Genomic DNA, 55,218 nt, shown 5'->3' on the forward strand with positions numbered 1-55,218 from the left:
GCCTATCGCACCGCACTTGCGGCGCTGGACGCGGGGCTGGAGGTGCCGGCGATCCTGGACGCCCGGCCCGCGGCCGACGGCACCCTGCCACAGGCGGCGCGGGCGCGCGGCATCCGGGTCGAAACAGGCACCGGCATTGCCCGGGTGCTGGGCCGCATGCGGGTGAACGGGCTGCAGTTCTGTGCCCAGCAGGGCGAAGGACAGCCGCTGGGCGTGATCGACTGCGACGTGATTGCCATGTCCGGCGGCTGGTCGCCGGTCGTGCATCTGTGGAGCCATTGCGGCGGCAAGCTGCGCTGGGACCCGGCAACCGCCTTGTTCGCGCCCGATCCCGACCGCCCCCCGACCGGCGCGGACGGAGAGGGGAACGTGACCGCGGTCGGGGCGGCGGCGGGCGACCTGCGGGTGGCCGACCTGACCGGCGCCGTGGCCGAGGATTCGATCCTGCCGGTCTGGATCGTGCCGGCCAACGCGACCCGCAAGGCCCGGTTCAAGATGTGGCTGGATTACCAGAACGACGTGAAGGTGTCCGACGTCGAGCTGGCCGGCCGCGAAGGCTATCGCTCGGTCGAGCATGCCAAGCGCTATACCACGCTGGGGATGGCCACTGACCAAGGCAAGGTCAGCAACATCAACGGGCTGGCGGTGCTTTCCGACACGCTGGATCAACCCATCGCGGCAACCGGAACCACGACGTTCCGGCCCCCCTATGCGCCGCTGACGCTGGGCACCATCGCGGCCGAGGCGCGGGGCCCGCTGTTCCAGCCGCTGCGCAGGACGCCGATGCACCGGTGGCACGAGGCGCAGGGCGCGCAGTGGGAGCCGGTCGGCCTGTGGCGGCGGCCCTATTGCTATCCGCGCGGGGCCGAAAACCGCGGCGACGCGGTGAACCGGGAAATCCTGGCGGTCCGGGGCGGGGTCGGAACCCTGGACGCATCGACCCTGGGCAAGATCCTGGTCAAGGGGCCTGACGCCGGCCGCTTTCTGGACATGATCTACACCAACATGATGTCGACCCTGCCGGTCGGCAAATGCCGCTACGGGCTGATCTGTTCGGAAAACGGTTTCCTGGTCGATGACGGCGTGGTCGCCCGGCTGTCCGACGACAGCTGGCTGTGCCACACGACGACCGGCGGGGCCGAGCGCATCCACGCCCACATGGAGGACTGGCTGCAGTGCGAATGGTGGGACTGGCAGGTCCATACCGCCAACATCACCGAACAATACGCGCAGATCGCCATCGCCGGACCCCGGGCCCGGGCGGTTCTCGACCGGCTCGGGGGCATGGACCTGACGGCCGGGACCCTGCCGTTCATGGGCTGGGCGGACGGGTTGCTGGCCGGCATTCCGGTCCGCGTCTATCGGATCAGCTTTTCGGGCGAGCTGTCCTTCGAGCTTGCCTGCCCGGCGGGGCAGGGGCTGGCCTTATGGGAAGCGATCCACCAGGCCGGCGCCGATTTCGGGATCACCCCTTACGGGACCGAGGCGATGCACGTGATGCGGGCCGAGAAGGGCTTCATCATGATCGGGGACGAGACCGACGGCACGGTAATCCCGCAGGATCTGGGCCTGAACTGGGCGATCAGCCGGAAAAAGCCTGACTACATCGGCAAGCGGGCGCAGGAACGCAGCTTCATGACCAGTCCTGACCGGTGGAAGCTGGTGGGGCTGGACAGCATCGACGGCCGGGTTCTGCCGGACGGGGCCTATGCGGTGGCGGACGGCACCAACGCGACCGGGCAGCGCAATACCCAGGGACGCATCACCTCGACCTACCACTCGCCCACGCTGGGCCGGCCGATCGCGATGGGGCTGGTGCATCGCGGACCCGACCGCATGGGCGAGGTGCTGGAATTCGCGGTCCCGGGCGACAGCTTCACCGCGCGGATCGTCGACCCGGTGTTCTATGACCGCGAAGGGACCCGCGCCAATGGCTGACATGCGACCGCTGGCCGTGATCACCGAGGCGACCGGGCTGGGAATGGTCCTGATCCGCGCCGATCTGGCGCGGGCCGGCGATGCGATCGCCGAGGCGGCCGGCCTGCCGGTCCCGGACGTCACCCGCTTTACCGCGGATGCCGGGCGCTGGCTGGGCTGGATGGCGCCCGACGAATTGCTGCTGGTGCTGCCGGGCGCCGATCTCACCGCCACCCTCGCGGCGCTGACCGATGCGCTGGCGACGGAACATGCGCTGGTTCAGGATGTCAGCGACATGCGCTGTGTCTTCGACCTGGCCGGGCGCAAGCCCGCGCAGGTGCTGGCCAAGCTGTGTCCCGTCGATCCGAATGCGCTGCCCGCCGACGGTTTGCGTCGCACGCGGGCCGCGCAGGTCGCCTGCGCCCTGTGGCGTCGGGAGGGTTCCGGGGGGCACGGCAACGCGGCCGGCGAGGTGTGGCGGATCGTGGCGTTCCGATCGGTGCGCGACTATCTGGCCGGGATCTTGGCAACCGCTGCCGCGCCGGGCACCGACCTGGATCCGCGCTGAGCGGGACCGCCGGCCCTGGGTTTCCGCCGGGGTTGTAGCCTCAGCCCTCGGCCTCGGCCCGGATATGGGCGACCGCGCCGGTCAGCCCGGTCGCGGGCACGCCGCGCAGCATCTCGGTCCCGACCACGAAGGTCGGCGTGCCCATGACCCGCATCCGCTCGGCAAGCTGCGCGTTCTCGCGGATCTCGGCGCTGACCTCCTCGGTGTTCATGCGGTTGATCAGCGGCTCCGCCTCCAGCCCCAGATCCGTGGCCAGTGCCGACAGCGACTCCATCGTCACCGGGCCGCGCAGGGTCATCAGGCGGTCATGCACCGTCTTGTACATGTCCATGCCGGCGGTCTGCTTGACGGCGATCGCAAAGCGGGACGCCAGGTCGCTTTCCTGCCCGAGGATCGGAAATTCCTTGAGGACGAAGCGGATGTTGCCGTCCTCCTTCACCAGCGTCTCGACCTCCTCGTAGACGCGCCGGCAGACGCTGCAGCGGTAGTCGACGAACTCGACCATGGTCAGGTCGCCATCGGGGTTGCCGCCCACCCAGGAATGTCCGTCATCGAAGATCGCCTCCTGGTTGGCGGCGATCATGGCGCGGTCGTTCTCGACCTCTTCGCTGAGCCGCCGCTCCTCCAGGCTGTTCACCGCCTCGATCAGAACCTCGGGGTTGGCCATGATATAGTCGCGGACCGCCTGCCCGAAGGCCTGGCTTTCCGACTCGCTCATGTTGGCGGGATCGAAGGCCGCGGCCGGCAGGCTCGACAGCGGCAGGGCGGTCGCAGCCAGCAGGGCGGCGGTCAGCAGGCGGGTCATGGCGGGTCCTTTCACGGCAACGCGCGGACCTTGGCCCGGCCCGTGCACAGGCGCAACCCAACAGCTGCGTGAGCTTGACCCGCGCGGGGCGCGCGGGCGACAAGCGGCCCGCACACTCGGGAAGGGCAGGCAGATGCGACGATCCACGCGCGGTCAGGTCGATCCGTTCATCGTCATGGACGTGATGGAGGCCGCGCGCGCGGCCGAGGCCGCCGGTCGCCACATCATCCACATGGAGGTCGGCCAGCCCTCGGTCGGCGCCCCGCAGGCTGCCCGGGACGCGCTGGCGGCGGCGCTGGACCAGCCGCTGGGCTATACGGTGGCGCTGGGCCTGCCGGCCCTGCGGCAGGGGATCGCCGATCTGTATCGTCGCTGGTACGGGGTCGATCTGGACCCGGGGCGGGTGGTCGTCACGGCGGGATCGTCCGGCGCGTTCATCCTGGCCTTTGCGGCGCTGTTCGACGCCGGCGACCGGGTCGCGCTGGGCGAGCCGGGTTATCCCAGCTATCGGCAGATCCTGCGGGCGATGTCCGTGGATCCCGTACCGATGCCGACCGCGCCCGAGAACCGCTATCAGCCGGTGTCTGCCGACATTCCGGACGACGTCCAGGGGATCATCCTGGCCTCGCCCGGCAACCCGTCCGGGACGATGCTGGGGCGCGACCAGCTGCAGGCGCTTGCGCAGGCCGCTACCGTGCGCGATGCGGCGCTGATCTCGGACGAGATCTATCACGGGCTGAGCTACGGGGCGCGGGCGGTCAGCGCGCTGGAGGTCACCGATGACGTCGTGGTGGTCAACAGCTTCTCGAAATATTTCGGCATGACCGGGTGGCGGATCGGCTGGATGGTGGTGCCGCCCGACCTGGTCCGGACGATCGAGCGGATTGCCCAGAACATGTTCATCTGCCCGCCCCACGCCAGCCAGATCGCCGCGCTCGCCGCGCTGGATGTGACGGCCGAGGCCGAGGCGAACCTGGCCGTCTATGCCGCGAACCGGCAACTGATGCTGGATCGCCTGCCGCGGATCGGGCTCGACCGCATCGCGCCGCCGGACGGGGCGTTCTACATCTATGCCGACGTGTCGGAACTGACCGACGACAGCCGCGCGCTGGCGGCGGAGATCCTGGACCGGGCCGGGGTGGCGGTCACCCCGGGGCTGGATTTCGACCCGGTGCGGGGCGGACGGACGCTGCGCCTGTCCTATGCCCGGGCCACTGTGGAAATCGAAGAGGGTCTGGACCGGCTGTCCCGGTTCATGGCCGGCAGATGATGCCGCAGGAGACGTGGCGCCGGGACGCAGCCCGCTGGCACAGGGGCGATCTCCTTCCCACCATCGCTGCCTTTGCACTCGTCCTGCTCCTAGCCTTGCTCGGCGGGGCGGGCCCGCTGCGCGCGCAGACGGCCAGCACGAACGGGCCCGCAGCGGGCGGGGTGGCGCAGTTCAACCCGTCGCAGTCATGGGTCGCGGCCGAGGGCTATGACACGGGCAAACCCCGCCCCCTGACGATGCGGCTGGCGGTCGGGGCTCGGTCGCCCTGGCGTGCCTATCTTCTCGACGGCCCGCCGCGTCTCGTCGTCGAGGTGCAGGGGCTGGGGCTGCCGCCGAGCGACGCCGCGGCGCTGCCCGGCGCGGAGCTGATCCCCGCCCTGCGCTGGGGACCCGGCCTGCCCGGATGGGGGCGGATCGTGGCCGAACTGCCCGGACCCTATGCGCTGGAGCGCCCCACCATCACCGGCGCCGGCGCACGACAGGGCTCGCAGCGCGGGTCGGCCGCGATCGAGCTGGCGCTGCGCCCGGTGGCGGCCGACGACTTCGCGCCGCGCCGCGACCGTCTGGGTGCGTTGCACGGGCTGCCCGAGCCTGCGGCTGTCGCACCGTCGAACGGCCCCCACGCCCGGCTGCGGGTTGTGATCGACCCCGGACATGGGGGCATCGATCCGGGCGCGCAGGTCGGGACGGTGACCGAGGCGGCGCTGATGCTGGGCTTTGCGACCGAGCTCGCCGGGGCCATGCGCGCCGCAGGAATGGATGCCCGCCTGACCCGCGGCGACAACCGGTTCATCCCCCTGGACCGGCGCGCCTCGGCGGCGCGGCGGGTGCAGGCGGATCTGTTCATCTCGCTGCACGCCGACATGCTGCCCCGCGGGCAGGCGGCGGGCGCCACCATCTATGTCTGGAACCCGGAGTCGAACGACCGGGCCGCACGGGAACTGGCCTCGCGGCATGACCGCGACGACGTGCTGGCGGGCGTCGACCTGGAGGGCAGCGACGACCAGATCACCCGGGCCCTGATCGACCTGGCGCGCGGCGGCACCCAGCCCCGCAGCGAGGCGCTGGCCGCGCATCTGTCGCGCGAACTGGCGCTGTCGGACATCGGGATGCACCGCCGCCCGGTCCAGGGCGCGGCATTTTCGGTGCTGAAGTCACCCGACATTCCGTCGGTGCTGATCGAGCTGGGATTCCTGTCCGACCCGCTCGATCGGGCCAATCTGATCAACCCCGCCTGGCGGGCCAGGATGGCCGCGGCGATGGTTCGGGCGGTCGCCAATTGGCAGGCGGAGGACGCCGGCCGGCCCCCCTTGCGGGGCGCCATGCCGCAGGGCGAAGCGCTGCCCTGACACAAGGTTGTTTTGACGGCTCGCCCCGTCGCGTCTATAGAGACGCCCTGTTTCTCGCTCCACGGGCTTTCGGTGCTGCGTTTCATCCTGTCCTTCTTCGGTGCAATCTTTTCATGGTTCGTCACCGGGCTGGTGTTCGTTGCGCTGATCCTGGGCGGCGTGCTGTGGATGTACGGCCGCGACCTGCCCAGCCATGAACAGCTGGCGAGCTACGCCCCCAAGACGATCAGCCGGATCTATTCGCGCGAGGGGCGGCTGATCGACGAATTTGCGCAGGAACGCCGCCTGTTCCAGCCGATCGAGGAAATCCCGGATCTGGTCAAGCAGGCCTTCATCTCGGCTGAGGACAAGAATTTTTACGCCCATGGCGGGTTCGACCCGCGCGGCATGGCCGGTGCCGTCGTGCAGGCGGTGCGGTCCGGTGGCGAAAACGTGCGCGGCGCGTCCACGATCACCCAGCAGGTGATGAAGAACTTTCTGCTGTCGTCCGACCGCAGCGTCGAACGCAAGGGCAAGGAACTGATCCTGGCGACCCGGCTGGAACAGACCCTGTCCAAGGACAAGATCCTCGAACTGTACCTGAACGAGATCTTCCTGGGTCAGAACAGCTACGGGGTCGCGGCGGCGGCGCAGACCTATTTCAACAAGCAGCTGGACCGGCTCGCCCCGCACGAGGCGGCGATGCTGGCCGCGATGCCGCAGGCGCCGTCCCGATCGGTCGTCAACGACAAGCAGCGGATCCTGGAACGGCGCAGCTACGTGCTGCGCGAGATGTGGCAGAACGGCTTCATCGACGAGGCGACGTTCCGCAGCGAGGACGCGATGCCGCTGCGTACCGTGCAGAATGGCGATTTTCCGGCTTTCCGCGAGCAGCTGCCGCCGCGCGACTACTTCACGGACGAGATCCGGCGGCAGCTGAGCCGCGAGTTCGGAGAAGAGGAATTCTTTACCGGCGGGCTGGCGATCCGCGCCACGGTCGATCCGCAACTGCAGCAGATCGCCGCCAAGTCCCTGCAGGACGCCCTCGAGAAGTATGACCGCAATCTGGGGCTGTGGCGCGGCACCGGCGCCACGGTCCCGGTCGAGTTGCTGGACGAGCCCGCCACGTGGCGCCCCGCCCTGGCAGCGGCCGAGGTGCCCCGCGACATCGACGGATGGTATCCCGCGGTGGTGCTGGAGATCGGCGAATCCGACGCCCGGATCGGCATCGAGGGGATCGAGGATGACGCGGACGGGCACTGGATCCCGGCGCGTGACGTGCAATGGGCCCGCAAGCTGATGCCCGGCACCGAAAGGGCCCCGCAGGCCCGGGTTGCAGGCGACCTGCTGGAGCGCGGCGACGTCGTGCTGGTGCGCGAGATGACCAGCGACGAAACCGGCGAATTCATCCGCTGGACGCTGCGCCAGGTGCCGCTGGTCCAAGGCGGGTTCATGGCGATGGACGTGAACAGCGGCCGGGTGGTCGCGATGCAGGGCGGGTTTTCCTATGAATCCTCCGGGTTCAACCGGGCCACGCAGGCCCAGCGGCAGCCGGGATCGTCCTTCAAGCCGTTCGTCTATGCGGCGGCGCTCGACAACAACTACACCCCGGCCACGATCGTCGCGGACGAACCGATCACCGTGAACACCCCGCAGGGTCTGTGGACGCCCAAGAACGCCAGCGGGACGTTCTATGGCCCGGCGCCGCTGCGCACCGGCATCGAACAGTCCCGCAACCTGATGACCATCCGCATCGCCCAGGACATCGGGATGGAGACGGTCGCCAAATATGCCGAGCGCTTCGGCGTCTACGACCGTCTGTCGCCGTTCCTGGCGAACAGCCTGGGTTCGCAGGAAAGCACCCTGTTCAAGATGGTGGCAGCCTACGCAATGTTCGCCAATGGCGGCGAGCGGGTGGAGCCGACGCTGGTCGACAGGGTGCAGGACCGGTTCGGCCGGACCATCTATCGCCACGACAACCGGGTCTGCGAGACCTGCGGCCAGCCGGCGCTGGCCCCCGGCGTCGGACCGCGGATCACCTCGGACCGGGAACGGGTGATGGACGCGGTGACCGCCTACCAGCTGACCTCGATGCTGGAAGGCGTGGTCAAGCGCGGATCGGGCAAGGGCGTCAGCCTGCCGGTGCCCGTGGCGGGCAAGACGGGGACCACCAACGATGCCAAGGACGTGTGGTTCATCGGCTATACCTCGAACCTGGTGGCAGGGTGCTACCTGGGCTATGACACGCCGCGCTCCCTGGGGCGGGATGCCTATGGCGGAACGCTGTGCGTGCCGGTGTTCAACGCCTTCATGCGGCAGGCGGTCAAGGAATATGGCGGGACCGATTTCAAGGTTCCGCCCGGCGGGCATTTCGTCAACATCGACCGCCATTCCGGCGCGATCCTGGGGCCGGGGGCAAGCGGCCCGAACGTGATCGCCGAATATTTCCGGGACGGCACCGACCCGAGCTGGTCGTCCATATCTCGGGTCGTGGATGGCGGCTTCCAGCGCGTCGATCCCGACAAGCTGCCCAAGGTCGCGCGCGACAACGAGCCGGCGCGGTCGGTCACCACCTCGACCGGCCGCAAGAAGGTGATCCCCAAGAAGGCCAGCACCGCGACGATATCGTCGGGCGGGCTGTACTGACGCCGGCTGCCAGCCAGCGGGGCGGGGCCGCTTGCCCATGCCGCGCCTGCCCTGTATCACGCGGACCTTGACCGATCCGCCCCGCAGATCAGCCGCCGAGGGACCGCCATGCGTGCCGAAACCCAGAACTCCATCGATGCCATCCGCAAGTCGCTGAGGCTGCTCGCCCAGCGGATGGACTGGGACACCGCGCCGCACCGGCTGGAAGAAATGAACGCGATGATCGAGGATGGCGATCTGTGGTCCGATCCCACGCGCGCGCAGAAGCTGATGCGCGACCGGCAGATGCTGTCGGACGCCGTCGCGACCTATCAGCGCCTGTCGTCGGATCTGGAGGCGAATGCCGAGATGGTCGAACTGGCCGAGGCAGAGGGCGACCCCGATCTGGTCGCCGAGGCCGAGGCGAACCTGAAGGCGATCGCCGAGGAGGCCGCGCAGAAGGAACTGGAGGCGCTGCTGAACGGCGAGGCCGACGGCAACGACACGTTCCTGGAGATCAACGCGGGCGCCGGCGGGACCGAAAGCTGCGACTGGGCCGCGATGCTGGCGCGGATGTATGTCCGCTGGGCCGAGAAGAAGGGCTATACCGTCGAGCTGCAGTCCGAGACCGCGGGTGAAGAGGCCGGGATCCGCAGCGCCGCCTACAAGATTTCCGGGCCGAACGCCTATGGCTGGCTGAAGTCGGAATCGGGTGTGCACCGGCTGGTGCGGATCAGCCCCTACGATTCGGCCGCGCGGCGGCACACCTCGTTCAGCTCGGTCTGGGTCTATCCGGTGGTCGACGAGAACATCGAGATCGACATCCCCGCCAGCGACATCCGCATCGACACCTATCGGTCGTCCGGCGCCGGCGGGCAGCATGTGAACACCACCGACTCGGCGGTGCGGATCACCCACCTGCCGACCAACATCGTGGTGACCAGTTCCATGAAATCGCAGCACCAGAACCGCGAGGCGGCGATGAATGCGCTGCGGGCGCGGCTGTACCAGATGGAGCTGGACAAGCGGAACGCCGCGATCAACGCCGCCCATGACGCAAAGGGCGACGCCGGTTGGGGCAACCAGATCCGCAGCTACGTCCTGCAGCCATACCAGATGGTCAAGGACCTGCGCACCGGGGTCGAGACCAGCGACACCCAAGGCGTGCTGGACGGCGACCTGGACCCGTTCATGGCGGCGACGCTGGCCTTGGACGTCGCCGGCAAGAGCCGGGCCGAGGCCAATATCAGCGACTGACCAGCGGGAGCGCCGTTGCACGTTGCCGTTCGGGGCGCTCCCAGGACGTGCGCGAAATCGTGCGATGTTCATGCAGTTTTCATGCAGTTTTCACGATCCGTTCCGCTGCACGCCGCGCGGCCGGTCCGTGTCGGGCGGCTGGCGCAACGTTCGCTGCCCGGTTCCCCGAACAACCTGCGGGTGATATGGGCGAGGCCGCGGGGACAAGCGGAGAAGGTCGATGGCGAAACCGGTCAACCTGGCCCTGCAGGGCGGCGGCGCGCACGGGGCATTTTCCTGGGGGGTGCTGGACCGGCTGCTGGAGGGCGACGAGATCGACATCGCCGGGATCAGCGGCACCTCGGCCGGGGCGCTGAACGGGGCCGCGATCAAGGCCGGGATGGCCGCCGCCGACGGGTGGCAGGGGCGATTGCTGGCGCGCGAGAACCTGGCGCATGTCTGGACCAATGTCGCGCAGCTCAGCGACAACCGCGTGGTGCGCTGGATGTCCAGCCTGATGCCGATGCCGCGCGGCCTGCAGCGCTGGGCCGAGATGGTGTCGCCGGTCGCCTGGCTCGAGGGGCTGAACCGGATCGTCAGCCCGTATGATTACGGCCCGTTCTACGTCAACCCGCTGGCCCGTGTGATCCGGGAGATGCCGCATCCCGGCATGGACGCGTCCGGCGGGCCGCAGTTCTTCGTCACGGCGACCAACGTGCGGACCGGCCGGGTCCACATCTTTTCCGGGCCGCAGGTCACGCCCGACGCGATCATGGCGTCGGCCTGCCTGCCCACCCTGTTCAAGGCGGTCGAGATTGTCGATCCGGCGACCGGCCGCGCCGAGGCGTACTGGGACGGGGGCTATTCCGGCAATCCGGCGCTGTATCCGCTGTTCGGCACCGACCTGCCGCGGGACATCGTGATCGTCGCGATCAACCCGACCGAGCGCGAGGACGTGCCCCGCACCCCGGTCCAGATCCAGGACCGGATCAACGAGGTCAGCTTCAATTCCTCGCTGCAGCGCGAATTGCGGGCCATCCAGTTCGTCAAGCGGCTGACCGCCGAGGGGCGGCTGGCCGGGCGGAACATGAAGGAGCCGCTGATCCACATGATCGCGGATGACGCGCTGATGACCCAGCTGGGGGCGCGCACCAAGGTGCTGCCGGGGCCCGGGCTGGTCCGCCGGATGTTCGAGGCCGGGCGCGCGGCGGCCGAGCTGTTCGTCGCGACCGACCTGCAGCAGGTTGGCGTACGGGACACCGTCGACCTGCCGCGGCTGTACGGCTGAGCGGCTGCCGCAGGGCGGTGACCGCTTCCTGCCGCCCGGCTACGGCGGGTCGGCGGGGGCAGAGGACGGATAGACCAGCCCGCCCGATATGATCAGCTTGGCCGCATCCTCGACCCCCATCTCGAGATAGGTCAGGTCCAGCTCGGGCACATACAGCAGGAACCCCGAGGTGGGGTTGGGGGTGGTCGGCACGAACACTGCCATGATCCGGTTGTCCGGGGTTCCCAGGGCGGCGATCTCGCCCTTGGCCGGGCCGGCGACGAAGCCCACCCCCCACACGCCCTTGCGCGGGTATTCCACGAGGCAGGCGTTGTCGAATTTCTCGTCCCCTTGGCTGAGCAGGGTTTCCGAGATCTGCTTGAGCCCGCCATAGACGCTGCGCACGATCGGCACCCGGTCCAGAAGCCGTTCGCCACTGCGGATCAGCGACCGGCCGATGAACCCCTTGGCGATCCAGCCGACGATGACGGTGAACAGCAGGAAGATGATGACCCCGACCCCGCGCGGGTTCACCCCCAGCCAGGTTTCGGGGTGCCAGCGCATCGGCACCATCGGCAGCACCCAGCTGTCCATCCAGCCGGTCAGCGACCAGAACAGCCAGACCGTCAGCGCGATCGGCAGCATCACCGCCAGCCCGGTCAGGAACGAGGCGCGCAGCGTGCCGAGCTGGGTGCGTCGCGGCCCGCGCGGGCGGCGGCGCGGGCTCAACGGCGGGATGTCGTCCGAGGTTCGCATGTCGCGTGCAGCTTGTCCGGACGCGGCGCGGGGTCAAGCCCCGGCAGCAGCGATCCGGGCCGCCAGTCGCGCATTCGACAGGACCAGCGCGATGTTGGCGTCCAGCGACCGGCCGGCGGTCAGGGCAAAGATGCGGTCCAGCAGGAACGGCGTCACCGCCTTGGCCGCGATGCCCTGCGCCGCCGCCTCGGCCAGCGCTTGGTCGACCAGCGGCATGATCTGGTCGCGCGGGATTTCCGCCTCGGCCGGGATCGGGTTCACCACCAGCTGGCCCCCGGGCAGGCCGAGGGCGCGGCGCATCCGGGCGGCGGCCGCGATCTGCGCCGGGTCGTCCAGCCGCAGCGGCGCGGGCAGGCCGGACTCCCGGCTCCAGAACGCGGGCAGGTCGTCCTGGCCCACCGCGATCACCGGCACCCCCAGGGTTTCCAGCAATTCGAGGGTGCGCGGCAGGTCGAGGATCGCCTTGGCCCCGGCCGACACGACCGTCACCGCGGTCTGGGCCAGCTCGTAAAGGTCCGCCGACACGTCCATGGTCTGCTCGACGCCGCGATGCACCCCGCCAATGCCGCCGGTGGCGAACACCCGGATGCCGGCACGGGCGGCGCAGATCATGGTGGCGGCGACGGTGGTCGCCCCGGTGCCGCCGGTGGCGATGCAGACGGCCAGGTCGGCGCGGCTGAGCTTCATCACGTCGTCGCCCGGGCGGCCGGCCAGATCGTCCAGCGCGGCGTCGTCCAGGCCGATGCGGATCTGCCCGTCGATCACCGCGATGGTGGCGGGCACCGCGCCTGCGTCGCGCACGGCTGCTTCCACGTCGCGGGCCATCTGCAGGTTCTGCGGATAGGGCATGCCATGGGTGATGATCGTCGATTCCAGCGCCACGACCGCCCGGCCCGCGTCCAGCGCGGCGCGGACGTCACGGGTGAAGACCAGCGGCAGCGGCGGCAGGTCGGGCTGGGGAACATGCGGATCGGTCATGTCGGCGCTCCGGTGAGGGCGGGGGCAGGTCTGGCGGCGTCACAACTGGCGACGTGGGCGGCTGCGGCGGCCACTGCGGCCTGCGGTGCAGTGACCGGGTCGGCGCAGCCGCGTTCAGCCATCAAATGCGCCGCGAGGAAGCAGTCGGCCGGGCCGGTGACCCGAGCCCCGGGAACAGCGGGCGGGGTGGCGGTCAGCACCCGGTCCGGCGCGTGCGCGGCGGGGTCACCCAATCCGCAGCATCCGGTGTTTCTTGCGCCCGATCGACACCTTGATGCCGTCGCCTACCTGGCTCGGGGTCAGGGTCTGCTGGGGGTCGGTCACCGGCTCGTTGTCCAGCCGCAGCCCGCCCTCGGCGATCAGCCGCTTGGCTTCCTTGCCCGAGGCGGTCAGCCCGGACTGGACCAGCGCCTGCTGCACGGTCAGCGTGCCGTCGGCAAAGGCGGTGGCGGGCAGCCGCGCCTCTTCCAGGTCGCCGCCGCTGCCGCCCTGTTCGAACACCTCTCGCGCCGTCGCCTCGGCCCGGGCGGCGGCGTCGGCCCCGTGCAACAGGGTGGTGACGGCGTTGGCCAGGATCACCTTGGCCGCGTTGATCTCGGCCCCCTGCAGGGCGCCGAGGCGGTCGCATTCCTCGACCGGCAGCTCGGTGTAGAGCTTCAGGAACCGGCCGACATCCGCGTCGGTGCTGTTGCGCCAGAACTGCCAGAACTCGAACGGCGACAGGATCTCGGCCGACAGCCACACGGCGCCGCCCTGGCTCTTGCCCATCTTGCGGCCGTCGCTGGTGGTCAGCAGCGGCGAGGTCAGGCCCCACAGCTCTGCGTCGTCGACCCGGCGGCCCAGGTCGATGCCGTTGACGATGTTGCCCCACTGGTCCGATCCGCCCATCTGCAGCCGGCAGCCGTAGCGGCGATACAGTTCGGTGAAATCGTAGGCCTGCAGGATCATGTAGTTGAATTCCAGGAACGACAGGCTCTGTTCCCGGTCCAGCCGCGACTTGACGCTTTCGAAGCTGAGCATCCGGTTGACCGAGAAATGCCGGCCGATGTCGCGCAGGAAGTCGAGGTACCTGAGGTCGTCCAGCCACTCGGCGTTGTTGACCATCGTGGCCTCGGTCGGGCCGTCGCCATAGGACAGATAGCTGGCAAAGACCCGCTGCATGCCGGCGATGTTGGCGTCGATCTGGGCCGGCGACAGCAGCGGCCGTTCGCTTTCGCGGAATGACGGGTCGCCCACCTTGGTGGTGCCGCCGCCCATCAGGGTGATCGGGCGGTTGCCGGTCTTCTGCCACCAGCGCAGCATCATGATGTTCAGCAGGTGGCCCACATGCAGCGACGGCGCGGTCGCGTCATAGCCGATATAGGCGGTGACCGGACCCTGGATCAGCGCCTCGTCCAGGGCCTGCAGATCGGTGCAGTCGGCCAGGTAGCCGCGCTGGATCATGATGCCCAGGAACTCGGATTTCGGGCGATAGGTCATCGGCATTTTCCTTCTGTCCCGGTGGCTATACAGGGGGGGCGACGCGAGGAAAAGCGGCCGGGGGCGGGTGACGATGCTGGCGCTGGGGATGATGTCGGGCACCTCGCTGGACGGGGTGGACGCGGCGCTGGTCGACACCGACGGCGAGACGATTGCCGGGTTCGGCCCGGGCGGATACCGCCCCTATTCCGGGAACGAGTCCGGCGTGCTGCACGCGGCGCTGGGCGGCTGGCCCGACGAGCCGGGGGTGGAGGCGGCGGCCGACCTGACCGTGGCCGCCCATGCGGCGCTGGCCGCGTCCTTCCCGCAGGCGCAGGTGATCGGGTTCCACGGCCAGACCCTGGCCCATGACCCCGGCGGGCGCGGCACCCACCAGGCCGGCGCGGGCTGGCGGCTGGCGCGGCGGACCGGGCGGCGCGTCGTGTGGGATTTCCGGACCGAGGACGTGCGGCGGGGCGGGCAGGGGGCGCCGCTGGCGCCGTTCTTTCACCATGCGCTGGCGAGGTGGGCGGTGGCGCAGGGGCGGATGGACGCAGCGCCTGTGGCGTTCCTGAACCTGGGCGGGGTCGGCAACCTGACCTGGACCGATCCGCGCATCGAGCTGCCGCAGGATGCCTGCCTGGCGTTCGACACCGGCCCCGCGAACGCGCCGCTGAACGACCTGATGCGGGCCCGGTCCGGCGCGGCGCGGGACGAGGACGGGGCGCTGGCCGCGCGGGGGCAGCCGGACCGGGCGGTTCTGGAGAGGTTCCTGCGCGCGGACTTCTTTGACCGGCGGCCGCCCAAGTCGCTGGATCGGGACGGCTGGGCCGGGCTGGTCGCCGATGTCGCGGGGCTGGCCGATGCGGACGCGGCGGCAACCCTGACCCATGCCGCGGCGGCCGCGGTCGCGGACGGACTGCGCTGGCTGCCGGCGCGGCCGGCCGTGCTGCTGGTCTGCGGCGGCGGCCGGCACAACCCGACGATGATGGCGGCGCTGGCGGCGCGGACCGGCCTGCCGGTGCGGCCGGTCGAGGCGGTCGGGCTGGACGGCGACCTGCTGGAGGCGCAGGCCTTCGGGTGGCTGGCGGTGCGGGTGCTGCGCGGGCTGCCGACCTCGGCGCCGGGCACCACCGGCGCCCCGGCGCCGGTCTGCGGCGGGCGGATCAGCCCGCCGCGCTGAGCGGCCGGACGACCTTTGTTCAACCCGTCGGGAACGCGGGGCGTGTGTCGCGAGTTGCAGCTTCGACGCGGGTGGCCGGTGCTGCCCGACGAACGTGAAAGGACAAGTCCATGAAAGCTCTGCTTCTTGCTGCTACCTCGTCGCTGGCGCTGACCGGCTTTGCATTCGCCCAGACGGCGACCACCACCACCACGACCGACACCGACACGCCGGTCGAGAACGCCGCCGAAAGCGCGGCCGAGGGCGTGGGGGATGCGGCGCAGGCGACCGGCGACGTCATGGAAGATGCGGCCGACGGCGCCGAGGACGCGCTGGATTCGGCCGGCGACACTGTGGACGAGTCGGTGACCACCTCGCCCGAAGATGCCGCCGAGGATGCGGCCGACGCGGCCGAAGGTGCGGCCGATCGGGCCGAGGGCGCGACCGACGCCGCGGTGACGGCCGGCACCGACGATGCCGAGGCCGAGACGACCACCGACACCACGGTGACCACCACCGACGGCGCCGCGCCTGCCGCCGACGCGACCACGACGACCACCACCGACGTGACGACTGACACCACCACCACCGAGGCGGACACCGCGGCCGACGTGACCACCACCGACGTGACCACCACCACGGACACCGAGACCACCGACACCGAGACCACGACCACCGTGGTTCCGACCGACGGTTCGGCTTCGGTCGTCGGCGAAGCCGAGCAGCGCGCCGACGTGGCAGCGGCCCCGGTCGCGGCGCCCGACGTGGATGCGCCGGTGCTGAGCGCCGACAATCCCGGCATGCTGGGTTCCGCCATCATGAACCGCCGGATCTTCACCACCAACCAGCCGTCCACGACGGAATGGGCCTCGACCGCCGACCTGACGGAGCGCCCGGCCGAATGGACCGACATCGCCAAGGTCGACGACCTGGTGTTCGACGCGTCGGGCAACCTGGTGGGTTACATCGCCGACATCGGCGGGTTCCTGGGGATCGGTGCCAAGCAGGTCCTGCTGGGCAAGAACGCGCTGAACCTGGTCCGGATCAATGACGACATGTTCTACGCGACCAACTACACCCGCGAAGAGTTGGAAGCGCTGCCGGACTTCGACACCGCGACCGTCATCCGGTAATCGGTTGGGAAGAATTTGAAGTAGAGGGGGCGCGGTGATCCGCGCCCCTTCGCATTTCGGGGGAACGATTCCATCCCTGACCCGTTGGACCCCCGAAGGTCCTCACCCGAACGACGGGCCTGTACTGATCCAATAGAAGAGGTATTTCCATGCTGAAGCAATTGCTTGGGACGGCTGCCGTTCTGTCCTTCGTTGCATCGGGCGCGTTCGCGCAGGCGACCGCCCCGGCGGATGGCACCGCTGCCGATCCCGCGACTGCGGATGTGGCCGCGCCCGGCGCCACCGCCACGACCGACGCGGCGGCGACCGACACCACCGCGACCACCGACGTTACCGCGACCACCGATGTGACCGCGACCGACACCGAGGCCACCGAGACCACCGAAGCGGATGCCACGGCGGGTGCGACCAGCACGATGGGCGTCGCCGGCGGCGGTCAGGTCGTCGTCGAGCAGGAAGAGCCGACGGTGAATGTCGAGGTGCCCCAGCCCGAGGTCAGCGTGCGCCAGGCTTCCCCGGAAGTGACGGTGGAACAGCCCGAGCCGACGGTGACGGTCACCCAGGCCCCGCCGCAGGTGAATGTCGAGCAGTGCGCCCCGACCATCACCGTGACGCAGGCGGAGCCGACCGTTCAGGTCAACATCCCGCAGCCGATCGTGTCGGTGTCGCTGCCCGACCCGGAAGTCACGATCGCCGACGCGCAGCCGATCGTCACGGTCGACACGCCCGAGCCCACCGTCCGGTTCATCAACCCCGAGCCGCAGGTGGCGATCGAAAGCGCCGAAGCCGAGGTCAACGTGACCGAGGCCGAGCCGCAGGTGAACGTCGCCCGGGCCGAATCCGCCCAGGTGGAAATCCGGCAGAACGAAGCCGCCGTTACCGTCGAGGAAACCGGCGAGGCGCAGGTCAGCGTGACCGAGGCCGAGCCGACCGTCAACGTGACCGAGGCGGGCGAGGCCCAGGTGGATGTCCAGACGCAGGAACCTGTGGTGGACGTGCAGGGTCAGACCGACACGGCGATGCCCGCGGCCGACACTGCGGCGACGACCGAAGCCGCGGCTGATGCCGAGGTCGATGCCGACGCTGATCCCGCGGCGGTCGTCGTGACCCCCGTGATGGCTACCGACGTCGTCGTCCGCGAAGGCTATGCAGCTGTGCCGGCTGGCGAAGTCACGGCCGAGGAACTGCAGGGCGCCCCGGTCTATGCGGCCGGCGACGAGCAGATCGGCGACATCAACGACGTCGTCGTGAGCGCGTCGGGTGACGTCGAGCAGGTCGTGGTCGGTGTCGGCGGCTTCCTGGGGATCGGTGAGCGCGACGTCGCCTACCCGTTCGACCAGGTGTCGCTGCAGCGCCGCGAGGACGGGTCGGACCTGCGTGCCTATGTCGGCACCACCGCCGACCAGGTCCAGAACCTGCCGGAATACGAAGCCGCCGAGTGACGGCTGCCCGGTAATCCGGCGCGCCACACGGCGCGGATGAGAAGACCAAGGGACCCCGCCGCGTGCGGGGTCTTTTGCGTTTCGGGCGGCCGCGCAGCGTGAACTTCCCGCCGGGCACGTTTCTTGGCGGGGCCGCCGCAATCCGCTTGACGCCCGGTTCCCCGCTGCGTAAACCCCCGGCACTCCGGCTGGCGTCGGAGGTGGTCTGCGGTTGTAGCTCAGTTGGTTAGAGTACCGGCCTGTCACGCCGGGGGTCGCGGGTTCGAGCCCCGTCAACCGCGCCACCACCTCATGCCAGTCGCGTCGATGCGCGGTTGTAGCTCAGTTGGTTAGAGTACCGGCCTGTCACGCCGGGGGTCGCGGGTTCGAGCCCCGTCAACCGCGCCATCCACCACTGCACCTTAACAGTCACCACCTTCCACAATCACCGTATTTCCAATGGCCCGGGTCTTTTCAACCGGGACCATATGCCTATGGTGAACCCCACGAGGGATGAGGATCAGCGATGTCGGGCGAGATCGATTTTGGCGGCATGATGCACCGGGCGATGCTGGGGCTGATCGCCGACGTCCTGCAGGGTGTCGCGGAAAACGGGCTGCCGGGCGAGCATCATTTCTTCATCACCTTCGACACCCGGGACGAGGGCGTGCAGATGGCCGACTGGCTGCGCGAGCGCTATCCCGAGGAGATGACCATCGTCATCCAGCACTGGTTCGAGAACCTGGAGGTCCGGGACGACGCGTTCACGATCACCCTGAACTTCGGCAACACGCCCGAACCGATGGTCATCCCGTTCGACGCGATCCGCACCTTTGTCGACCCGTCGGTCGAGTTCGGCCTGCGCTTCGAGACGCAGGAATCGGACGACGATGACGAGGACGGGCCCGAGGAAGCGCCCGAGGCTGCTGCCGCGGCCGAGGCCGAAAGCCCGCCGCCCGAGGGCGGGGCAGAGGTCGTCAGCCTGGACAAGTGGCGGAAATAGCCCGCCCACCGGACGAGTCACCCGGGCCCGTTCCCGGTCCTGCCGGACGCCGGTCGATTGCCAATTTCCGGGCGGGGACCTAGAACGCGGGAAACCGCGCACGAGGGGACCTGCCATGACCGACACCCGCACCGAAACCGACAGCTTCGGCCCGCTCGAGGTGCCGGCTGACAAGTACTGGGGCGCTCAGACCCAGCGCTCGATCCAGAACTTCCCGATCGGGTGGGAGCGTCAGCCCGTCGTGATCATCCGGGCCCTGGGCGTGATCAAGCAGGCCGCCGCGCAGGTGAACATGGCGACCGGCAAGCTGGACCGGCGCCTGGGCGAGGCGATGGTGCAGGCCGCATCCGAGGTCGTGGCCGGCCGCTTTGACGACAACTTTCCGCTGGTCGTCTGGCAGACCGGGTCGGGCACCCAGTCGAACATGAACGCCAACGAGGTGATCTCGAACCGGGCCATCGAGATCCTAGGCGGCGAGATGGGCAGCAAGACGCCCGTCCACCCGAACGATCACGTCAACATGGGCCAGTCGTCCAACGACACCTTCCCGACCGCGATGCACGTGGCGATCGGGATGATGGCGCGCGACACGCTGCTGCCCGGGCTGGACAAGCTGGCCGCCGCGCTGGAGGCGAAGAGCCACGAGTTCCGCGACATCATCAAGATCGGCCGGACCCATACGCAGGACGCGACGCCGCTGACGCTGGGGCAGGAATTTTCCGGCTACGCCCATCAGGTCCGCATGGGGATCGAGCGGGTGCGGCTGTGCCTGCCGCAGATCTACGAACTGGCGCAGGGCGGCACCGCCGTTGGCACCGGGCTGAACACGAAAAAGGGCTGGGATACCGCCATCGCGGCCGAGATCGCGCAGATCACCGACCTGCCGTTCGTCACCGCGCCCAACAAGTTCGAGGCGCTGGCCGCCCATGACGCGATGGTGTTCTTTTCCGGCGCGCTGAAGACGGTGGCGGCCAGCCTGTTCAAGATCGCCAACGACCTGCGGCTGCTGGGGTCGGGCCCGCGGTCCGGGCTGGGCGAGCTGATCCTGCCCGAGAACGAGCCGGGGTCGTCGATCATGCCTGGCAAGGTCAACCCGACCCAGGCCGAGGCGCTGACCATGGTCTGCGCGCATGTGATGGGCAACGACGCGGCGGTCGGGTTCGCCGGAAGCCAGGGCCATTTCGAGCTGAACGTCTATAACCCGATGATGTCCTACAACGTGCTGCAATCCATGCAGCTGCTGGGCGACGCGGCCGGGTCGTTCACTGACAACATGGTGGTGGGAACGCAGGCGAACACCGCGCGGATCGAAAAACTGATGAAGGAAAGCCTGATGCTGGTGACGGCGCTCGCCCCCACCATCGGCTATGACAACGCCACCAAGGTCGCCAAGACGGCACACAGGAACGGCACCACCCTGCGCGAGGAGGCGGTGCGCCTGGGCCTGGTGTCCGAGGAGGAGTTCGACCGCGTGGTCCGGCCCGAACTGATGATCGGGCCCGAGGACTGAGAGGCGGAGCGCGGTCGGGCGCAATGGCCGAGATCGTCAACCTGAGGCAGGCCCGCAAGGCCGCACAGCGGGACGCGAAGCGAAAGGCAGGCGACGAGAATGCCGCCCGCCATGGTCTGACACCCGCCGAACGCCGCGCGCAGCAGGTCGAGGCCGAGCGTGCCGCCCGGCATCTGGACCGGCATCGACGCGATCCGGCGACGGACGGTGACTCGGGTGACGGCTGACCCCGGCGGGGCGGGGGTGTCCCTGCCGCCGCTGACCCGACCGGTGAAGCGGTCGGTGACGCTGGATGGACATCCGACCTCGGTCAGCCTGGAGGATGCGTTCTGGACGGCGCTGCAGGACGAATCGCGGCGCCGGGGAATGACGCCGGCGCAGCTGATCTCGACCATCGACCATGCCCGCCCGCCCGAGGTGGGGCTGGCGACCGCGCTGCGGCTGTTCGTGCTGGCGCAGGCGCAGCTTGCACCGGTCCGCCCCCCCGACTAGAACACCGCGCACACCAGACACGCCCGTTCCACGAAGGACCGAACCATGGCAGGCCATTCCAAATGGGCCAACATTCAGCATCGCAAGGGCAAGCAGGACAAGCTGCGGTCCAAGCTGTTTTCCAAGCTGGCCAAGGAAATCACCGTCGCCGCCAAGATGGGCGACCCCGACCCTGAAAAGAACCCGCGGCTGCGTCTGGCCGTCAAGGAAGCCAAGGCCAATTCCGTCCCCAAGGACGTGATCGACCGCGCCATCAAGAAGTCGCAGGGCGGGGACGCGGAAAGCTATGACGAGATCCGCTACGAAGGCTATGGCCCGAATGGCGTTGCCATCATCGTCGAGGCGATGACCGACAACCGCAACCGCACCGCGTCGAACGTGCGGTCCTATTTCACCAAGAACGGCGGCGATCTGGGCCAGACCGGCAGCGTCGCGTTCATGTTCGACCGGGTGGGCGAGATCACCTATCCCGCCTCGGCCGGCGATGCGGACACGGTGATGATGGCGGCGCTGGAGGCGGGGGCCGAGGATGTCGAATCCGGCGAGGACGGCCACTGGATCTATTGCGCGGACACGGACCTGAACGACGTGTCGGCGGCGCTGGAGTCCAGTCTGGGCGAATCCGAGTCGGCCAAGCTGATCTGGAAGCCGCAGGCCCCGGCCGACGTCGACGATCTGGAAACCGCGCAGAAGCTGATGAAGCTGATCGAGACGCTCGAGGATGATGACGACGTCCAGAACGTCACCGCCAATTTCGACCTGACCGAAGAGGTGGCGGCCCAACTGGGCTGACGCCGCAGCGGGTCACCGCTCGGGCGGGGTCCAGTCGCTGGGCACGTCGCGCCGGGCAAGACGCAGCGCCAGGCCGGCGATCACGCCGACGCCGATCGCCACCGTCAGGTCGGCGAGCACCGTCAGCAGCAAGGTGAGCACCAGCAGCACCTGATCCGACCGCCGCCCGGCCAGCCGGGCCGGCCAGCGATGCGGCTCGGTCATGTTCCAGGCCGTCAGCATGAGCAACCCCGCCAGCGCCGGCATCGCCAGCCCGCCGGCCAGCGGCGCCGCGACCATCATCACCAGCAGCACGACCAGCGCATGGATCAGGCCGGCGACCGGGGTCCGGCCCCCGGCGCGGACGTTCGTCGCGGTGCGGGCGATGGCGCCGGTGGCGGGCAGCCCGCCGAACAGCGCCGATCCGATATTGGCCCAGCCCTGCGCCATCACCTCCGCGTTCGGGCGGTGGCTGCCGCCGATCATCCGGTCGGCGACCAGCGCCGACAGCAGCGACTCGATCCCCGCCAGGAACGCGATGACGAAGGCCGAGGGCAGAAGCTCGACCACCCGCGCCCAGCTGATGGCGGGCAGGCCGGGCATCGGCAGCCGGTCGGGCAGGGCGCCGAAGCGCGACCCGATCGTGTCGACGTCCAGCCCCAGCGTCAGCGCCGCCAGCGAGGTGGCGCCCACCGCAACGATCAGCCCCGGAAAGCGCGGAAACATGTGGCGCAGCAGGATCACACCGATGATCGTCCCCAGCCCGATCGCCAGCGCCGCGGCGCTGACACCACCCCGCGCGGCCCACAGGGCGCCGAGCTTGGGGATGAACTCTGCCGGGACATGGTCCATCCGCAACCCGAGCAGATCCGGCAGCTGGCTCGCCGCGATGATGATGCCGATCCCGATCGTGAACCCGTCGATGACCGGCTCGGGGACATAGGCGACCAGACCGCCCGCGCGCAGCACTCCCGCCGCCAGCAGGATCAGGCCCGCCATCAGCGTCGCCAGCACAAGCCCGTCGACGCCGTAGGCCGCGACCACGCCCGCGACCACCACGATGAACGCCCCGGTCGGCCCGCCGATCTGCACCCGGCTGCCCCCCAGCGCCGAGATCAGGAACCCACCGACGATCGCGGTCACCAGCCCCACCCCCGGCGGCACGCCCGAGGCGATGGCGATCGCCAGGCTCAGCGGGATGGCGACCATCGCCACCGTGATGCCGGCCAGCGTGTCGGCCATCAGGTCGGTGGCCCGATAGCCGGGCAGGGTGGACAGCAATTTGGGTTTCATCGACAAGGCCTCCGATGTGCGGCAGCTTTGCGCCGCGTCGGGGGCGCTGCAATGACAATTTCGGCCGCGGCGTCTTTGGGCTCGGGGCTTGCCGGGCTGGGAACCGGGCTATCGCTGATCGCGGCGATCGGCGCGCAGAACGCCTTCGTGCTGAAACAGGGGCTGCTGCGGCAGCATGTCCTGGCCGTGTGCCTGTTCTGCGCGGCGTCGGACGCCGTGCTGATCGCCGCGGGCGTCGCCGGTGCAGGCGCGCTTGCGAGCGGCGCGCCGTGGCTGCTGTCGGCCATGCGCTGGGGTGGCGCCGCGTTCCTGATCCTGTACGGCGCCCGATCCGCGCGGGCCGCCTGGCGTGGGGGCGAGACGCTGCAAGAGGCGGGTGCGGCAGCCCCGTCGCTGGCCGCCACCCTCGCCACCATCGCGGCGCTGACCTGGCTGAACCCGCATGTGTGGCTGGACACCGTCGTGCTGCTGGGGGCGGTATCGGCGACCCAGCCGGACCGCTTGGCCTTTGCGCTGGGCGGGATCAGCGGCTCGGTGCTGTTCTTCTTCGCCTTGGGCTATGGGGCGCGGCTGCTGGCGCCGCTGTTCGCCCGTCCGGTCGCCTGGCGCCTGCTGGACGCCGCGGTGGCGCTGGTGATGTGGGCCATCGCGGCCACATTGATCCTGACAGGGTAGCCCGGGCGCTTGCAACCCGGCGGCGGCCGGCGCAACAGGGCGCCATGGTCTCGGTCCCCATTCCCCTGAACGGCATGCCGCGTGCGCATCTGGCCGGCATCGCCTGGATGCTGTTCACCGGGGTCTGCTTCGTCGCGGTGAACGCCATCGTGCGATGGATCGGGTCGGATCTGCCGGCAGCGGAGTCGGCGTTCATCCGGTTTGCCTTCGGCCTGCTGTTCCTGGTGGCGCCGCTGCGGACCGCCCTGCGGGGCGGGTTTCCCCGGCCGGTCTGGGGCATGTTCCTGTTGCGCGGGGCGCTGCATGTCTGCGCGGTGCTGCTGTGGTTCTTTGCCATGGCCCGCATCACCGTGGCCGAGGTCACGGCGATCGGCTTTCTCAACCCGGTCATCGTCACGGCCGGCGCGGCGCTGTTCCTGGGCGAGCGGCTGGGCTGGCGGCGGATGGTCGCGATCGGGATGGCGCTGGTCGGGGCAGTGGTGGTGCTGCGGCCGGGGCTGCGGGAACTGCAGGCCGGTCATCTGGCCCAGCTGAGCGCGGCCTGCTTCTTCGGTGTCTCGTACCTGATCGCCAAGCGCCTGTCGGCGGTGGCGCCCGCCTCCGCAGTGGTGGCGATGATGTCGATGACGGTGGCGATCGGACTGGCGCCGCTGGCGGCGGCGGTCTGGGTGCCGCCGAGCGCCGCGCAGGTCGTGGCCCTGGCCGCGACCGCGATGTTCGCCACGCTGGGCCACTACGCGATGACCCGTGCCTTTGCCGCGGCGCCCCTGACCGTCACCCAGCCCTTCGTGTTCGTGCAACTGGTCTGGGCAAGCCTGCTGGGGATCGCGGTGTTCCACGAACCGCTGGACCCCTGGGTGCTGGTGGGCGGCGGGGTGATGATCGCCGCGGTCACCTGGATCACCTGGCGGGAATCGCAACTGCGCGCCTGACCGGCTCGCACGCCGGCTGCGCGACCGGTGCCGTGCGGCTGGCGCCAGGATCGGCCAGCCTGGCCAGAACGCCGGCCCGGGTCACCCGGCCACCGCCCTGCACAGGCAGCGTCTCGACCCGGCTCAGCGCCGCCATGACGTCGCGGGCCGCCATGTCCCGGGGCAGCGGCCGTCCCGGCGCATGGCCCGGTTCGGCCAGATCCGCCGCGGTCAGGATGGCCAGCGGGTTCATGTGGGCCACGAAGTCGCGGACATAGCTGTTCGCAGGATGGTGGATGATGTCGCGTGCGGTGCCGACCTGAACGATCCGCCCGCCCTCCATCAGCGCGATGCGGCTGCCCAGCTTGAACGCCTCGTCCAGGTCGTGGCTGACGAAGATGATGGTTCGCTGCTTGCGACCCTGCAGGTCCAGCAGATCATCCTGCAGCCGGGTGCGGATCAGCGGGTCGAGGGCCGAGAACGGCTCGTCCATCAGCAGGATCGGCGCCTCGGTCGCAAAGGCGCGGGCCAGCCCCACGCGCTGTTGCATGCCGCCCGACAGGTCGCCCACCCGCCGCTCGGCCCAGTCCGACAGGCCGACCAGCTTCAGCTGCGCGTCCACCTGCCGGCGCCGCTGCGCCCGGGATTGCCCGGCCAGTTCCAGCCCCAGCCCGACATTCTCGCGCACGCTGCGCCATGGCAGCAGGCCGAATTGCTGGAACACCATGGCCACGTGCTTCAGCCGCAGGTCGCGCAACAGCCGCCGGTCGGCATGGGTGACGTCGACCATGCCCGCGTCGGTGCGGACCTGGACGCGGCCGCGCACCACGGGGTTGAGCCCGTTCACGGCGCGCAGCAGCGTGGATTTTCCGGACCCGGACAGCCCCATCAGCACCAGCGTCTCGCCCTGCATGACAGTCAGGGAACAGTCGTGCACCCCCAGCGTCTGCCCGGTTTCCTCGCGGATCTCGCCGCGGTCCAGCCCCTGGTCCATCAGCGGCAGGGCGGCCGCAGGCCGATCCCCGAAGACGACCGAGACGCGGTCGAAGACGACGGCCTCGGTCATTTCGACCGCTCCAGGCTCAGCACCCGGTCGAGGATGATCGCCACCACGACGATCACGATTCCCGATTCGAACCCCAGCGCGGTGTTCACGGAATTGAGCGCCCGGACCACCGGGACGCCCAGCCCGGACGCCCCGACCAGCGCGGCGATGACGACCATCGACAGCGACAGCATGATGGTCTGGTTCAGCCCGGCCATGATCTGCGGCATCGCGCTGGGCAGCTCGACCTTCCACAGCAGCTGGTGCCGGGTGGCGCCGAAGGCGCGGGCCGCCTCGATCAGCGGGGTGGGGGTCGACACGATCCCCAGATGGGTCAGCCGGATCGGGGCGGGCAGGACAAAGATCACCGTGGCGATCAGCCCGGGCACCATGCCGATCCCGAAGAACACGATGGCGGGGATCAGATAGACGAAGCTCGGCAGCGTCTGCATCAGGTCCAGCACCGGCTGCATGACCCGGTACAGCCGCGGCCGATGCGCCGCCGCGATCCCGATGGGAACGCCGACCGCCATGCAGACCAGCCCGGCGGCCAGCACCAGGGTCAGCGACTGCATGGTCTCGTCCCAGTAGCCCTGGTTCAGGATGAACAGGAACCCCGCCCCGGTCAGCGCGCACATGGCGACGCTGCGCCGGGTCAGCCACGTCAGCGCCACCGCCAGTGCCGTGAACAGCAGCGGATGCGGCAGGTCCAGCGCCGCCTGGATGCCGCCGATCAGCGAGTCGAGGGCCGTGGCCGCCGCGTCGAACAGCGGCGCCCCGTGACCCTTCAGCCAGTCGAAGGCCAGCTTGGCGGTGTGCCCGACGGGGATCTTGTGATCGGTCAGCAGGTCTGTCAGCGGCTCCATCGGGCGGGGATCACTCGTTCAGCGCGGTGGTCAGCGCCGCCGCGGCATCGCCGCCATCGACCGTCGTCACCCCCTGCAGCCAGGGCTGCGCCGCGTCCGGGTTGCCCTGCAGCCATTCGCGCGCCGCGGCCGAGGGCTCCTGCCCGTCGGTCAGGATCTTTCCCATGACCTCGTTTTCCATCTCCAGGGTGAATTCGAGGTTCTGCAGGAACCGGCCGACATTCGGGCATTCCTCGACATAGCCGGCGCGGGTGTTCGTGCGCACTTCGGCCCCACCCAGATCGGGGCCGAAGATCTCGTCGCCGCCGGTCAGGTAGGTCATCTCGAACTGTGCGTTCATCGGGTGCGGCTCCCACCCCAGGAACACGATCGGGTCGCCCGTGCGGACCGCGCGCTCGACCTGGGCCAGCATCCCCTGTTCGGACGACTCCACCACCTCGAACGAACCCAGGCCGAACTTGTCCTGGGCAACCATGTCCAGCAGCAGCCGGTTGCCGTCGTTGCCCGGCTCGATCCCGTAGATCTTGCCGTCCAGCGCGTCCGCCTGCGCCGCGATCGCGGCAAAGTCGGTGATGCCCAGGTCGGCGCCCGCCTTGTTCGTCGCCAGCGTGTATTTCGCCCCGGTGAGATTGGTGCGCACGGTGTCAACGGTACCGGCGTCGCGATACGGGGCGATATCCGCCTCCATCGTGGGCATCCAGTTGCCAAGGAACACGTCCACGTCGCCCGTCGACAGCGCTGTGTAGGTCACCGGAAGGGACAGGACCTTGGTTTCGGTCTCGTATCCGAGCGCCTCGAGCACCGTCGTGGTGAGGGCGGTGGTGGCGGTGATGTCGCTCCACCCCACGTCGGCGAGGGTGACGGTGTGGCAGGCTTCCGGCTCGGAAGCGGCGGGCTCCGTCTGGGCACGGGCGGGCAGGGCGCCGAGCGTCGTTGCTGCGGTGGTCATCAGCAGCGCCACGGTCAGTGCAGAGCGGTAGGTCATCGATGGCCCGATCTTTTCTTGATTGACGAGTCAATAAAACGGGCCTAGACGGAATCGGTAGGCTACACCTGCCGGAGGTTTCGTCATGCCCAAGGTCGGCGTCGAACCTATCCGAAAGGCTGCGCTGATCAACGCCACAATTGATGCCGTCGGTCGCACCGGCTCGCTGGACGTGACCGTTGCACAGATCGCGCGCGAGGCGGGAATGTCGTCTGCGCTGGCGCACCACTACTTCGGATCCAAGGACCACATCTTTCTGGCCGCCATGCGTCACATCCTCTCACGCTTTGGTGAAGCGGTAAGGACGGCATTGCAGGATGCGGCGACGCCGCGCGAACGGGTCGAGGCGATCGTGCGCGAAAGCTTCGCCGGCGGCAATTTCGACCAGCGGACGGTATCGGCCTGGCTGAAATTCTATGCTCTGGCGTTGACAGATCCCCAGGCCGCGCGCCTGCTGCGGGTCTATCACCGGCGGATGCAGTCCAACCTGATTCACGCCCTGCGCCCCTTGGTGGGCGATCGCGCGCGGTTGCTGGCCGATCAACTGGGCGTGCTGATCGACGGGGCCTACCTGCGTGCGGTGCTGGACCCGCAGCTGGACCCCGACCGCGCCCGCCACCTGGTGGAACGACACGTCGGCGCGATGCTGGACTGAGGGCGCAACCCGCGGTTCCGGTCAGCGACCCAGCTTGCGCTGCACCTCCTCGAGGTCGACCGGCCCCTTGGGCGTCCCGTTGTCCGGGTCGTCGAAGTCATAGCGGAACAGCTGGAAGTCCTTCTTGTAGATCTCCCACATCAGGTGCCGCGAGAGATCGTCGAAATAAGCGCTGACCTTGTGCGCCCGTCGGGGTTCTATACCATTTCCCCTCATGCGTCGGTCGACGAGAACGCGCGCGCGCTGGCCGGTTTCCTGGGCGTCGATGCCGCGCTTGCCCGGCGGCTTGCCCTGACCGACGATCTTTTCGCCGACTGAGAGACAGGAGCTTTCATGACCACCCGCTATGACGACCAGAACATCTTTGCCCGCATGCTGCGCGGGGAAATTCCCAACGACACCGTGGCGGAAAACGACCACGCACTCGCCTTCCGCGACATCCGTCCGCAGGCGCCGGTCCACGTGCTGGTGATCCCCAAGGGGGCATATGTCAGCTATGACGATTTCGCGGCCAACGCGTCGGACGCCGAGATCGTCGGGTTCAACCGGCTGGTCGCGCAGGTGGCGCAGGCCGAGGGGCTGGCGCTGGCGCAAGGCGGCAAGGGGTTCCGCGCCATCTCCAACACCGGCGAGCATGGCGTGCAGGAGGTGCCGCATTTCCACATGCATCTGCTGGGCGGCCGCGGCATGGGGCGGATGCTCTCCCGCGACTGACCGACGGCCCTGCCAAGGCTGGTCGGCGTCGGGTCAGCCGGTCAGCTGGCGGAACACGTCTTCCAGGTGGGGCTGTTCGGTCTGCAGGTCGACCATCGGGACCCCAGCGCTGCGCAGCCGGTCGATAATCTGGTCCGCCTGCATCTGCAGTGGCGCATAGCGCAGCGCCAGTGTCCCGTCCGGACGGCGCTGCGTCGTGACCCCGTCGGGCAGCGGCGGCAGGTCGCCCGTCCAGTCGCCCGGGTCGATGACCAGCGTCTTGCCCTCGGCCCCGGCCAGCAGTTCGCGGGTGGTGTCGCGGGCCACGACCTCGCCGTGGTTGATGATGGCGATCTCGTCGCACATCTCCTGCGCCTCTTCCAGGTAGTGGGTGGTCAGGATGACGGTCATCCCGCGGGCGTTCAGCTTGCGGATGTTGTCCCACAGCATCTCGCGCAGCGCGATGTCCACACCGGCGGTCGGTTCGTCCAGCACCAGGATCTGCGGGCGGTGGACCAACGCCTTGGCCAGCAGCAGCCGGCGTTTCATCCCGCCCGACAGGTGGCGGCTGTAGCTGCCCGCCTGAGCCGTCAGGCCAACCAGTTCCAGGATCTCGTCGGTCCAGCGCTCGGATCGCGGCACGCCGTACAGCCCGGCCTGCACCTCGAGGCTGGCGCGCGGGGTGAAGAACGGGTCGATGTTCAGTTCCTGTGGCATCACCCCGATCGACGCGCGGGACTGGCGGGGGTTCACGTCCTGATCGAAGCCCCAGATGCTGACCCGGCCCGAGGTCTTGTTCACCAGACCCGCCATGATGTTGATGATCGTGGACTTGCCGGCCCCGTTCGGCCCCAGCAGGCCGAAGATGGACCCGGTCGGGATCGCCAGGTCGACGCCCTTCAGCGCCTCCTTCGGGGGGGATTGGCCGGCCGCGGCGTAGGTCTTGCGCAGCTGCGAGATGTCGATCGCATGGCGCGGCGTGCGGCGCGCGTCGGCAGCGAGTTGCGTGGCAGGCATGCGGGATCCAGTCTGGCGAGCCGTCTTGTCGGCCCGGTCGGGTTGGCTAGAATGGCCGCACCCTTAAACCGGGCTTTGCCCGCCTGCACAAGAGATGCCCATGGCCCATGCCACGCCGACGGATCAGTCGCTGTCCACCAACCAGGACGGCGAATCCGAGCTGCTGCCCGCGCCTGCGACCGAGGTCGTCACGACCTGGAAGGTCAGCTGCTCGGGCGACGAGTCGATGGGGATGGGGCATCCGCTGGTCTGGATGGCGATTTCCCCCGACATCGGCTGGGTCGACTGCGGCTATTGCGACAAGCGGTTCGTGGTCGACCGGGAGAAGGCCTTGGGCGGCCACTGATCCGGCCGGTCTGGCGCGGCGCGCGGTCAGGTGGCGGCGGGGATGCGGGCATGATCCGCGTCATGCCCGTCCTCGCGGATCTGCGGATCGGCGCAGCCGGTCGCCGGCGTCTCGATCTCCACGGTCGAGTGGCGGATGCCGAACCGGTCGGCAAGCCGTGACTTGACGGCAAAGCGGATCGCGTGCGGATCGGCGTCTTCGGCGATCAGCACGTGCATCTCGGCCGACAGCCGCCGTTCGTCGATCTGCCAGACATGCAGGTGGTGCAGGTCCAGCACGTCGGGCAGGTCGCATAGCGCCGACCGGATCGCGTCGTGATCGACATCCGCGGGGGCGCCCAGCATCAGCATCCGCAGGATCGGACCGATATCGCCGCGCAGGTGCCACAGGATCACCAGCGAGATCAGGATCGTCAGCAACGGGTCCGCGATCCGCCAGCCGAACCCCCAGATCAGCGCGCCGCCGACCAGCACCGCCACCGAAACGCCTGCATCGGCCAGGTTGTGCAGGAAGGCCGCGCGGACGTTCACGCTTTCCCTGGCCAGCCGCATCGTCAGCCACGCGGTGCCCAGATCCACCACCAGCGCCAGCCCGGCCAGCGCCATGACCAGCACACCGGCGACTGGCGGCGGATCGGCCAGCCGGCCGATCGCCTCGACCATCAGCCACAGGGACACCAGGATCAGGGCCAGATAGTTGACGAAGGCCGCCAGGATCTCGGCCCGACTCCAGCCGAAGCTCATGCCGGGGGTGGCGGCCCGCTGCGCCAGCTTGCGCGCGCCAAAGGCCAGGCCGAGCGCCAGCGCGTCGCTGAGATTGTGCACCCCGTCGGCAACTAGCGCCACCGAGCCGGCAATCTGACCGCCGACGATCTGGGCGAGCGTCAGGCCCAGGTTGATCAGGACCGCCCACAGCAGCGCCCGGTCACCCAGCTCCGCGGCGCCGTGGTCGTGCCCGGCATGCCCGTGCCCGGCATCAACGTGCCCGGCGTGATCGTGGCCGTTGGGCCCGGACGTAGGGGACGGCGCTGTCAATGCGCTTCCGCCCAGTTCGCGCCGTCGCCTGCATCGACGACCAGCGGGACGGACAGGTGGACGGCCGGGTCGGCGGCCGATTCCATGACCGCGCGCGCACGGTCGATCAGGGTCTGCACCGCGTCCTCGTCCGCCTCGAACACCAGTTCGTCGTGAACCTGCAGCAGCATCCGCGCCGGCAGGTCGGTGATCGCATCGTTCATCCGGATCATGGCGCGGCGGATGATGTCCGCCGCGGTGCCCTGGATCGGGGCGTTGATCGCGGCGCGGCGGGCACCGCCGGCGGCCGGGCCCGACTGGTTGATGCCGGGGGTGTTGATGCGCCGGCCGAACAGGGTCCGCACGAACCCGTCGCGCTTGGCGTTGCGCACGGTCTCGTCCATGTAGGCGCGGATCTCGGGGAAGCGCTGGAAGTAGGTGTCGATGAACGCCTGCGCCTCGGCCCGCGGAATCCGCAGGTTGCGAGCCAGTCCAAAGCCGGAGATGCCGTAGATCACGCCGAAATTGATCGCCTTGGCCTGGCGGCGGATCTGCGGGTCCATGCCCTCGATCGGCACGCCGAACATCTGGCTTGCGGTCATGGCGTGGATGTCGAGATTGTCCTTGAAGGCCTGCTTCAGTGCGGGGATCTCGGCGATATGCGCCAGGATGCGCAGTTCGATCTGCGAATAGTCCAGCGACACCAGCCGTTTTCCCGGCGGGGCCACGAACGCCTCGCGGATGCGGCGGCCTTCTTCGGTGCGGATCGGGATGTTCTGCAGGTTCGGATCGGTCGAGGCGAGCCGGCCGGTGCTGGCGCCCGCGATCGAATAGCTGGTGTGCACGCGGCCCGTGTCGGGATTGACGAAGGTGGGCAGCGCGTCGGTGTAGGTCGATTTGAGCTTTGACATCGCCCGCCAGTCCAGGATGCGGGCGGGCAGGTCGTGGCCCTCGGCGGCCAGATCCTCCAGCACGTCGGCGCTGGTCGACAGCGCGCCGGACTTCCCGGCCCTGCCGCCGGCCAGCCCCATCTGGCCGAACAGGATTTCGCCCAGCTGCCGGGGCGAACCCAGGTTGAACTTGCCGCCCGCAAGCTGGTGGGCCTCGTCCTCGAGCTGCGCCATCTTCTGGGCGAAGGCGCCCGACATCGCGCGCAGATGCTGGGTGTCGACCTGGATGCCGGCCATCTCCATGCCGGCCAGCACCTCGATCATCGGGCGCTCCATGGTCTCGTAGACGGTCGTCACCGCCGCCGCCGGCAGCTGCGGGCGAAAGATCTGCCACAGGCGCCAGGTGATCTCGGCATCCTCGGCGGCATAGCGGGTGGCGCGATCGATCGGGACCTGGGCAAAGGTGATCTGGCTGCGTCCGCTGCCGATCAGCTCCTTGATCGGCTGGCAACGGTGGCCGACATAGGTCTGCGCCAGTTCGTCCATGCCGTGATTGTGCAGGGCGGCGTTCAGCACATAGCTCATCAGCATGGTGTCATCGACCGGGGCCATGTGGATGCCGTGCCGGGCCAGCAGCTTCCAGTCGTACTTGGCGTTGTGCAGGATCTTCAGCACGGCGGGGTCTTCCAGCACCGGTTTGAGCAGCGCCAGCGCCTCGTCCATCTGCATCTGGCCGGTGGCACGGCTGCCGCCGCCGAACAGGTCCTGTTCGCCGGCCACATGGTTCAGCGGAATATAGGCGGCCATGCCGATCCCCGGGCAGATCGAGATGCCCACCAGTTCCGCCTGCATCTCGTCCAGGCTCGTCGTCTCGGTATCCAAGGCAACCATGCCCTGCTGACTGATCGCGTCCAGCCATGTGCGCAGGGCGTCCGCGTCGCGGATCGTGACATAGCCGTCGCAATCGACGGGGGGAAAGTCCGGCGCGGCCGGCGCCTCGGGGACTGGCGGCGGTGGTGCCACCTCGGGCAGGGGCGCCTTGAACCGTTCCGCCACCCGGTTGGTCAGGGTCCGGAACTCCATCTGGTTCAGGAACTCGATCAGCATGCCGGGCTCGGGTGCCCTGACCTCCAGGCTGTCCAGGGTGAAGTCCAGCGGCGTGTCGCAGTCCAGCTGCACGAGCCGGCGGGAGATGCGGATCTGTTCGGCATGGTCGATCAGGGTCTGCCGGCGCTTGGGCTGGCGGATCTCCTCGGCCCGGGCCAGCAGGCTCTCCAGATCGCCATATTCCTGGATCAGCTGGGCGGCGGTCTTGATGCCGATCCCCGGCGCGCCCGGCACGTTGTCGATGCTGTCGCCGGCAAGCGCCTGCACGTCGACCACCCGGTCGGGCGTGACGCCGAACTTCTCGAACACCTCGTCGGGTCCCAGCCGCTTGTTCTTGATCGGGTCCAGCATCTCGACGCCGTCGCCGACCAGCTGCATCAGGTCCTTGTCCGAACTGATGATCGTCACCCGCCCGCCGGCATTGCGCGCCTGGCAGGCCAGCGCCGCGATGATGTCGTCGGCCTCGTAGTCCACGATCTCGATGCAGGGCAGGTTGAAGGCCCGGGTCGCGTCGCGGGTCAGCGGGAATTGCGGCTTCAGATCGTCGGGCGGGGCCGGGCGGTTCGCCTTGTAGTCACCGTAGATCTCGTTGCGGAAGGTCTTGGCCGAATGATCGAAGATCACCGCCGCATGGGTCGGCGCCTCGGCGCCCTTGGCGTCCTCGATGTATTTCCAGATCATGTTGCAGAACCCGGCCACGGCCCCGATCGGCAGCCCGTCGGATTTCCGCGTCAGCGGTGGCAGCGCGTGATAGGCGCGAAAGATGAAGGCCGATCCGTCGATCAGGTGCAGGTGGCTACCCTTGCCGAAACTGCCGTCGCTCGCCATCGCTCTCACCCTTCTGCATGCCGGGCCGTTCTGCCACGGGACGGTTTCAGGCGCAAAGGGGACGGGTGGTCAGCCGAGCGAGACGTCCAGGAACAGCATCAGCACCAGCCCGATGGCCAGCCCCAGGGTGGCGCGGTTCTGATGCCCAGACCGGTGGGTTTCCGGGATGATCTCGTGGCTGATCACGTACAGCATCGCGCCGGCCGCAAAGCCCAGCCCCCAGGGCAGCAACGGCTCGGACACCGACACCAGCGCCGCCCCCAGCAGGCCGCCGACCGGTTCGACCATCCCGGTCAGCGCCGCGATCGATACCGCCCGAACGCGCGAATAGCCTTCGCCGGTCAGGGCGACTGCGACCGCCAGGCCTTCCGGGACGTTCTGCAGGCCGATTCCGATCGCCAGCGGCAGGCCGCCCTCCCAGCCGCCGGCGCCGAAGCCCACCCCGACCGACAGGCCCTCGGGGAAGTTGTGGATCGTGATCGCGATCACGAACAGCCAGACCCGGCGCAGCGCCACCGCCTCGGGGCCTTCCCGGCCCATCCGGAAATGTTCGTGGGGCAGTTTCTCGTTCATCAGGTGGATGACGCCCATCCCCAGCAGGATCGCGGCACAGACGATCAGCGCCGGCAGCGGACCCTCGCCAAGCCGTGTCTCGGCCGCGACAAGGCCGGGGATGATCAGGGAAAAGAACGAGGCCGCGAGCATCACGCCGGCGGCAAAGCCAAGCGCCATGTCGCGAAAGCTGCGGGTAAACTGGCGTCCGACCAGCACCGGCAGCGCACCGAGCGCGGTGCAGCCCCCCGCGACGAGGCTGCCGAGAAAGCCCAGCATGGCAGGCGACAGATCGGTCATGCTGCGTCGTTCCCTTGCGTCACCGGGGCAGGGTGCCGCGGCGCCGCGACCCTATGCCGGTGCAGGGACGGCCGGCAACACCCCGCCTGCAGCAGCAAACGAGGCGCGCCTTGCAAGGGCGAAGCCGCCAAGTCAGATCGCGGCGCTGTGCCGGCCGCTGTCGACCTGGTAGGCATCGAACATCTGGGCGATCATCCGGGTCAGCGGCCGGCCTTGCGGGGTGATCCGCAGCCCTGCGGCGTCCGCGTGCACCATGTCGCCGAACCGGTCGACGACGGGGCGGAACAGGTCCTGCAGGGTCGCCGCCGACAACCCGTGATCGCGCGTGAATTCCTCGGCGCTGATCGCAAAGTCGCACATCAGCGCCTCGATCATCCGCGCCCGCCAGATGTCCTCGGCGCTGAAGGCGTGGCCGCGGGTGACCGAGAACCGGCCTTCGCGGATCGCTTTGACATGCGCGCCGGTAGCCGGGGCGTTCTGGGCGTAGCCCTGCGGAAAGCGCGAGATCGACGAGGCCCCCATCCCGACCAGCACCTGCGCCTGATCGTCGGTATAGCCCTGGAAATTGCGGCGCAGCAGCCCCGCCTTCTGCGCAACGGCCAACCCGTCGCCGGGACGCGCGAAATGATCGATACCGATCTCGTCATAGCCATCGGCGACCAGAAGATCGCGCGCGACCTGGAACAGTTCCAGCCGCGCATTGGCGTCCGGCAGCGCCGCCTCGGGGATCATGACCTGGCGCTTGGCCATCCACGGCACGTGGGCATAGCCGTAAAGCGCGATCCGGTCGGGCGACAGGGCCATCAGCTTCTGCACCGATTCCGCGATGCGTTGCGGGGTCTGGTGGGGCAGCCCGTAAAGGATGTCGGCGTTCAGCGACCGAATGCCGCGGTCGCGGATCATCCGGGCGGCCTGGGCCGTCACCTCATAGCTCTGGTCGCGGCCGATGGTCTTCTGGATGGCGGGGTCGAAATCCTGCACCCCGATGCTGGCGCGGGTCAGCCCCGCCTCGGCAAGGGCGTCCATGCGTGCGTCGTCGATCTCGTTCGGGTCGATCTCGACCGAGAACTCGGCCCCCTCGGCCAGCGGAAAGGCGTCGAACACCGCGCCTGCGACGCGCCGCATCATGTCGGGCGGCATCAGCGTCGGCGTCCCGCCACCCCAGTGCAGCCGCGACAGCCGGATTCCGGGGGCAAGGTTCGCCTTCAGCAGCTCCAGCTCGGCCAGCAGGATGTCGGCATAGGCGCGCACCGGTTCGTCCGACTGCGTCCCCTGCGTCCGGCAGGCGCAGAACCAGCACAGCCGCCTGCAGAACGGCACGTGCATGTACAGCGAGATCGCCGCGCCCTCGGGGATCGACTGCACCCACTGGGTGAAATCGGCGGGCCCGATGGCGGGCTTGAAATGCGGCGCCGTGGGATAGCTCGTGTACCGCGGCACGCGGGCGTCGAACAGGCCAAGGCGGGTGAGTTGCGATTCCTTTTCCATGATCGTAGCGTGTCGCATTCCAGACGCGGGCGTTCCTTGATGCAAGTCAATCTGCTTTCGCCGGATCAGGATACCCGATTGCACGGGTCCTGCCCGGACTGTCCGGTCCGCCACCAGGCGATCTGTTCCACCTGCAACGCGCCGGAACTGCGCAGGCTTGAGCACGCCCGCTACGACCGCCGGTACGAGGCAGGGCAGGTGATCGTCTGGGCGGGCGACCGGCTGGATTTCGTCGCCTCGGTCGTTTCGGGCGTGGCGACCATGTCGCACACGCTCGAAGACGGGCGCACCCAGATGGTCGGGCTGCTGCAGGCCTCGGATTTCCTGGGCCGCCCGCATCGCGAGCGGACGCCCTATACCGTGACCGCGGTCACCGACGTCGTGCTGTGCTGTTTCCGCCGCAAGCCCTTCGAAGAGGTGATGGCGGCGTCGCCAGCCCTGTCCGCGCAGATGCTGGACCGGACGCTGGACGAACTGGACGCGTCGCGCGAATGGCTGCTGCTCCTGGGGCGCAAGTCGGCGCGGGAGAAATTCGCGTCGCTGCTGGTGATCCTGGCCCGGCGTGAGGTCGGCGGCCCGCAGGCCAGCCCCGGCGGCGAACTGCAGATCGACCTGCCGCTGACCCGCGACATGATGGCCGATTACCTGGGCCTGTCGCTGGAAACCGTCAGCCGCCAGGTGTCGGCGTTGCGCCGGGACGGGATCATCCGGCTGAACGGCAACCGGACGGTGATCGTCCAGGACTACGCCGCGCTGCTCACGGCAAGCGGCGAGACGGATGCCGATGGCGGCCCGCTGAGCTGACCGGGCGCGGCAAGGGCGGGCGCCGGCCGCCCGCCCCGCGGTACCTCTCGCTCCGATCAGCGCGCCAGCAGCAGCGGCAGGGTCGCCCGTTCCAGCATGTAGCGCGTCGCGCCGCCCATGATCGCCTCGCGCAGCCGGGAATGGCTGTAGGCGCCCATCACGATGAGATCCGCGCCGGTCTCGGCGGCCCGATGGTTCAGCATCTCGGACACGGTCGGCAGGGTCTTGGCCAGCACCGCGATGTCACAGTGAACCCCGTGCCGGGTCAGCATCTGGCACAGCGCGCCGCCAGGGTCCGATCCTTCGGGGGAATGCGGTGAGGGATCGACGACCACGATTTCCACCGCCTCGGCCGCCTTGAGAAACGGCAGGGCCAGCCGCACGGCCTGCAACGCCTCGTCCGACTGGTTCCAGCCGATCGCCACGCGGCGGCCCATCCGTTCGATCGCGTCGCCGTTGCGCGGCACGACCAAGACCGGGCAGCCGCCCTCGAACAGCGCAGCCTCGACCGCGGCTTCGGCGTCCGCCGGGGCATGGGGTCCGTAAGGCTGGGGCAGCACCGCGAGGTCGGCGAAACGGGCGCGCTGCGCGACAAGCGCCGACACGCCGCCCAACTGCGCGACACCGGACTGCACGCCCCACCGCACGTCCTCGGCGGTCAGGCGGTCGCGGATGCGGTGCTCCATCGCTTCGGCCGAGGCCATCGCGCGGTCGATCGCCTCCTGGAACACATAGGCCGAAGCGCCGGCATAGTAGTAGCCGGTTTGGGTGTGATCCACGGCCAGACAGAAGACGTCGAGATGCGCATCCTCGCGCCGGGCCAGCGCCACGGCCGCGTCCAGATGGCTGCCGGAGCCGTCGCCGGTCATCACGGTGACGATTGTCTTGTAGCCCATGTGGTCCCCCATTGTTGAGCAGCGTCCGCCGCCGGTCCTGTGTCGGCAGGGTGGCACCCGCGCGACGTTCTGTCACGCAAACGCATATACAGTTGCCGATCGTCCGCGTTTGACGCAAATCAAAGAGGTCCGCGGGCACGCCGCCGTAAGCCCGTCGGGTCATATCCGCCGATCGTCTGACGATTCGGCTGGTCTGCGCACAGTTCGGGAGACGCGAAGAATATGTGGGATAGCTTCAAGCTGATTGCGCTTGGCGCCGTTGCGGTGTTTGCCGCGATCGCGGCAAACTACGCGCACGACCTGGCCTACCTGGTGAACGCTCTCACCGTGATGCTGGCCGCCGGTCTGACCTTCCTGTGGATCCTGCGCCGCATGGAAGCGCCCGTCGTAATCGCCGACCAGAACGAATACCTGGATGGCGTGATCCGCGCCGGCGTGATCGCAACGGTGGGCTGGGGGCTGGTCGGGTTCCTGGTGGGCGTCATCATCGCCGCGCAACTGGCCTGGCCATCGCTGAACTTCTCGGAGCTGACCCACGGTTTTACCAATTTCGGCAAGCTGCGGCCGCTGCATACCAGCGCGGTGATCTTTGCCTTCGGCGGAAACGCCCTGATCGCCACGTCGTTCTATGTCGTGCAGCGCACCTCGGCCGCGCGGCTCTGGGGCGGCAATCTCGCCTGGTTCGTGTTCTGGGGCTATCAGCTGTTCATCGTGCTGGCCGCGACGGGCTACATCCTGGGCGCCACCCAGTCCAAGGAATATGCCGAACCCGAATGGCTGGTCGACTGGTGGCTGACGATCGTCTGGGTCGCCTATCTGGCGGTGTTCCTGGGCACCATCATGAAGCGGCGCGAACCCCATATCTACGTCGCCAACTGGTTCTACCTGTCCTTCATCGTGACCATCGCCATGCTGCACATCGTCAACAACCTGTCGGTGCCGGTCAGCTTCTTCGGGTCCAAGTCGGTCGTGCTGTTCGCGGGCGTGCAGGATGCGATGACGCAGTGGTGGTACGGCCACAACGCGGTGGGCTTCTTCCTGACCGCGGGCTTCCTGGGGATGATGTACTACTTCATCCCTAAGCAGGCCGAGCGCCCGGTCTACTCCTACAAGCTGTCCATCATCCATTTCTGGGCGCTGATCTTCCTCTACATTTGGGCCGGTCCGCACCACCTGCACTACACCGCGCTGCCGGAATGGGCCGCGACGCTCGGCATGGTGTTCTCGATCATGCTGTGGATGCCCAGCTGGGGCGGCATGATCAACGGGCTGATGACGCTGTCGGGGGCTTGGGACAAGCTGCGCACCGACCCGATCATCCGGATGATGGTGGTCGCCGTGGGGTTCTACGGCATGGCGACCTTCGAAGGGCCGATGATGTCGATCAAGGCCGTGAACAGCCTGTCGCACTATACCGACTGGACCATCGGCCACGTCCATTCCGGCGCGCTTGGCTGGAACGGGATGATCACCTTCGGCGCGCTTTACTATCTGACGCCGCGGCTGTGGGGGCGTGACCGGCTGTACTCGACCTCGATGGTCAGCTGGCATTTCTGGCTCGCGACCATCGGCCTCGTCCTCTACGCCTCGTCGATGTGGGTCTCGGGCATCATGGAAGGCCTGATGTGGCGCGAGGTCGATGCGCAGGGCTTCCTGGTCAACGCCTTCGCCGACACGGTAATCGCCAAGTACGCGATGCTGGTCGTGCGGGCCCTGGGCGGGGTGTTCTACCTCGCTGGCGCCGGGATCATGGCCTACAATCTGTGGGCCACCGTGGCCCGCCAGCCCCGCGTCGCGGAAACCCGCGTCGCCGTGCCGGCCGAGTAAGCAGGGGAAAACCACATGGCCCTTCTGGACCACCACAAGATCCTGGAAAAGAACGCGACGCTGCTGCTCGTGTTCTCGTTCCTGGTCGTCACCATCGGTGGCATCGTGCAGATCACGCCGCTGTTCTACATCGAGAACACCATCGAGGAGGTCGAGGGAGTTCGCCCCTACACCCCGCTGGAACTGACCGGGCGCGACATCTACGTGCGCGAAGGCTGCTATGTGTGCCACAGCCAGATGATCCGGCCGATGCGGGACGAGGTCGAGCGCTATGGCCATTACAGCCTGGCCGCTGAATCGATGTATGACCATCCGTTCCAGTGGGGGTCCAAGCGGACCGGGCCGGACCTGGCCCGCGTCGGCGGCCGGTATTCCGACGAATGGCACATCGACCACCTGAACGATCCCCGCGCGGTGGTGCCGGAATCCATCATGCCCGCCTACGGGTTCCTGCGCACCCGCCTGATCGAGCCCACCCAGATGGCCCAGCGACTGGGCGCGGACATCGCGGTGGGGGTGCCCTATAGCGAGGAGATGGTCGCCGAGGCCCGCGCCGATTTCCTGGCGCAGGCCGATCCGGATCTCGACGGCGAAGGGCTGTTCGAGCGCTATCCCGGGGCGCAGCAGCGCAACTTCGACCGGCAGGCCGGCGTGTCCGAGATGGACGCCCTGATCGCCTATCTGCAGGTGCTGGGCACGATGGTCGATTTCTCGACCTTCGAGCCCGATCCGCGCCGCTGAACGGGGGCCGGGATGGAGCGCTATTCCTTTCTGCGGCAGCTGGCTGACAGTTGGGTGCTGCTGATCCTGGTCCTGATCTTTCTGGGCGTGATCGTCTTTGTGTTCCGGCCGGGGTCCCGCCGGCTGCACCGCGATGCCGCGTCCAGCATCTTCCGCAACGAAAAGAAGCCCGCGCCCGATCGCCACGATGCGCCGGATGACAAGGAGGTCGAGTGATGGCCGATCCCACCGACGAAACCCCGGATCCCACCGCCAACCCCACACCGCGGGAGCGCAAGGTGGCCGAGGATCTGAACCTCGACGTCTCGGACCCGCACGAAAGCCCCGCCAATCCCGAGAACCGGGTCGGCCTGGATCGCCGCGCGGCCGACGAGGAGAACCGCGAGCAGATCCTGCGGAACGCGCCGGAACAGATCGTGGGCACTGCCCGGGGCGAGCGCCGGAAACGGGCCACCCGCCGGGCCGGCAAGAAGGTGATCGAGGTCCAGTCGACCGGTCACAGCTGGGACGGGATCGAGGAATACGACAACCCGCTGCCGCGCTGGTGGCTGTGGACGTTCTACATCACGGTGATCTGGGCGGTCGGCTATGTGCTGGCCTATCCGGCGATTCCGCTGGTCAACCGGGCGACGCAGGGGTTCCTGGGCGTGACGACGCGGGACGAGGTGGCCCGCGACATCCAGCGGTTCGACGAGGCGAATGCGCCGATCCAGACCCGCCTTGCCTCGGTCGAACTCGACGCGATCCCCGGTGATCCGGAACTGCTGAACTATGCCAACAATGCCGGTGGCGCGATCTTCCGGACCTGGTGCGCGCAGTGTCACGGCTCGGGCGCGGCGGGCGCGCCGGGGTACCCGAACCTCCTGGACAACGACTGGCTGTGGGGGGGCACGATGGAGGACATCCACTACACGCTGACCCACGGGATCCGCAGCCCGGAAGATCCGGACACCCGCTATTCCGAGATGCCCAAGTTCGGGGTCGACGGCCTGCTGGAAGACGAACAGATCGAGCAGGTAGTCAACTACATCCTGTCGCTGTCGGACGAACCGCATGACGCGCAGCGCGCCGCCGCGGGAGAGGAAGTCTACGTCGACAACTGCTCGGCGTGCCACGCCGAGGACGGCACCGGCGACCGCGCCCAGGGGGCGCCCAACCTGGCCGATGCCGTCTGGCTGTACGGGCGCGACGGCCGGGCCGATCCGGCCGTGATCCGCCGGATCGTCCATGACGGACCCTATGGCGTCATGCCGGCATGGTCCGACCGCCTGAACGAGGGCGAGATCAGGGCCGTGGCGGCCTATGTGCATGGTCTGGGCGGCGGCGAGTGAGCTGCGCGTGACCCCTGCAGACTGGGACCGGCCACGGCGCCGGCCCCGGTTGCGCATCGCGCCCCGGCCGGGCTTGCTTGCCACCGCCGCGGACGTCGCGTCGCGGACGCCAGGTGCGACAAAGGGGCCCCTTCGCCGCGGGGGCGCCGTACCTATATCCAGCCTCGTCAGCAGCGATCCGGCCGGGACCCCATGGGACCGGGTCACGGGTCGTGGTACCCGTCGATCGGGCGCCGCGTGAAAGGAGCACCGCATGTCCACCATCGAACCTGATGCCCCAAGGCTGTACGCCGCGCGCGAACCGATCTTTCCGCGCCGGGTGCGGGGGCCGTTCAGGAATCTGAAGTGGATCCTGATGGGGATCATGCTGGGCATCTACTACATCACCCCGTGGATCCGCTGGGACCGTGGACCGGGGATGCCCGACCAGGCGGTGCTGGTCGATCTCGCGAACCGCCGCTTTTTCTTCTTCTGGATCGAGATCTGGCCGCACGAATTCTATTTCGTCGCCGGGTTGCTGATCATGGCCGGGCTGGGGCTGTTCCTGTTCACCTCGGCGCTGGGGCGGGTCTGGTGCGGCTATGCCTGTCCGCAGACGGTCTGGACCGACCTGTTCATGATGGTCGAACGTTGGGTCGAGGGTGACCGGAACGCCCGAATCCGGCTGTACGATCAGGCGTGGGACACCCGCAAGGTGCGCCTGCGGCTGGAAAAATGGACGCTGTGGCTGCTGATCGCGGTGCTGACCGGCGGCGCCTGGGTGTTCTACTTCGCGGATGCGCCGACCTTGCTGGGCGACCTGTTCACGGGACGGGCGCATCCGGTGGCCTACATGACCATCGCGATCATGACGGCCACGACGTTCTTCTTCGGCGGGTTCGCGCGCGAACAGATCTGCATCTATGCCTGCCCCTGGCCCCGCATCCAGGGCGCCATGATGGACGAGGACACGCTGACCGTCGGCTATCGCGAATGGCGCGGCGAGCCGCGCGGCAAGATCGCCAAGGGCGAGCCGACCAAGTCCGACACGCCCCCCGGTGCCAAGGGCGACTGCATCGACTGCCTGGCCTGCGTCAACGTCTGCCCGATGGGCATCGACATCCGCGAGGGCCAGCAGCTGGAATGCATCACCTGCGCGCTGTGCATCGATGCGTGCGACGACGTCATGGCCCGGATCGGCAAGCCGCGCGGGCTGATCGACTACATGGCGCTGAAGGACGAAGCGCTGGAACGCTCTGGCGCGGCGCCGCCCCGGTCCCTGTGGCGGCATGTGCTGCGCCCCCGCACCCTGCTGTATTTCACATTGTGGGCGGCGATCGGGGTCGGGCTGCTGGTCGCGCTGCTGATGCGCTCGCCCTACGACCTGAACGTGTCGCCGATCCGCAACCCGCAATTCGTGACGCTGTCGGACGGGTCGATCCGCAACACCTACGAGCTGCGGCTGCGCAACAAGCAGGCGTCGGAACAGCAGTTCACGGTCGGCATCAGCGATGCCGACGGCAACCCGGTGCCGGAGCTGAGCCTGACGCTGGAAGGCGGCAGCCCGCTGGTGACCGTTGCCCCGGACGCCACGTTCCAGCAGCGCGTCTACGTCACCGCGGCGCCCGGGACGCCCGAAGCCGAGGGCGGGGCGCGCGACCTGACCCTGTGGATCGAGGATCAGGACGACGGCCGCCGCGCGATCGTGCCCACCGTATTCCACGGCCGGGGCTGACCATGACGCGCGAACTGACCGGCAAGCACGTCCTGATCATCACCCTTGCGGCGTTCGGGGTGATCATCGGGGTCAACCTGACCCTCGCGGTGCTGGCGCTGCGGACCTTTCCGGGGCTCGAGGTGGCGAATTCCTACGTCGCGTCGCAGTCCTTCGACCGGGATCGGGCGGCGCAGGACCAGCTCGCCTGGCAGGTCACCCCCGACTACGACGGCGAGGTCCTGACGCTGATGATCCGCGATGCCCAAGGCTACCCGGCCCCGGTCGCGTCGATGGAGGTGACTGTCGGTCGCCCGACCCACATCCGCGACGATCAGACACCGCAGTTCACCTACGAGAACGGCCTGTTCCGCGCCCCGCTGACGCTGGCGCCGGGGCTGTGGAACCTGCACGTCGCCGCGACCGCCCGCGACGGCACGGCGTTCCGGCAGCGCATCGACAATTTCCGCGGCAACCGGGTGGAGGAATGACCGACATCGGGGTCGATCATCAGGCACGGCTGAGCGCGTGCCCCGCCTGCGACGCCGCCCCGCTGGCGCAGCGGATGGCGGGCGTTGCCGATGCCGGTGCGGCGGGCGACCTGATCCTGTCGCTGCCGGGCATCCATTGTGCCGCCTGCATAACCGATGTCGAACGGACCCTCGGCGCCACCCCGGGGGTGCGCGCCGCCCGGGTCAACCTGACCCTGCGCCGGGTGACGGTGGACGCGCCGGGGATGACCGCCGACGATCTGATCCCGGTCCTGGACGGGATCGGCTACGAGGCGCACGAGCTGGACCCGTCCGCCCTGACCGCGAGCGCCGCCGACCGGCAGGGGCGCGACATCCTGATGCGGATCGGGGTGTCGGGCTTTGCCATGATGAACGTCATGATCCTGTCTGTGGCGGTCTGGTCGGGCGCCGAGGCCGCGACGCGCGAGATGTTCCACTGGATCTCCGCCGCGATCGCTCTGCCGACCGTCGCCTTCGCCGGCCAGCCGTTCTTTGCCAGCGCCTTGCGGGCGCTGCGGGCCGGACGGCTGGGGATGGACGTGCCGATCTCGCTGGCCCTGATCCTGGCCAGCGCGGTGTCGCTGTACGAAACCATCCTGCAGGGTCGCCACGCCTATTTCGACGCGGCGGTGATGCTGTGTTTCTTCCTGCTGGTCGGGCGGTATCTGGACTATCGCACCCGCGCCGTGGCCCGGTCTGCCGCCGAGGAGTTGAGCGCGCTGGAGGTGCCGCGTGCCATCCTGCTGCGTGACGGGGCAGAGGTCCCGACGCCGGTGGCCGACCTGCGCCCCGGCGATCTGATCCTGGTGCGCCCGGGGGCCCGCATCGCCGCCGACGGAATCGTGGAACGCGGCAGCAGCGATATCGACCGGTCTGCGCTGACCGGGGAATCGATCCCGGTGGCGGCTTCCCCGGGAATCGGCCTGACCGCGGGCGAGGTGAACCTGACTGGCCCGCTGACGCTGCGGGTGACGGCCGCCGGGCGCGACAGTTCGCTGGCCCGCCTGACCGCCCTGGTCGCCTCGGCCGAATCCGCCCGCGGCCGATACACCTCGGTCGCCGACCGCATGTCGCGGGCCTACGCGCCGGCGGTGCATGTCCTGGCGCTGGCGAGCTTCGGGTTTTGGCTGTGGCGGACCGGCGATGCGCGGGTGGCGGTCAATGTCGCGGCCGCGGTGCTGATCATCACCTGCCCCTGCGCGCTGGGTCTGGCCGTTCCGGCCGTGGTGACGGCGGCGTCGGGACGGTTGTTCCGCCGCGGCCTGCTGATCAAGAATGCGACCGCACTGGAGCGGCTGGCCGAGATCGACACGGTGATCTTCGACAAGACCGGCACGCTGACCATGGGCATGCCGCGACTGAAATCCCTGGACCCCCTGCCGCCCGACCTGCGGGCGATTGCCGCGGCGCTGGCCGGTGGTTCTGCTCACCCGCTGTCTCAATCGCTGGCCGCGGCGCTGGCCGCCGTCGCGCCGGCGCAGCTCGACGACCTGCGCGAACTGCCGGGCCACGGGGTCGAGGCGCGGTGGCAGGGCCGCCGGGTGCGGCTTGGCCGGGCCGAATGGGTCGGTGCGGATGACGTGCGGGCCGAAGGCGCGGCGACCTGGCTGGCGGTGGACGGCGGACCGGTGATCCGGCTGGATTTCGACGATCGGCTGCGCCCGGGTGCCGAGGATTGTGTCGCGGCGCTGCAGCGGTCGGGCCGGCAAGTGCTGCTGCTGTCGGGCGACAATTCTGCCGCGGTGGCGGACATCGCCGGCCGTCTGGGCATCGCCAACTGGCAGTCCGGCATGACCCCGGGGGAAAAGGCCGCCACGGTGGCCGAGCTGTCGGGCGGGGGCCGGCGGGTGCTGATGGTCGGGGACGGGCTGAACGACACCGCGGCGCTGGCGGCGGCCCACGCCTCGATCTCGCCCGCCTCGGCGCTGGATGCCGCGCGGGTCGCATCGGATGTCGTGCTGATGGGCAACGACCTTGCCCCCGTGGCCGATGCGCTGGAGCTTGCCCGCCGGGCGCGCCGCCGGATCCACGAGAATTTCGGCCTGTCAATCGCCTACAACGTCGTCGCCGTGCCGTTCGCCATGATGGGACTGGCGACGCCGCTGCTGGCTGCCCTGGCGATGTCGGCCAGTTCGCTCAGCGTGACGCTGAATGCTCTGCGGCTGCGCTGATGGAGGTCCTGATCATCCTGATCCCGGTCTCGCTGGGGCTCGGCGGCCTGGGGCTGGTGGCGTTCCTGTGGACCCTGCGGTCGCGCCAGTACGAGGACCCCCGCGGCGATGCGGAACGCATCCTCAGCGATGAGTGGGACGACCGCCCCAAGCCGCCGCCCGGCTGACCGGACGGGGAGGGGGGCAGAGGGCGGTGCGAGGCGGCCGGGCCTGCAGGCGTGGGGGCGAACACAAAAAAAGCGCGGCCGTCCGGCCGCGCCTCCCCAAGTTCGATACTCCGGAGCCTGCTAGCCCGGCACTACCTTGCAGGTCTGCTGGCGGGCGGCCAGCTTTTCGCAGACCAGGGTTGCGGCGCTCTTGCTCAGCCCGACAAAATGCGGCTCGAACCCGCGCACCGTGTCGGCGACGTTCCGTCGCGCATCGTCCAGGGCCGCGCTTTCCTGCAGGGCTGTCTTCAGCAGAAGGTTCTCGGCCTCGGCCCGGGACCGGTACAGCCCCAGCGAGATCCCGAAGCTGCCCTTGCGCGAGCGCGACCGCGACACGACCTCGCTGGCCGCAGGGGATGCGCCGGGCGTGCCCATCGCGGCCAGGATGATCATGTCGGTCCGGGGCTTCGGCTTGGCCGACCGGCTCAGCGCGATGCTGTCGTCGCTGCGATCACCCTCTTCAAGGGGTTCGGCCTCGACGGGTGGGGCTGCGGGTGGGGCCGCGGCCTCGGCGACCCGAAAGGTGGCGGCCGTCGTCACGTCGGCGCGCTTGCGCGCGCGCGGCGCGGCGGCCGGCCGATCCGATCGCACGAGACCTGCGGACGCCGAGGAGTTGGCCTCGGCAGCTTGCGGGGGCGGTTCCGCCAAGGCGACGGCGACCGCGCGATCCGTCTGCGTGGCGGACGCAGCTGCTGCGCCGTTACTGCGGCGGGCCGGACGAGCGCTTTGGCTGAGCCGCAGCGATCCCGACCGCGCCTCCTGCGCTGCCGCGCCCTGCGCGCGCACGGGCTGTGCGGCGGCAACGGCCACCGCAATCGCGCGCCGGTCTGCCAGCCTCACGACCTTGCCCCGGGCCGTTGGCCGGGCGGCCGCAGAAACCCGAACGGTCACCTGCGGCACCGGCTGCTGGGCCACCCGGGCGACCTTGACCGCCCGCTTTTTCTCGACCGCATAGAGCGGGGCCGATGGCCGCACCTCGTTCACGCGGTTGGGGGCGCGGCCGAAGCCGATGTCCAGCAGCTCGGCCATCTTGGCGTTGCGCTGCGCGGTCGACGTGCCGCCCATCACCGTGGCGATGATCCGCTTGTTCCCGCGCTGCGCCGAGGCGGTCAGGTTGAACCCCGCCGCCCGGGTATATCCGGTCTTGATCCCGTCGGCGCCGGCATAGCTGTCCAGAAAGCGGCGGTTGGTGCTGGACACGTTCGCCACGCCGGCGTGCGCCGTGCGCCGCGAGAAGATGCTGTAGTATTGCGGAAAATCATAGAACAGCCGCCGTCCCAGCGTGCTCATGTCCCGGGCGGAACTGTAATGCCCGCTCATCGTCAGGCCGTTGGCATTGCGGAACACGGTGTTCTGCATGCCCAGCGCCCGCGCCATCTGGGTCATCTGGGCGCCGAACTTCGCCTCGGACCCCGCCAGCCCTTCGGCGATCGCCGTGGCGGCGTCGTTGGCCGACTTGACCGCCGCGGCGCGGATCAGATAGCGCAACTCGATCTGCTGCCCGGCGCGCAGGCCCAGCCTGGATGGCGGCTGCGCGGCGGCGTGGTTGGTCACCGTGAATCGCGAGTCGAGGCGGACCTGCCCGCTTTCGATGGCCCTGAACGCCATGTAGAGCGTCATCATCTTTGTCAGAGACGCAGGATGCAGCCGTGCATCCGCGTTCTTGGAATAGATGTCCTTGCCGGTTCGCGCGTCCATGACATGCGCGGCATAGGGGGCGGCGGCGGCGGCATGGGGCAGCATTGTGCCGAATAGCACAAGCCAACCCATGATTAGGGTCTGGATGATCTGCTTCACTGTCCCGGTCTTTCTGCCTGTAGGCGCGTTCTTGTGCACGCCATTGATCAATTCCCAGACAATAGCATTGAAACTCGAACCGGGGAACCGTGTTGTTCGGCTGCGGCAACGGGCGGCGCGCGCTGCCCCGCGCCCGGGCCTTTCAATGACCCGGCAAAGTCCTATATTGCGGCGTGTTCCCTTATCGCAGGATGCCCTTCACCGTGACGGACCCACGTCTGAACAGCACCCCCGACGACCGGGACGATGTCGAACTGGTCGTCAAGCCCAAGCCCAAGACGCAGCGGCCGCCGCTGTACAAGGTGCTGCTGCTGAACGACGACTTCACCCCGATGGAGTTTGTCGTCCACGTGCTGGAGCGGCTGTTCGGAATGACCCACGCCCAGGCGATCGAGATCATGCTGACGGTTCATCGCAAGGGCGTCGCCGTGGTCGGCGTGTTCAGCCACGAGGTGGCCGAGACAAAGGTGGCGCAGGTTTTGGAACTTGCCCGGCGGCAGCAGCATCCGCTGCAATGCACGATGGAAAAGGAATAGGTGGCGGGCTCGCGTCTGGACCTGGTGTCCCCGCCGCCCGGGCCGCTGCTGCTGGTGGGTGCGCGGGCCGGTCATGACCTGTCGGGGTTCGACCCGGCGCTGACCACGATCGTGCAGGGATTCCGCCCCGATCACGATAGCCTGCAGGCGCGCGGGTTCCGGATGCGGTCCGAGCTGGGATCGGATGGGTCTGCTGCCGAGCCGCCGGCCGGTTCCGCGATCGTGTTCCTGCCCCGGGCGCGCGACCTGGCGCGGGCCAGGATCGCCGAGGCCGCCCGCCATGTGCCGGCCGGCGCGCCGATCTGGATCGACGGGCAGAAGACCGACGGCATCGACTCGGCGCTGAAGGAGATGCGCGGGCTCGCGCCCGTGGAGGACGTGCAGTCGCGGGCGCATGGCAAGATCTTTCGGGTGACGGTGCCGCAGGGCGACTGGCTGCCGCCGGACTGGACCGCCCGCGACACGGCCGTGGATGGCGGGTTCGTGACCCGGCCGGGCGTGTTTTCGGCCGATGGTGTGGACCCCGCCTCGGCGATGCTGGCAGCGCATCTGCCCGACCGCATGCCGGCCCGGGTGGTCGATCTGGGCGCCGGCTGGGGCTGGCTGGCCGCGCAGGTGCTGGCGCGCCCGGGTCCCGAGATCGTGCACCTGGTCGAGGCGGATGCCGAGGCGCTGGCCTGTGCCCGCCGCAATGTCACCGATCCGCGGGCGCAGTTCCACTGGGCGGATGCCACGAGTTTCCGGTTGCCCGATCCGGTGAATGGCGTGGTGATGAACCCGCCCTTCCACGATGACCGGACCGCCGATCCGCATCTGGGCAGCCGCTTCATCCGGGCCGCCGCAGGCCTGCTGACCGGCGCAGGCCGGCTGTGGATGGTGGCGAACCGACATCTGCCGTACGAGGCGGCGCTGGCCGAGCATTTCGCGGACGCCACCGAGATCGGCGGCGACAGCCGGTTCAAGGTCATCATGGCGACCGGCGCGCGCCGCCCGGGGGCGCGGGCGTCGACCACGACTGGCCGGACCCCCGGCGCGCGGGGGCCGCAACTGCGCCGGCGGCGCTGACGCGCCAACAGCGATCCGCTATTCGGGATACGCCGCCCGGCAGGCCAGCACCGCCTGGCGGGCGGATGGCTCCAGCGCCTTGAGCCGCGCGACAAGATTGTCGCGCTTGCGGGTTTCGGCGGCAGGATCGATCGGCACCCGGTAGCGTTCGACATCGGGCACGCTGCGCAGGCAGGGCCGATAGACGACGTCGGTCGTGCCGTCCCGCCGGCGCACGAGGTCGCGGCAATCCCGCCACACAACCCGCCGCGTTTCGCGCTGTTCCCACGCATAGCCCCGGTCCAGGTTCGTCTGCACCTCTTCCAGCAGGTTGGCGATGGTGCGGTATTCGCGGGTATTGCGCGCCTCGCACCGTTCGCGCGGGGTCCCGCAGGCGGCCAGCGAGACGCAGATCAGGGCGGTCAGGGTCAGGTTGCGGGTCATGGCGGAGGCCTTTACCTAAGATCGGAAAAATCCTAGCGCCGCGCAGGCCTGCCGCGCAAATCACGAAAGGACACCAGATGGACATGGCTGCCGAACGCGCCGCCGCCGCCGGATGGTTTCGCGAGCTGCGCGACCGCATCGTCGCCGCCTTCGAGACGGCAGAGGATGACGGGCCCGGCGACGCCCCGGCCGGCCGGTTCGAGGTGACGCCCACCAGCCGCGCCGATGACGGGGGCGGCGGGCTGATGTCGGTGCTGCGCGACGGCCGGGTGTTCGAGAAGGTCGGGGTGAACTGGTCCGAGGTGCACGGCACCCTGGCGCCCAGGGCGCAGGCCGCGATGGCCGCGCGCGGGGTGCCGGGCATGGCCGACGACCCGCGCTTCTGGGCGTCGGGGATCAGCCTGGTGGCGCATATGCAGAACCCGCATGTGCCCGCCGTGCACATGAACACCCGGATGTTCTGGACCCCGGGCGCGTGGTGGTTCGGCGGCGGCACCGACCTGAATCCCTGCCTCGAATATGCCGAGGACACGGCGCATTTCCACGACACGCTGCGCGACGCCTGTGCGCCGCACGGGGCGGATTACTATGACCGCTTCAAGGCGTGGGCCGACGAGTATTTCTTTATCCCGCATCGCAACCGCGCGCGGGGCGTGGGCGGCATCTTCTATGACGACCTGAACAGCGGCGACTGGAACGCCGATTTCGCGTTTACCCGGGCCGTTGGCGAGGCGTTCCTGCCCGCATTCCTGCCGCTGGTCGACCGCCGCGTGGCAACCCCCTGGACCGATGCCGACCGCGAGGTTCAGCTGATCCACCGCGGTCTGTATGCCGAATACAACCTTGTCTATGACCGCGGCACCCGGTTCGGGCTGGAAACCGGCCACAACCCCGAGGCCGTGCTGATGAGCCTGCCGCCGCTGGCCAAGTGGGTCTGATCAAGGTGGATGCCGGGGCGGCGCGATGAGCCAGCAGATGCTGGTCGGGTTGGCCGGGTTCGTCCTGGTCACGACGATCACGCCCGGGCCGAACAACATGATGCTGCTGGCGTCGGGGGTGAATTTCGGCTTTCGCCGGACGCTGCCGCACCTGCTGGGGATCAGCTGTGGGCTGGCGGTCATGCTGCTGCTCGTGGGACTGGGCCTGGACCGGGTGGTCGCCGGCAACCCGCGGCTGCGCGCGGTCATGGCGGTTCTCAGCCTGGCCTACGTGCTGTGGCTGGCGTGGAAGATCGCCACTGCCGGCGCGCCCGAGGTGCGCCGCGGCGCGCGGCCGATGACGTTCCTGCAGGCCTGCGCCTTCCAGTGGGTCAACCCCAAGGCCTGGGCGATGGTTCTGAGCGCCCTGATTGCCTATGGCGCCATGCCGGGCGGGGCCGCGGCGGTCGCGGCGGTCTTCGTCACGGTCGGCCTGCCCGCGATCTCGATCTGGGCCGCGGTGGGGCAGGGGCTGCGGCGCTGGCTGGCCCATCCGCTGCGCCTGCGGGTGTTCAACGGCACCATGGCGGTGCTGCTGGTCCTGTCGATGCTGCCGGCCCTGGCCGAACTGGTCTAGGCCGCCGTCGCCAGCAGCCAGCCGACCCCGCCCGTGATCAGCGCCATGCCGGCGATCTCGCGCCGGCTCAGCCCCTCGCGGCGGCGGCGCGACAGCGCGGCGGCGAACACCAGTTCGACCAGGGCCAGGGTGCGGACATTCGCGGCCGGGGCCAGCGCAAAGGCGATGAACCAGAACTGCGAGGCCACCGCCCCCAGAAAGCCCGCGCCCAGCGATTCACGCCACGCGCCGAGCATGCCGCGCAGGGCCGCGCGATCGCGCAGCGCCAGCCAGCCCCCCACCAGCAGGGTCTGCATGCCGAGCGACAGGACAAGGATCGTGGTGGCCCGTTCGACAAAGCCACCGCCGGACAGCGCCAGGATGCCGCCGCGAAACCCGATCGCCGACAGGCCGAACAGCGCGCCGGAGACGATGCCCAGCAGCATCGGGATCGACCCCATGCGGCGCCAGTCGGTGCCGGACAGCACCATCACCCCCGCGGTGGCCACCGCGATGGCGCCCAGCCGGGAGACGGTCAGCGCCTCGCCCAGCAGCGCGGCTCCCAGCAGCGCGACGGTCACCGGTTCGGTCTTGATCAGCGCCGTGGCCACCGCAAAGCCGCGCCGCTGCATGGCCGCCAGCATCAGCGCGGTGGCGGCGACCTGCGCCAACGCGCCCAGCGCGGCATAGGCCATGGCGGTACCGGTCAGCGCCGGGATCGGGCGGACCATCGCCACTGCCGCCAGGAACAGCACCGCGAAGGGCAGGCCGAACAGGAACCGCACGCCCGTCGCGCCCAGGGTGCCGATGCGGCCGGTCAGCCCCGCCTGCGCCGCGTTGCGGCCGGTCTGGGCCAGCGCCGCGATCAGGGTGGCGGCGACCCACACGGAAGGTCAGGCGCGGCTGCTGCGGACTGTCTCGACCATCAGCGCGACATTGTCGGGGTCGGCGTCCGGGGTGATCCCGTGTCCCAGGTTGAAGATGTGCGGCCCGCCCGAGAACGCCGCGACGATCCGCCGCGTCTCGTCCACCAGGTCCTGGCCGCCAGTCACCATGTGGCCGGGCGCGAGGTTGCCCTGCACGCAACCGTCGCGCTGCACGTTCTGCGCCGCCCATTCGGCGCTGACCGAGTTGTCAAGCGCCACGCAGTCCGCCCCGGTCGCCCGGGCAAAGCCGACATAGCCGGGTCCCGCCTCGCGCGGGAAGGCGATGACCGGGATGCCGGGGTGGCGCGATTTCAGTTCGGCGATGATCCGGCGGGCCGGTTCCACCGCGAAGTCCTGGAAGTCCGGCCCCTTGAGGCTGCCCGCCCAGCTGTCGAACAGCTTGACCACCTCGGCGCCGGCATCGATCTGGGCCGACAGGTATTCGATCGTGGCTTCGGTCACCCGCTCGATCAGCCCGGCAAACGTGGCGCGGTCGCCGTCTTTCAGCGCGTGGGCGGGGGCCTGATCCTTGGTGCCCTGTCCGGCGATCATGTAGGTGGCCACGGTCCAGGGCGCGCCGGCAAAGCCGATCAGGGTCGTTTCGGGCGGCAATTCGCGGCGCAGGATGCGGACGGTGTCGTAGATCGGCGACAGCGTGTCGTGGATGGCGCCGACCGGCTTCAGCGCGGAGAGGCCGTCCGGCGTGGTGACGGTGGACAGGCGCGGCCCCTCGCCGGTGACGAACCACAGGTCCAGCCCCAGCGCCTGCGGCACCAGCAGGATGTCGGCGAACAGGATCGCGGCGTCGAAGCCGAAGCGGCGGATCGGCTGCAGCGTGACCTCGGCCGCAAGCTCGGGATTGTAGCACAGCGACAGGAAGTCGCCGGCCTGGGCCCGGGTCGCGCGGTATTCCGGCAGGTACCGGCCGGCCTGGCGCATCATCCAGATCGGCGGCGTCGGCAGCCGTTCGCCGGCCATGGCGCGCAGGATGGTTTTTCGGGGAGAAGGCGACGACGGTGCTGTATCCATGACCCTTCATCGCCACGGCAGCCCGGTTGTCAAGGCGGGCGGCCGGGGTTAACCGGGGGCGCATGAACGCAGCCTATCCCGCCCCGTCGCACCCGCTTCGCATCGGCACCCGTGGTTCGGCCCTGGCGCTGGCCCAGGCGCACGAGACGCGCGACCGGCTGATGGCCGCCCATGATCTGCCCGCGGACGCCTTCGAGATCGTGCCCATCAAGACGACCGGGGACCGGATCCTGGACCGCCCCCTGAAGGAGATCGGCGGCAAGGGCCTGTTCACCCGCGAGATCGAGGACGCGCTGCTGGACGGCAGCATCGACATCGCCGTCCATTCCATGAAGGACATGCCGGTGCTGCAGCCCGAGGGGCTGGTCATCGACTGCTACCTGCCGCGCGAGGATGTGCGGGACGGCTTTGTCAGCCGCATCCACCGCTCGATCGCCGAACTGCCGGCGGGAACCCGGGTCGGGTCGTCCAGCCTGCGGCGGCGGGCGCAGTTGATCCACGCGCGGCCGGACCTCGTCGTGGTCGAGTTCCGCGGCAACGTGCAGACGCGGCTGCGCAAGCTGGACGAGGGGGTCGCGGACGCGACATTCCTGGCGATGGCGGGGCTGGCGCGGCTGGGGATGACCGCGGTGGCGGCCGGGGCGGTCGCGCCCGAGGAGATGCTGCCCGCGGTGGCGCAGGGGGCGATCGGGATCGAGCGGCGGGCCGACGACAGCGTTGCGGCGTCGCTGGTCGCGGCGATATCCGACCTGAGCACCACGCTGCGGGTCGAGGCCGAGCGGGCGTTCCTGGCGCGGCTGGACGGGTCCTGCGAGACGCCGATCGCGGGGCTGGCCGAGCTGCAGCCGGACGGAACGCTGCTGCTGCGCGGGCAGATCCTGCTGCCCGACGGGTCGCTGTCGCTGACCGGGGAGCGGCGCGGGGCGGCGCAGGACGGGCCGGCGATGGGGACCGATCTGGCGGATGAGTTGCTGGGGCGCGCGCCGGAGGATTTCTTCGAGCTGATGGGGATCAGCGCCGACCGGGGCTCGCCGCCGGTGGGGCGCTGAGGCCGGAGAGGCGCCCGCGGCGGCCGCGGCGGACGTGCCGCCGTTCAGGCGGTGTTCATGCAGTGTTCACGCATGGTTCATGCAGTTTTCCTGCGCAACCTCAGGCGCCACGCCACCAGCCGCCGGGGCGGGCCACTAGATGTAGTGGAACCCCGCCGGTGCGGCACTAGCGCGGAGGGTGGTCAGTAGCTGCGGAGCAGGCCAACCAGCCGGCCCTGGACGTTGACGCGGTCCTCGGGCAGCACCCGCGTCTCGAAGCTGGTGTTCGCGGCTTCCAGCGCGATCATGCCGCCGCGGCGGCGGAAGCGCTTCAGC

At 69.3% G+C, this 55,218-nt stretch carries 54 protein-coding genes and 2 tRNA genes (2 of these 56 cut by a window edge); 36 read left to right on the top strand and 20 right to left on the bottom strand.

All coding sequences use genetic code 11. The features are described 5' to 3' along the window. Positions 1-1,938: the 3' portion of a sarcosine oxidase subunit alpha family protein gene (locus Q0938_RS08215; protein WP_299360872.1), read on the top strand. The gene continues 990 nt to the left of window position 1, outside the view; 1,938 of the gene's 2,928 nt are visible here — the last part of the coding sequence; its start codon lies beyond the left edge, outside the window; its stop codon occupies positions 1,936-1,938. Further along, positions 1,931-2,485, top strand: a complete 555-nt coding sequence (locus Q0938_RS08220) for a sarcosine oxidase subunit gamma (RefSeq protein WP_299360873.1) — start codon at positions 1,931-1,933, stop codon at positions 2,483-2,485. The genes Q0938_RS08215 and Q0938_RS08220 overlap by 8 nt, the downstream gene beginning before the upstream one ends. A 40-nt stretch (positions 2,486-2,525) precedes the next feature. Here the strand turns inward: Q0938_RS08220 and Q0938_RS08225 are convergent, their stop codons facing one another. Then, positions 2,526-3,290: a DsbA family protein gene (locus Q0938_RS08225; protein ID WP_299360874.1), complete on the bottom strand. Its 765-nt coding sequence runs from the start codon at positions 3,288-3,290 to the stop codon at positions 2,526-2,528. 133 nt (positions 3,291-3,423) lie between these two features. Between Q0938_RS08225 and Q0938_RS08230 the strand changes: the two genes are divergently transcribed. From Q0938_RS08230 to Q0938_RS08250, 5 genes are all read left to right on the top strand, one after another. Next, positions 3,424-4,560 (top strand): aminotransferase class I/II-fold pyridoxal phosphate-dependent enzyme, encoded by a 1,137-nt coding sequence (locus Q0938_RS08230; RefSeq protein WP_299360876.1) that lies wholly within the window; start codon positions 3,424-3,426, stop codon positions 4,558-4,560. Beyond that, positions 4,560-5,909, top strand: a complete 1,350-nt coding sequence (locus Q0938_RS08235; protein ID WP_299360878.1) for an N-acetylmuramoyl-L-alanine amidase — start codon at positions 4,560-4,562, stop codon at positions 5,907-5,909. Before Q0938_RS08230 ends, Q0938_RS08235 begins: the two co-directional genes overlap by 1 nt. A 72-nt stretch (positions 5,910-5,981) precedes the next feature. Then, positions 5,982-8,534, top strand: a complete 2,553-nt coding sequence (locus tag Q0938_RS08240) for a penicillin-binding protein 1A (protein ID WP_299360880.1) — start codon at positions 5,982-5,984, stop codon at positions 8,532-8,534. A 108-nt stretch (positions 8,535-8,642) separates the two neighbouring features. Then, entirely contained in the window at positions 8,643-9,770 is a 1,128-nt protein-coding gene (gene prfB, locus Q0938_RS08245; protein WP_299360882.1) for a peptide chain release factor 2, read from the top strand. 220 nt (positions 9,771-9,990) lie between these two features. Further along, positions 9,991-11,037, top strand: a complete 1,047-nt coding sequence (locus tag Q0938_RS08250) for a patatin-like phospholipase family protein (protein ID WP_299360883.1) — start codon at positions 9,991-9,993, stop codon at positions 11,035-11,037. A gap of 39 nt (positions 11,038-11,076) precedes the next feature. On the opposite strand, the gene Q0938_RS08255 is transcribed toward Q0938_RS08250, so the two are convergent. The 3 genes from Q0938_RS08255 to tyrS all read right to left on the bottom strand — a co-directional run bounded on the left by Q0938_RS08255 (position 11,077) and on the right by tyrS (position 14,229). Then, the gene (locus Q0938_RS08255; protein ID WP_299360885.1) at positions 11,077-11,772 is read right to left on the bottom strand and encodes a DUF502 domain-containing protein; all 696 of its coding nucleotides are present in this window, start codon (positions 11,770-11,772) and stop codon (positions 11,077-11,079) included. Positions 11,773-11,805: 33 nt separating this feature from the next. Then, positions 11,806-12,750, bottom strand: a complete 945-nt coding sequence (locus Q0938_RS08260) for a pseudouridine-5'-phosphate glycosidase (protein ID WP_299360886.1) — start codon at positions 12,748-12,750, stop codon at positions 11,806-11,808. A gap of 225 nt (positions 12,751-12,975) precedes the next feature. Then, positions 12,976-14,229 (bottom strand): tyrosine--tRNA ligase, encoded by a 1,254-nt coding sequence (gene tyrS / locus Q0938_RS08265; RefSeq protein ID WP_299360887.1) that lies wholly within the window; start codon positions 14,227-14,229, stop codon positions 12,976-12,978. 73 nt (positions 14,230-14,302) lie between these two features. Between tyrS and Q0938_RS08270 the strand changes: the two genes are divergently transcribed. The 10 genes from Q0938_RS08270 to Q0938_RS08315 all read left to right on the top strand — a co-directional run bounded on the left by Q0938_RS08270 (position 14,303) and on the right by Q0938_RS08315 (position 21,721). Further along, on the top strand, positions 14,303-15,391 hold the full coding sequence (locus Q0938_RS08270) for an anhydro-N-acetylmuramic acid kinase (protein WP_299361159.1): 1,089 nt from the start codon (positions 14,303-14,305) through the stop codon (positions 15,389-15,391). Positions 15,392-15,501: 110 nt separating this feature from the next. Beyond that, positions 15,502-16,503, top strand: a complete 1,002-nt coding sequence (locus Q0938_RS08275; RefSeq protein WP_299360888.1) for a PRC-barrel domain-containing protein — start codon at positions 15,502-15,504, stop codon at positions 16,501-16,503. A 149-nt stretch (positions 16,504-16,652) separates the two neighbouring features. Beyond that, positions 16,653-17,945: a PRC-barrel domain-containing protein gene (locus Q0938_RS08280; protein ID WP_299360890.1), complete on the top strand. Its 1,293-nt coding sequence runs from the start codon at positions 16,653-16,655 to the stop codon at positions 17,943-17,945. A 207-nt stretch (positions 17,946-18,152) separates the two neighbouring features. Next, positions 18,153-18,229: transfer RNA gene (locus tag Q0938_RS08285), tRNA-Asp, on the top strand. A gap of 26 nt (positions 18,230-18,255) precedes the next feature. After that, positions 18,256-18,332 (top strand) — tRNA-Asp (locus Q0938_RS08290). Between the two features lie 118 nt (positions 18,333-18,450). Beyond that, positions 18,451-18,927, top strand: coding sequence for a ClpXP protease specificity-enhancing factor SspB (locus Q0938_RS08295; RefSeq protein ID WP_299360892.1), 477 nt, complete (start codon positions 18,451-18,453; stop codon positions 18,925-18,927). 115 nt (positions 18,928-19,042) lie between these two features. Then, positions 19,043-20,437: a class II fumarate hydratase gene (gene fumC / locus Q0938_RS08300; RefSeq protein WP_299360894.1), complete on the top strand. Its 1,395-nt coding sequence runs from the start codon at positions 19,043-19,045 to the stop codon at positions 20,435-20,437. 23 nt (positions 20,438-20,460) lie between these two features. Beyond that, complete coding sequence (locus tag Q0938_RS08305) at positions 20,461-20,664, top strand: DUF4169 family protein (RefSeq protein ID WP_299360896.1); 204 nt, start codon at positions 20,461-20,463, stop codon at positions 20,662-20,664. Next, a complete protein-coding gene (locus Q0938_RS08310) occupies positions 20,654-20,929 on the top strand; it encodes a ribbon-helix-helix domain-containing protein (RefSeq protein WP_299360897.1) in 276 nt (91 codons plus the stop codon). The genes Q0938_RS08305 and Q0938_RS08310 overlap by 11 nt, the downstream gene beginning before the upstream one ends. Positions 20,930-20,974: 45 nt before the next feature. Then, positions 20,975-21,721 (top strand): YebC/PmpR family DNA-binding transcriptional regulator, encoded by a 747-nt coding sequence (locus Q0938_RS08315; RefSeq protein WP_299360898.1) that lies wholly within the window; start codon positions 20,975-20,977, stop codon positions 21,719-21,721. 12 nt (positions 21,722-21,733) lie between these two features. Here the strand turns inward: Q0938_RS08315 and Q0938_RS08320 are convergent, their stop codons facing one another. Next, positions 21,734-22,993: a SulP family inorganic anion transporter gene (locus Q0938_RS08320; RefSeq protein ID WP_299360899.1), complete on the bottom strand. Its 1,260-nt coding sequence runs from the start codon at positions 22,991-22,993 to the stop codon at positions 21,734-21,736. Positions 22,994-23,068: 75 nt separating this feature from the next. Here Q0938_RS08320 and Q0938_RS08325 point away from each other — a divergent pair, with 75 nt between their 5' ends. After that, positions 23,069-23,668 (top strand): LysE/ArgO family amino acid transporter, encoded by a 600-nt coding sequence (locus Q0938_RS08325; RefSeq protein WP_299361162.1) that lies wholly within the window; start codon positions 23,069-23,071, stop codon positions 23,666-23,668. A gap of 44 nt (positions 23,669-23,712) precedes the next feature. Then, entirely contained in the window at positions 23,713-24,600 is an 888-nt protein-coding gene (locus Q0938_RS08330) for a DMT family transporter (protein ID WP_299360900.1), read from the top strand. Here the strand turns inward: Q0938_RS08330 and choV are convergent. The 3 genes from choV to choX are packed head-to-tail and all read right to left on the bottom strand — an operon-like array spanning position 24,569 to position 27,475. Continuing rightward, on the bottom strand, positions 24,569-25,645 hold the full coding sequence (gene choV, locus Q0938_RS08335; RefSeq protein ID WP_299360901.1) for a choline ABC transporter ATP-binding protein: 1,077 nt from the start codon (positions 25,643-25,645) through the stop codon (positions 24,569-24,571). The genes Q0938_RS08330 and choV overlap by 32 nt on opposite strands. Next, complete coding sequence (gene choW / locus Q0938_RS08340; protein WP_299360902.1) at positions 25,642-26,490, bottom strand: choline ABC transporter permease subunit; 849 nt, start codon at positions 26,488-26,490, stop codon at positions 25,642-25,644. The genes choV and choW overlap by 4 nt, the downstream gene beginning before the upstream one ends. A gap of 10 nt (positions 26,491-26,500) precedes the next feature. After that, on the bottom strand, positions 26,501-27,475 hold the full coding sequence (choX, locus tag Q0938_RS08345) for a choline ABC transporter substrate-binding protein (RefSeq protein WP_299360903.1): 975 nt from the start codon (positions 27,473-27,475) through the stop codon (positions 26,501-26,503). 85 nt (positions 27,476-27,560) lie between these two features. Here choX and betI point away from each other — a divergent pair, with 85 nt between their 5' ends. Beyond that, on the top strand, positions 27,561-28,130 hold the full coding sequence (gene betI, locus Q0938_RS08350) for a transcriptional regulator BetI (RefSeq protein WP_299360904.1): 570 nt from the start codon (positions 27,561-27,563) through the stop codon (positions 28,128-28,130). A gap of 21 nt (positions 28,131-28,151) precedes the next feature. Here betI and Q0938_RS08355 read toward each other — a convergent pair whose 3' ends face one another. Then, a complete protein-coding gene (locus Q0938_RS08355; RefSeq protein WP_299361183.1) occupies positions 28,152-28,346 on the bottom strand; it encodes a hypothetical protein in 195 nt (64 codons plus the stop codon). A gap of 117 nt (positions 28,347-28,463) precedes the next feature. Between Q0938_RS08355 and Q0938_RS08360 the strand changes: the two genes are divergently transcribed. Then, positions 28,464-28,844: a histidine triad nucleotide-binding protein gene (locus Q0938_RS08360; protein WP_299360906.1), complete on the top strand. Its 381-nt coding sequence runs from the start codon at positions 28,464-28,466 to the stop codon at positions 28,842-28,844. Between the two features lie 33 nt (positions 28,845-28,877). Here the strand turns inward: Q0938_RS08360 and Q0938_RS08365 are convergent, their stop codons facing one another. Next, positions 28,878-29,840 (bottom strand): ABC transporter ATP-binding protein, encoded by a 963-nt coding sequence (locus tag Q0938_RS08365; protein WP_299360907.1) that lies wholly within the window; start codon positions 29,838-29,840, stop codon positions 28,878-28,880. A gap of 163 nt (positions 29,841-30,003) precedes the next feature. On the opposite strand from Q0938_RS08365, the gene Q0938_RS08370 reads away from it, so the two are divergent. Then, entirely contained in the window at positions 30,004-30,186 is a 183-nt protein-coding gene (locus Q0938_RS08370) for a zinc-finger domain-containing protein (protein WP_299361165.1), read from the top strand. 26 nt (positions 30,187-30,212) lie between these two features. Here the strand turns inward: Q0938_RS08370 and Q0938_RS08375 are convergent, their stop codons facing one another. The 4 genes from Q0938_RS08375 to hemN form a co-directional block, all read right to left on the bottom strand. Continuing rightward, positions 30,213-31,220 carry a cation diffusion facilitator family transporter gene (locus tag Q0938_RS08375; protein WP_299360909.1) on the bottom strand — a complete coding sequence of 336 codons (1,008 nt, stop codon included), beginning with the start codon at positions 31,218-31,220 and terminating at the stop codon, positions 30,213-30,215. Further along, on the bottom strand, positions 31,217-34,024 hold the full coding sequence (polA, locus tag Q0938_RS08380) for a DNA polymerase I (RefSeq protein WP_299360910.1): 2,808 nt from the start codon (positions 34,022-34,024) through the stop codon (positions 31,217-31,219). Before polA ends, Q0938_RS08375 begins: the two co-directional genes overlap by 4 nt. Positions 34,025-34,093: 69 nt before the next feature. After that, entirely contained in the window at positions 34,094-34,876 is a 783-nt protein-coding gene (locus Q0938_RS08385) for a ZIP family metal transporter (RefSeq protein WP_299360911.1), read from the bottom strand. 132 nt (positions 34,877-35,008) lie between these two features. Then, complete coding sequence (gene hemN / locus Q0938_RS08390) at positions 35,009-36,364, bottom strand: oxygen-independent coproporphyrinogen III oxidase (RefSeq protein ID WP_299360912.1); 1,356 nt, start codon at positions 36,362-36,364, stop codon at positions 35,009-35,011. Between the two features lie 39 nt (positions 36,365-36,403). On the opposite strand from hemN, the gene fnrL reads away from it, so the two are divergent. Continuing rightward, positions 36,404-37,168: a transcriptional regulator FnrL gene (fnrL, locus tag Q0938_RS08395; protein WP_299360913.1), complete on the top strand. Its 765-nt coding sequence runs from the start codon at positions 36,404-36,406 to the stop codon at positions 37,166-37,168. A 56-nt stretch (positions 37,169-37,224) separates the two neighbouring features. Here the strand turns inward: fnrL and Q0938_RS08400 are convergent, their stop codons facing one another. Next, on the bottom strand, positions 37,225-38,064 hold the full coding sequence (locus Q0938_RS08400) for a universal stress protein (protein WP_299360915.1): 840 nt from the start codon (positions 38,062-38,064) through the stop codon (positions 37,225-37,227). Positions 38,065-38,286: 222 nt separating this feature from the next. Between Q0938_RS08400 and ccoN the strand changes: the two genes are divergently transcribed. The 8 genes from ccoN (at position 38,287) to ccoS (ending at position 46,506) form a co-directional block, all read left to right on the top strand. Beyond that, positions 38,287-39,891 (top strand): cytochrome-c oxidase, cbb3-type subunit I, encoded by a 1,605-nt coding sequence (gene ccoN / locus Q0938_RS08405; protein WP_299360916.1) that lies wholly within the window; start codon positions 38,287-38,289, stop codon positions 39,889-39,891. 15 nt (positions 39,892-39,906) lie between these two features. Further along, entirely contained in the window at positions 39,907-40,632 is a 726-nt protein-coding gene (ccoO, locus tag Q0938_RS08410; RefSeq protein ID WP_299360918.1) for a cytochrome-c oxidase, cbb3-type subunit II, read from the top strand. Between the two features lie 12 nt (positions 40,633-40,644). Continuing rightward, on the top strand, positions 40,645-40,848 hold the full coding sequence (locus tag Q0938_RS08415; RefSeq protein WP_299360920.1) for a cbb3-type cytochrome c oxidase subunit 3: 204 nt from the start codon (positions 40,645-40,647) through the stop codon (positions 40,846-40,848). 74 nt (positions 40,849-40,922) lie between these two features. Beyond that, the gene (ccoP, locus tag Q0938_RS08420) at positions 40,923-41,963 is read left to right on the top strand and encodes a cytochrome-c oxidase, cbb3-type subunit III (protein WP_299361166.1); all 1,041 of its coding nucleotides are present in this window, start codon (positions 40,923-40,925) and stop codon (positions 41,961-41,963) included. Between the two features lie 253 nt (positions 41,964-42,216). Continuing rightward, positions 42,217-43,677 carry a cytochrome c oxidase accessory protein CcoG gene (gene ccoG / locus Q0938_RS08425; RefSeq protein WP_299360922.1) on the top strand — a complete coding sequence of 487 codons (1,461 nt, stop codon included), beginning with the start codon at positions 42,217-42,219 and terminating at the stop codon, positions 43,675-43,677. Positions 43,678-43,679: 2 nt separating this feature from the next. Then, positions 43,680-44,147, top strand: coding sequence for a FixH family protein (locus Q0938_RS08430; protein WP_299360924.1), 468 nt, complete (start codon positions 43,680-43,682; stop codon positions 44,145-44,147). Beyond that, entirely contained in the window at positions 44,144-46,339 is a 2,196-nt protein-coding gene (locus Q0938_RS08435; protein ID WP_299360926.1) for a heavy metal translocating P-type ATPase, read from the top strand. The genes Q0938_RS08430 and Q0938_RS08435 overlap by 4 nt, the downstream gene beginning before the upstream one ends. Continuing rightward, positions 46,339-46,506 carry a cbb3-type cytochrome oxidase assembly protein CcoS gene (gene ccoS, locus Q0938_RS08440; RefSeq protein WP_299360927.1) on the top strand — a complete coding sequence of 56 codons (168 nt, stop codon included), beginning with the start codon at positions 46,339-46,341 and terminating at the stop codon, positions 46,504-46,506. The genes Q0938_RS08435 and ccoS overlap by 1 nt, the downstream gene beginning before the upstream one ends. A 120-nt stretch (positions 46,507-46,626) precedes the next feature. Here ccoS and Q0938_RS08445 read toward each other — a convergent pair whose 3' ends face one another. Then, complete coding sequence (locus Q0938_RS08445; RefSeq protein ID WP_299361168.1) at positions 46,627-48,315, bottom strand: D-alanyl-D-alanine carboxypeptidase family protein; 1,689 nt, start codon at positions 48,313-48,315, stop codon at positions 46,627-46,629. Between the two features lie 218 nt (positions 48,316-48,533). On the opposite strand from Q0938_RS08445, the gene clpS reads away from it, so the two are divergent. After that, the gene (clpS, locus tag Q0938_RS08450; protein WP_299361170.1) at positions 48,534-48,878 is read left to right on the top strand and encodes an ATP-dependent Clp protease adapter ClpS; all 345 of its coding nucleotides are present in this window, start codon (positions 48,534-48,536) and stop codon (positions 48,876-48,878) included. Further along, positions 48,879-49,943: a methyltransferase gene (locus Q0938_RS08455; RefSeq protein ID WP_299360929.1), complete on the top strand. Its 1,065-nt coding sequence runs from the start codon at positions 48,879-48,881 to the stop codon at positions 49,941-49,943. A gap of 18 nt (positions 49,944-49,961) precedes the next feature. On the opposite strand, the gene Q0938_RS08460 is transcribed toward Q0938_RS08455, so the two are convergent. Beyond that, a complete protein-coding gene (locus Q0938_RS08460) occupies positions 49,962-50,366 on the bottom strand; it encodes a hypothetical protein (protein ID WP_299360930.1) in 405 nt (134 codons plus the stop codon). Positions 50,367-50,443: 77 nt separating this feature from the next. Between Q0938_RS08460 and hemF the strand changes: the two genes are divergently transcribed. Next, on the top strand, positions 50,444-51,304 hold the full coding sequence (hemF, locus tag Q0938_RS08465; RefSeq protein WP_299360932.1) for an oxygen-dependent coproporphyrinogen oxidase: 861 nt from the start codon (positions 50,444-50,446) through the stop codon (positions 51,302-51,304). A gap of 25 nt (positions 51,305-51,329) precedes the next feature. Then, positions 51,330-51,920 carry a LysE family translocator gene (locus Q0938_RS08470; protein WP_299360934.1) on the top strand — a complete coding sequence of 197 codons (591 nt, stop codon included), beginning with the start codon at positions 51,330-51,332 and terminating at the stop codon, positions 51,918-51,920. Here the strand turns inward: Q0938_RS08470 and Q0938_RS08475 are convergent. Then, entirely contained in the window at positions 51,917-52,786 is an 870-nt protein-coding gene (locus Q0938_RS08475) for a DMT family transporter (protein WP_299360935.1), read from the bottom strand. The two genes, Q0938_RS08470 and Q0938_RS08475, sit on opposite strands and share 4 nt — an antisense overlap. Positions 52,787-52,792: 6 nt before the next feature. Beyond that, on the bottom strand, positions 52,793-53,854 hold the full coding sequence (hemE, locus tag Q0938_RS08480; RefSeq protein ID WP_299360936.1) for a uroporphyrinogen decarboxylase: 1,062 nt from the start codon (positions 53,852-53,854) through the stop codon (positions 52,793-52,795). A gap of 62 nt (positions 53,855-53,916) precedes the next feature. Here hemE and hemC point away from each other — a divergent pair, with 62 nt between their 5' ends. Continuing rightward, complete coding sequence (hemC, locus tag Q0938_RS08485; protein WP_299360937.1) at positions 53,917-54,903, top strand: hydroxymethylbilane synthase; 987 nt, start codon at positions 53,917-53,919, stop codon at positions 54,901-54,903. Between the two features lie 182 nt (positions 54,904-55,085). Here the strand turns inward: hemC and lexA are convergent, their stop codons facing one another. Continuing rightward, on the bottom strand, positions 55,086-55,218 hold the 3' portion of the coding sequence (gene lexA, locus Q0938_RS08490) for a transcriptional repressor LexA (RefSeq protein ID WP_299360938.1). It continues 590 nt past the right edge of the window; the window shows 133 of its 723 coding nt (coding positions 591-723); its start codon lies off the right edge, out of view; its stop codon occupies positions 55,086-55,088.

Origin of the sequence: uncultured Paracoccus sp., from assembly GCF_947496875.1 — a bacterium.
In the GTDB taxonomy this organism is placed as follows: domain Bacteria; phylum Pseudomonadota; class Alphaproteobacteria; order Rhodobacterales; family Rhodobacteraceae; genus Paracoccus.

Excerpts from the sequence above, each read along its gene's own strand:
- Q0938_RS08220 (WP_299360873.1), top strand. The coding sequence starts at position 1,931 with ATGGCTGACATGCGACCGCTGGCCGTGATCACCGAGGCGACCGGGCTG.
- Q0938_RS08225 (WP_299360874.1), bottom strand. The coding sequence starts at position 3,290 with ATGACCCGCCTGCTGACCGCCGCCCTGCTGGCTGCGACCGCCCTGCCG.
- Q0938_RS08230 (WP_299360876.1), top strand. The coding sequence starts at position 3,424 with ATGCGACGATCCACGCGCGGTCAGGTCGATCCGTTCATCGTCATGGAC.
- Q0938_RS08235 (WP_299360878.1), top strand. The coding sequence starts at position 4,560 with ATGCCGCAGGAGACGTGGCGCCGGGACGCAGCCCGCTGGCACAGGGGC.
- prfB (WP_299360882.1), top strand. The coding sequence starts at position 8,643 with ATGCGTGCCGAAACCCAGAACTCCATCGATGCCATCCGCAAGTCGCTG.
- Q0938_RS08250 (WP_299360883.1), top strand. The coding sequence starts at position 9,991 with ATGGCGAAACCGGTCAACCTGGCCCTGCAGGGCGGCGGCGCGCACGGG.
- Q0938_RS08255 (WP_299360885.1), bottom strand. The coding sequence starts at position 11,772 with ATGCGAACCTCGGACGACATCCCGCCGTTGAGCCCGCGCCGCCGCCCG.
- Q0938_RS08260 (WP_299360886.1), bottom strand. The coding sequence starts at position 12,750 with ATGACCGATCCGCATGTTCCCCAGCCCGACCTGCCGCCGCTGCCGCTG.
- tyrS (WP_299360887.1), bottom strand. The coding sequence starts at position 14,229 with ATGACCTATCGCCCGAAATCCGAGTTCCTGGGCATCATGATCCAGCGC.
- Q0938_RS08270 (WP_299361159.1), top strand. The coding sequence starts at position 14,303 with ATGCTGGCGCTGGGGATGATGTCGGGCACCTCGCTGGACGGGGTGGAC.
- Q0938_RS08275 (WP_299360888.1), top strand. The coding sequence starts at position 15,502 with ATGAAAGCTCTGCTTCTTGCTGCTACCTCGTCGCTGGCGCTGACCGGC.
- Q0938_RS08280 (WP_299360890.1), top strand. The coding sequence starts at position 16,653 with ATGCTGAAGCAATTGCTTGGGACGGCTGCCGTTCTGTCCTTCGTTGCA.
- Q0938_RS08295 (WP_299360892.1), top strand. The coding sequence starts at position 18,451 with ATGTCGGGCGAGATCGATTTTGGCGGCATGATGCACCGGGCGATGCTG.
- fumC (WP_299360894.1), top strand. The coding sequence starts at position 19,043 with ATGACCGACACCCGCACCGAAACCGACAGCTTCGGCCCGCTCGAGGTG.
- Q0938_RS08305 (WP_299360896.1), top strand. The coding sequence starts at position 20,461 with ATGGCCGAGATCGTCAACCTGAGGCAGGCCCGCAAGGCCGCACAGCGG.
- Q0938_RS08315 (WP_299360898.1), top strand. The coding sequence starts at position 20,975 with ATGGCAGGCCATTCCAAATGGGCCAACATTCAGCATCGCAAGGGCAAG.
- Q0938_RS08320 (WP_299360899.1), bottom strand. The coding sequence starts at position 22,993 with ATGAAACCCAAATTGCTGTCCACCCTGCCCGGCTATCGGGCCACCGAC.
- Q0938_RS08330 (WP_299360900.1), top strand. The coding sequence starts at position 23,713 with ATGGTCTCGGTCCCCATTCCCCTGAACGGCATGCCGCGTGCGCATCTG.
- choV (WP_299360901.1), bottom strand. The coding sequence starts at position 25,645 with ATGACCGAGGCCGTCGTCTTCGACCGCGTCTCGGTCGTCTTCGGGGAT.
- choW (WP_299360902.1), bottom strand. The coding sequence starts at position 26,490 with ATGGAGCCGCTGACAGACCTGCTGACCGATCACAAGATCCCCGTCGGG.
- choX (WP_299360903.1), bottom strand. The coding sequence starts at position 27,475 with ATGACCTACCGCTCTGCACTGACCGTGGCGCTGCTGATGACCACCGCA.
- betI (WP_299360904.1), top strand. The coding sequence starts at position 27,561 with ATGCCCAAGGTCGGCGTCGAACCTATCCGAAAGGCTGCGCTGATCAAC.
- Q0938_RS08355 (WP_299361183.1), bottom strand. The coding sequence starts at position 28,346 with ATGAGGGGAAATGGTATAGAACCCCGACGGGCGCACAAGGTCAGCGCT.
- Q0938_RS08360 (WP_299360906.1), top strand. The coding sequence starts at position 28,464 with ATGACCACCCGCTATGACGACCAGAACATCTTTGCCCGCATGCTGCGC.
- Q0938_RS08365 (WP_299360907.1), bottom strand. The coding sequence starts at position 29,840 with ATGCCTGCCACGCAACTCGCTGCCGACGCGCGCCGCACGCCGCGCCAT.
- polA (WP_299360910.1), bottom strand. The coding sequence starts at position 34,024 with ATGGCGAGCGACGGCAGTTTCGGCAAGGGTAGCCACCTGCACCTGATC.
- Q0938_RS08385 (WP_299360911.1), bottom strand. The coding sequence starts at position 34,876 with ATGACCGATCTGTCGCCTGCCATGCTGGGCTTTCTCGGCAGCCTCGTC.
- hemN (WP_299360912.1), bottom strand. The coding sequence starts at position 36,364 with ATGGAAAAGGAATCGCAACTCACCCGCCTTGGCCTGTTCGACGCCCGC.
- fnrL (WP_299360913.1), top strand. The coding sequence starts at position 36,404 with ATGCAAGTCAATCTGCTTTCGCCGGATCAGGATACCCGATTGCACGGG.
- Q0938_RS08400 (WP_299360915.1), bottom strand. The coding sequence starts at position 38,064 with ATGGGCTACAAGACAATCGTCACCGTGATGACCGGCGACGGCTCCGGC.
- ccoN (WP_299360916.1), top strand. The coding sequence starts at position 38,287 with ATGTGGGATAGCTTCAAGCTGATTGCGCTTGGCGCCGTTGCGGTGTTT.
- ccoO (WP_299360918.1), top strand. The coding sequence starts at position 39,907 with ATGGCCCTTCTGGACCACCACAAGATCCTGGAAAAGAACGCGACGCTG.
- Q0938_RS08415 (WP_299360920.1), top strand. The coding sequence starts at position 40,645 with ATGGAGCGCTATTCCTTTCTGCGGCAGCTGGCTGACAGTTGGGTGCTG.
- ccoG (WP_299360922.1), top strand. The coding sequence starts at position 42,217 with ATGTCCACCATCGAACCTGATGCCCCAAGGCTGTACGCCGCGCGCGAA.
- Q0938_RS08430 (WP_299360924.1), top strand. The coding sequence starts at position 43,680 with ATGACGCGCGAACTGACCGGCAAGCACGTCCTGATCATCACCCTTGCG.
- Q0938_RS08435 (WP_299360926.1), top strand. The coding sequence starts at position 44,144 with ATGACCGACATCGGGGTCGATCATCAGGCACGGCTGAGCGCGTGCCCC.
- ccoS (WP_299360927.1), top strand. The coding sequence starts at position 46,339 with ATGGAGGTCCTGATCATCCTGATCCCGGTCTCGCTGGGGCTCGGCGGC.
- Q0938_RS08445 (WP_299361168.1), bottom strand. The coding sequence starts at position 48,315 with ATGGGTTGGCTTGTGCTATTCGGCACAATGCTGCCCCATGCCGCCGCC.
- clpS (WP_299361170.1), top strand. The coding sequence starts at position 48,534 with ATGCCCTTCACCGTGACGGACCCACGTCTGAACAGCACCCCCGACGAC.
- Q0938_RS08460 (WP_299360930.1), bottom strand. The coding sequence starts at position 50,366 with ATGACCCGCAACCTGACCCTGACCGCCCTGATCTGCGTCTCGCTGGCC.
- hemF (WP_299360932.1), top strand. The coding sequence starts at position 50,444 with ATGGACATGGCTGCCGAACGCGCCGCCGCCGCCGGATGGTTTCGCGAG.
- Q0938_RS08470 (WP_299360934.1), top strand. The coding sequence starts at position 51,330 with ATGAGCCAGCAGATGCTGGTCGGGTTGGCCGGGTTCGTCCTGGTCACG.
- hemE (WP_299360936.1), bottom strand. The coding sequence starts at position 53,854 with ATGGATACAGCACCGTCGTCGCCTTCTCCCCGAAAAACCATCCTGCGC.
- hemC (WP_299360937.1), top strand. The coding sequence starts at position 53,917 with ATGAACGCAGCCTATCCCGCCCCGTCGCACCCGCTTCGCATCGGCACC.